We start from the raw sequence: 57,671 nt of genomic DNA on the forward strand, positions 1-57,671 counted from the left end.
AGCACACCCAGACGTTGTTCCTGTGACGCAGTGCGGAACAACCGGGCCAACATCTGATGCACGCCCTGTGCCGTGTCGTGGGTCGGCCCCATCTCAAGCACATATGCCCCTTCGGCAATCCATGGGCTGTGTTCGAAAATCCCACCGAACGCGCCGACAAAACTGTCGCGGTCCATCTTGGACGGTCGTATCTGGCGGGCAGGTGGATGCTCTTTGGCCCAATGCTCGGCAATCTCAAGGCGGGTGGCGAACCACACGCCCTCATGGGCCCTGAAATGATCCAGCACACGGCGCAGCGCGGCCGCACGGCCGGGACGGCCGATCAGACGGCAATGCAGACCGATGGACAGCATCTTTGGCGCGCCCTCGACCCCCTCGGCATAGAGCGTGTCAAAGCTGTCCTTGAGATAGCTCTCGAACTGATCCCCGGTGGTAAAGCCTGCCTGAATGGCAAACCGCATGTCGTTGCAGTCCATCGTATAGGGCACGATCAGTTGATCGTTCCCATCAAATTCCATCCAATAGGGCAAATCATCGGCATAGCTGTCCGAGACGTAATCAAACTGTCCCGTCTCCGCGACCAAGCGCACGGTGTTCATGGAACACCGCCCCGTATACCAACCACTTGGGGCGGCACCTGTTACCTCGCGATGCAGCCTTATTGCTTCGGCGATCTGGGCCCGCTCTTCTTCTTCGGACATGTCCTTGTGTTCGATCCACTTCAGACCGTGGCTGGCAATCTCCCAGCCCGCCTCCTTCATCGCGGCGACCTGCTCGGGTGCGCGTGCAAGCGCCGTTGCGACCCCGTAAACCGTGATCGGCAGGTCACGCAGCATCCGGTGGACGCGCCAGAACCCAGCCCGCGCGCCATATTCATAGATCGTTTCCATGTTCCAATGCCGCTGACCCGGCCAAGCCTGCGCGCCTGTGATTTCGGACAGGAACGCCTCTGACGCGGCATCGCCGTGCAGGATGTTGTTTTCTCCCCCCTCCTCGTAGTTCAGCACAATCTGAACGGCGATCTTGGCCCCATTTGGCCAATTGGCCGCAGGAGGGGTTGCACCATATCCGGTCATGTCACGGGGGTAGCGGTTCACAGGCGTCTTCCTTTGCATGTCTTCACCTCTGTAATCCAAAATAATCCAATCCTTTTTCAAAAAAAACACGAAGGAGCCTTTTGCAGGCATTGCTTTGCCGATCTATACCCGCTTGGCTTATAAACGCGGCAGAATTACTGGAGAGACCCTGATGACCGGATACCTCACAACTCATGTGCTAGACACTGCGCGCGGCTGCCCGGCCCAAGGCCTCAAGATCGAACTCTACAGAATTGAAGATGAGGCGCGCAGGCACCTCAAAACCCTCGTAACGAACGATGACGGGCGCACGGATGAGCAGATCCTGCCAGCCGAAGCGTTTGAAACCGGAGTGTACGAGCTGGTTTTTCACGCCGGAGCCTATTTGGATGCCTCTGGTACTCCGCCGGAAGACCCCCGGTTTCTTGACGTGATCCCGATCCGCTTTGGTATGTCCGAGGCGTCGCATTATCACGTACCGCTCTTGCTGTCGCCGTTCGGCTATTCGACCTATCGCGGTAGTTGAGCTTGCAGCGAACTATCCCGCACAGCCCTGCTGATCCGGTCAATTACGAATTCCATGAATAGCCGCGTTTTTGGGTCCTGCCGTTTGCGGTGTGTGAAAAGGCACGCCATTTGAATCGGTTCCGGCGGCGTCGACTGTGCCACAGCAACCAGACGGCCTGCCCTGATATGATCGGCCACCTCGAAAATCGGCTTCATCGCAATGCCATTTCCAGACAACGCCCAGTCGGTCAGCACATCACCATCGTCTGACTCGTAGCGCCCGGTCACGCGGAATTTCTTGGGGCCACTTGGTGTTATCAAAGGCCATTGAAATTCCGTTGCCCCGGGAAAGCGCAGGTTCAGACACTCGTGACCATCCGCCAGCAAATCATCACCCGATGCCGGATGGCCATGCGTCGCGATATAGGAGGGTGCCGCGCATAAAACGCGCTCAACATCGGCAATCTTGCGAATGCGCAGATTGCTGTCTTCGGGCTGGCCCAGGAAGAACGCCAGATCAAGCCCCTCGGTGGTCAGGTCAACCTTGCGGTCGGTCAGCCGCAAGCGGACCTTCACTTGCGGATATTCCTTGAGAAACGCCGGCACCTGTGGCGCGATCAGCCTGCGCCCCACACCAAGCGGCGCCGCAACGTAAAGAGAACCTTTGGGGTTCTCCGTGATGTTGACGATCTGCGCCTCGGCGCTCTCGACCGACTCCAGTATCTCGCAGGCCCCGCCGTAGAATGCCTTGCCCTGCTCTGTCGGGGTCAGGCTGCGGGTCGTGCGCTGAAACAAGCGGACGCTAAGGTGTTCTTCCAGTTGAGATATCCTTGAAGACGTCACCGCTGGAGAAATGCGCAAATCCCGCCCCGCAGCAGACATGCTGCCCAATTCATAGACACGCACGAAGGTGCGGATATTATCAAGATACGACATTATTCTGTTTTTTTTGATGCTGCTTGGTATTTTGCGACAATACCAGAAGAATAATCTGTCGCCTAGTCTGGCGGAAGACGAGAATCTTGGGAGAACGCGCATGTATGATCTGGCTGTGATCTGGGACTGGATCGCATTTTCGGTCCGCTGGCTGCATGTGATCACCGCGATGGCATGGATCGGCGCGTCGTTCTACTTCATCGCGCTGGACCTGAGCTTGAAGCCAGCACCGGACATGCCTGAAGGCGCCTACGGCGAAGAATGGGAGGTTCACGGCGGTGGGTTCTATCACACGACCAAGTACCTTGTGGCCCCTGCCCGCCTTCCTGAACACCTGACATGGCACAAATGGCAAAGCTATACGACGTGGCTGTCGGGCGCGGCCCTTCTCATGATCGTCTATTGGGTCGGTGGAGAGTTGTTCTTGCTTGACCCGACCAAGGCGGATCTGTCGCTTTGGCAAGGTATCCTGATCTCTGGTGCATCGCTGACGGTGGGCTGGTTGGCTTATGATTACCTGTGTAAGTCACCGCTTGGCGAGCAGCCCACAATCCTGATGCTGCTCTTGTTCGTGATCCTCGTGGTCATGTCCTGGGGATACAATCAGATCTTCACCGGTCGTGCGGCATTGCTGCATCTGGGGGCTTTTACCGCCACCATCATGACGGCGAATGTGTTTTTCCAGATCATGCCGAACCAGCGCATTGTCGTGGCTGACCTCAAGGCGGGGCGCACGCCGGATGCGAAATACGGCAAGATCGCCAAGCTGCGCTCAACCCATAACAACTACCTGACGCTGCCGGTCGTCTTTCTGATGCTGTCGAACCACTATCCATTGGCATTTGGCACGCAATACGCCTGGATCATCGCCAGTCTGATCTTTTTGACAGGCGTGACCATCCGCCACTACTTCAACACCCTGCACGCCACGGGCAGCGGGCCGCATTGGACCTGGGCGGTGACGGTCCTGCTGATGATCCTGATCGCATGGCTGTCATCTGTCCGGGCCACCGAGACATGGGAGGATGCCGAAGCCCGCCCACTGACCGCTTATGAACAAGAATTCGCGTCCGCCGCAGGGTTTGATGATGCCTATGACACGGTGACGGGCAATTGTTCGATGTGCCATGCGCGTGAACCGGTTTGGGACGGTATCCGCTGGGCGCCCAAAGGGGTTTATCTGGAAACACCCGGCGACGTGGCCCGGCAGGCGGATCAAATCTACCTTCAGGCCGGTATCAGTCATGCGATGCCGCCGCCCAACGCTGTGCAGATGGACGCCGAGGCACGCGAAACGATCATCGCATGGGTGCGCAACGCACGGGCGGAAAACTGAATACTGGAACGACGATGCACCTTGGGTTGATCGGATACGGAAACATTGCAAACAGCTTGATCGCGCTGCTGGATAAAACGGCCGTGACCAAGGTCACGGTTTTGGTGCGTGACACGTCGAAGGTGTCTGACCGCAATCGCAATAGTGATCCTGAAATGGGACCGCCCATCGGTTTCGTGTCGGATGTATCTGCGATGATCGCGGCGCGTCCAGATCTGGTTGTTGAATGCGCGGGGCATTCGGCTGTTGCGACACATGTCCCAGCTTTGCTGCAGACAGGCGTGGATGTCATCATCGCCTCTGTCGGCGCTTTGGCCGACGCAGGTCTTAGCGCGGAAATCGAGAGGGCCGCCCAGCATGGGCGGTCCCGCACAATCCTGCCCAGCGGCGCTATTGGCGGTCTGGATTTCCTGCGCGCCGTGGCGCTGGCGGGAGATGTCGATGTCACCTATCGCGGGACCAAACCGCCCGCCGCATGGCAAGGCTCCGCCGCCGAGGACGTGATCAACCTTGATCAACTGCACAATGCGCAGGTGTTTTTCACCGGCTCCGGGCGCAAGGCCGCGCTGGCCTTCCCAAAGAATGCCAACGTTGTGGCCGCTTTGGCCCTCGCTGGGGCCGGATTTGACCGGATGAAGGTTGAACTGGTGGCTGACCCGGATGCAATAGGCAACCAACACAGCTACGAGGTAACTTCGGATATATGCCGTTACAACATGACAATCGAGGCGACCGGATCAGCCGGAAATGCACGCACCTCTGTCACGACGGTGATGAGCCTGCTGCACGAGATCAGAAGCTATCAGATGCCCAGCTGATTTGAAGGCCTATTGTCTAGCCGAAGCGATGATCGCGCCGTATGCGGGCAGTCAGACGATGCGAAAGACTTCACCTGTTCCAGCCACTCGAAGCAGATCAACCTTTTCTCCATCCCAATGATAATCCAGATGCCGACCCTGTAAGGGTGACCGGGCAAGGTCAGGGTAGAACAAGCCGACACAATCGCCCTCCCCTCTGACACTCGGGTAAACAATACCCTGCCCGTCAGCAGCGCGCAGAGCGGACGCGAAGTGTTGTGACGCCGCATAAACGTCGGGATCCAGAAGATCCACTGCGCCCGCCAGCCCCCTGATGTCATGAAGACGCGCCTCTACCGCCATCATCAATTCGCGAAATTGCGATGTCCAGCCGGGTGGCTGCGCAGTTGCCGCCATGAAACGGGCGTGGTGGTGGATGGTTTCGTGGACGGCGGTTTCAAAGTCGCTGGCAACATAAAGTACGCCCAGATGCCCATCAGAGAAACGACTGGGACGGTCAGTGCTGGTATGGGTGAAAGGGGCCATAAGAAAACTTGCCCCCGGGCCACCGACCCGACGTTCAGGCGGGATCAGGTCAAGGTTGCCGATGGTGTCCATCAGGCGCGGATTGGTCTTCTGTTCAGCAGAAATCAGAAGCGGCCAGTCCTCTGGCTCGGCGATGTCTTCGAACAGATCGATGGGGGGATAGACGCTTCGGATGATCCGTGTGGCCTTGTCCCATTTCAGATCGGTCAGCGGTACCTGATCTGGGAAGATCACCACGCGCCGCGCTCAGCGTCCAGATAGCGGCGGACCCGCATCAGATCGGTCAACTCACCGCCAAGCATCACCGACAGCGCGGAATTGCCCCCAAAAGTCTGGTTCTCGGCCTTGATCCATCCGTAGCTGCGCTGCGGTTCAGCAAAGAGGATGCGCAGTGCCTTATGGATGCCCAGAAGGTTCGAAAGCCGCGCCTTGGTGTCCCGGTTGATGCGTCCCGGCTGCCCGGCCTTCCATCGCCGGTAGGTACGCACTGGCAGATCAAGCAGCGTGGCCGCTTCTTCATCGGAGATCTGCCACTTGCCAAACAAATTGATTACCGCGCGCAGCATTGCGCCGCCTTCCTCATCCGAAATCGGTTCAGGGGTGAAATCATGGGATTTGGTTTCCAGTGGTTGCAGTGCCATCTCTTCCTCCATATGGCATCATATATGCTTTGCGATGCCATATGGCAAGACCGCTTGGCTATAGAGCGCAAGGTAAAGGCCCTATTCCATTGTACGAAGCCCTCCAACCTCACTGTTGCTTTTGCCATTGTGCCATCCACGGCTTTATTTCAGATTGGCGTGCAAATGCGCTTTCTCAATGAAATGAAATCCGCCTGCATCTTTGCCATGCTCTCCATCTGTGCGGTTCAGGTGTCAGCCCAAAATTTGCCCGATCCAATTACCGATGCAGACTATCGGCCTGTGAACCTGAACGAGGCAAAGCTGGGCCAGAGCCTATTTTACGACCCGATCTTGTCGGGCAACCGGAATGTCGCTTGCGCCACCTGCCACCATCCGAAATTCGGGACCTCTGACGGCGTGTCCCTGTCATTTGGGGATGGCGGTATCGGGCTTGGGCCTGAGCGCAAGGCCGACCCTCTTGATCCGCCTGAAAACCGCATTCCGCGGAATGCGCCGGCGCTGTTTAACCTCGGTGCCACTGAATTCACTGTGATGTTCCATGACGGACGCCTTGAAGCGGCAGAAGATCACCCCGGAGGGCTGCGGTCCCCCATGGATGCTGACATGCTGAGCGGTTTTGCGTCCGTCCTGTCGGCCCAAACCATGTTTCCCGTCCTCAGCGCAGACGAGATGGCCGGATCTTACAAGAAGAACGACATTGCCCGCGCCGTGCGCCAAGGGCGCATCACCGGACCGAAAGGCCCTTGGGACCTGCTGTCGCGTCGTGTAGCTGCGATCCCGGACTACGCGGCGCAGTTCAAGGCAGTCTATCCGCACATTGAAAATCCTGACGACATCGCGTTCACGGACATTTCAAACGCCATTGCTGCCTTCATGGCCTTCGAATGGCGTTCTGATACCTCACCATTTGACGCCTATCTCCGCAATGAAACAAAGTTGGATCCACTGGCCGAATATGGTCTGGCCCTTTTTTACGGCGATGCGGGGTGTGTTACCTGCCACAGCGGTCCTTTCCAGACGGATCACGATTTTCATGCCATGGCAGCCCCCCAGATCGGACCGGGAAAAGCAGCGGTTTTCGAAGATCACCACCGGGACGAAGGGCGCTTTCGCGTCACTGGCGATCAAGACGACCTCTACGCGTTCCGGACCCCGTCTTTGCGCAATGTCGCGCTGACCGGCCCCTACGGCCATGCCGGCAGCCACCGTGAACTTGCAGCCTTCATCGCGGATCACGCGAACCCGGCGGCAGGCCTCGCCCAGTATGACCGTGCGCAGGCCCTCTTGCCGGACCATAGCGCGCAGGATTTCACGGTTTTGGATGACCCCGAACAGGTAGCGGCCATCACGGCAGCGGTCAAAGCGCCCGCCGTTGGTCTGCAACCTGTGCATATCGAGGCGATCATCGCCTTTCTGGACAGCCTGACCGACCCTGTCGCCGTGCAGGGGCGCCTGGGCGTTCCTGACAGCGTGCCCAGTGGATTGCCGGTCCCTTAAGGTTTCGTCATCAGATAGGTTTGCCCAGCATCCAGCTGGGCGCTTGATTGTGTGCCATCCGGCCATTCCACCGTGACCGTGGCGCGGTTGGCCATGCCCAAACCAAAATGACGCGGCAGCAATTGACCGCCCGCATGGCCCCCGCCGATTACCTGCTGGACCGACTGTAAACCGTTCTCTGTCTCAACGGTGATCCGGGCGCCGATAGCGTTTCTGTTGCCGCCGTGCTGCTTCAGGTCCACGCGCAACCAGTTGCCCGTACCTTCGGTGACGTTCCGATAAAGCTCCATCGGAGCACGGCGGTTCACGACCACGACATCAAGCCGCCCGTCCCCGTCGAAATCCGCCAGCGATGCGCCCCTTGAGCGTTCCATCGTGGCGAGACCCGCCGCGTCGGCGACTTCGTCAAAGCTGCCATCGGACATCTGCATCAACAGATTATTGGGATCACGCGTTGCCATCCCCGGCATCTGATCGACGTTTCCTTTGGTGATTAAGAGATCGGCCAGACCGTCGTTGTCGATATCTCCGAACTCGGCGTGCCATCCGGTCGAGGGGCGCCCATCCCCACCCGTATGGGGCCGTTGGGCATAGGTCCCCATTTCATAGGGCGCAGCGGTGTAGCTGCCGTCGGCTTGGGCGATCTGCAGCACCTGATCCCCCATTGAGGTCAGCATCACCTCATCGCGTCCATCCCCCGTCAGATCCCGGCTGGCAATGCCCATCCCCCAAAGCGCGACCGTCGGCCAACCGTCGTCTTCTGTCAGAAAGCGGCGTTCTGCGATGTCCCACATCTGTTCGTAGCCGCCTTCAACGTAGTAGTGCCGGTCGTTGGACAGACGCAGGGCGTTTCGACGCCGCGCATCTTCGGCAGCAAGAATTGACAAGGGGCAGAAGCCCGGCGTCAAAGGCGCGGCGGCATAGCCTTTGCCGATTGGGCGCAGGATGGCATTGTCGTCACAGGCCTCAAACGGGCCGTCGGGATCATTGCGGTCGACGTAGTTGCCGATGGCAAAGGTTGGTCTGTCATCCCCTTGCTCCCACCATGCGGTGAATGCGGTGCTCCATGCGTCGTCCTGCGGTAGCCCCCAAAGGCTGGTTGCGTCGTCGAAGGTGCAGTCCGGCCCGCCTTTGAGGATTTTGTTCGCCCCGACGCGCAGCACGAACAGATCCATATGGCCGTCCGCGTCCACATCAATCGGATAGGCTCCGGTAACGCCTGTCATCGCAGGTAGAGGGGCGAGACGGAAGGTGAAGCTGCCGCCGTTTACCATCAGGCTGGCGGGATTGCTTCCTCCGGCGGCAAAGACGTCTGGAAGGCCATCCGCGTTGCAGTCGAACACCGCAACGCCACCGCCAACGAAATGCTCCCAGTCGCCGCCGTAGATATGCTTGGGCAGCGCCGCTGAACGGTCCTCGAACAGGGGTGCTGCCAGCGCCCCCTGCCCGATAATTAAAAGTGCACCCGCCAGACTTCTCACGCTGCCCGCGCCTCGCCTCCAATCAGGCTGGCGGTCATGGCCGACAATGCCAGCGCCGCCGCGCCCCTTGCCCAGACCAGATCATCCCATGTATTGATCGCGACCCTGCAGGGTCTGCGCCCTTCGTTCAGGGTCAGCTTTCGCATCGCATCCAGCACCTCATCCGCATAGAATTGGGCGTATTGCAGCCGCTCTCCCGACAGGATGATCAGCGCCGGATCAAAAAGCTGCACGACGTTTGACAACCCCAGCGACAAAAACCGCCCCGCCCGACGAAATATGGTATCCGCTGCCGCATGGCCTGATTTTGCTTTTTCAAAGAGGGTCGCGAGGACTTCTTCAGGGCTTTCTCCGCGGTCAAAGCTATGTCCCAATGCGGTCGATGCTTCCCGCGTCAGGGCGTAATCGGCAAGGTAGGCTTCAAGACATCCGCGCTGGCCGCATTGGCACAGGGCACCGTCCAACTGAACCTTGGTGTGCCCCAGCTCCAGCCCCATGCCATGGGCCCCGCGATAAAGCTGGTTTCCCATAACCAGGCCCATACCGACGCCGCTTTCGACAGTGACGACCGCAAAATCTGACATCGCACGTCCCTCTCCGAACCAAAGTTCGGCAAGGGTCAGCATATTGGCATCGTTGTCCAGTGAGACGGGGATGTGAAACCGGTCAATAAAGGCCGCTCTGAGGTTTTCATCACGGGTTTCCAGCATGGAGGACCAAACGACTTTGCCAGTGCTATGGTCAATGATCCCCGGCATCCCGATCCCGACGGATTGGATGTCTTGCATGTCTTTGCCGCTATTTTTCAGCAGCTTATCGATCAACGTTTGTGTCTCATCCAAAAGCTGCGCCATAGGTCGGCGCACGTCTGAGGATGGCATCGCAGCATCTGCGAGGACGTTCCCCGCAAAATCGGCAAGCACCGCCGTATGGCGCTTGAACGCAAGCTTAATACCAATCACATGCGCTGCTTCTGGCACGACTTCGAGCGCGACCTTGGGTCTGCCCCGCCCGGTCCCGCGTGGTTGGCGTTCGAACTCTCGCAGGAACCCTGCCGAGATCAGATCGGCGGTAAGCGTGGTTGTGGAACCTGCGCTAATTCCCAAGGCATGCGTGATGTCGGCGCGGGCCGCATGCCCCTGCGCGCGGACGAATTCGAACACTTGCTGCTTCAAAGGACGCGGCGTATCCTGAGGCGCTCGCAGCAACGGACCGCAGCCATCGGCTTGGGTCAATGCGCCCGCTTCTTGTATTAATTTCACTTCCAAAGCTAAATCCTTGGTAAATTCCCCAAAGTGAGCAGATTTTTGGTCACCCTAGGCAGCAATTCCTATGTTTGCGAGCAAAAATTTACAAAATCAGCATTTTTTATTTTGACAGCTAAAATAAATTGCGAAAGATTAACGTGACGGGTCACACGACTCGCGTCGCCACGCAGAAATGGGCGATACCTTCAGGGAGAGAGAAATGAAAAAACTGTTTATGGCTGCCGCACTGTCGGCCACGTCACTTGGCACCACTGTATCCGCAGATGGCCACGGCATGACTGTTGGTGTCAGCTGGTCCAACTTTCAGGAAGAACGCTGGAAAACTGATGAAGCGGCGATCAAGTCCTCTTTGGACGCTGCCGGCGCAAAGTATATTTCAGCGGATGCGCAGTCGTCCTCTGCCAAGCAGTTGTCAGACGTCGAAAGCCTGATCGCGCAGGGTGTTGATGCGCTCATCATCCTTGCACAGGACAGCGCGGCGATTGGGCCTGCTGTGGACGCGGCCGCTGCCGAGGGTATTCCTGTCGTGGGGTATGACCGCCTGATCGAAGATGGTCGCGCGTTCTATCTGACCTTTGACAACATCGAAGTCGGCCGGATGCAGGCGCGCGCCGTGCTCGAAGCCCAGCCCGAAGGCAATTACGTGATGATCAAGGGCTCGCCCACCGATCCCAACGCGGATTTCCTGCGCGGTGGTCAGCAGGAAGTGCTGCAAGAGGCGATTGACGCGGGCAAGATCACCATCGTTGATGAAGCCTACACCGATGGCTGGCTGCCTGCAAATGCGCAGCGCAACATGGAGCAGATCCTGACAGCGAACGACAACAATGTCGATGCGGTCGTGGCTTCGAATGATGGCACGGCGGGCGGTGTTGTTGCCGCGCTGACCGCACAGGGCATGGAAGGCATCCCGGTTTCCGGACAGGACGGCGATCACGCCGCGCTGAACCGCGTGGCCAAGGGTACGCAGACAGTGTCCGTCTGGAAGGACGCCCGCGAACTGGGCAAGGCCGCAGGCGAGATCGCCGTGCAGCTGGCCAAGAGCGACGGTGACATGAAAGCCGTGGGCGATGCGGTTGAATGGGAAACGCCGGGCGGCACCAAAATGGTCGCGCGCTTCCTGGCACCGGTTCCGATCACCAAGGACAACCTGACCACCGTGGTAGACGCGGGCTGGATCACTCAAGAGGCTCTGTGTCAGGGCGTATCGGGCGGCCCTGCCCCTTGTAGCTAGTCTCCCTGCTCTGGTCCGTCTCGCGTGACGGGCCAGAGACCTTCGCAATCTTTCGCAATTTAGGTATCGTTGACCGGGCTGGTATCGTCGCTGGCACGAGAGGAGCACGATCATGTCTGTAGAATCTGCCAATACACCGACGCCCCGACGCAAGCGCAGTCTGTTCGAAGAACTGGAACTGGACACGCGGTTACTGGGTATGATCGGTGCCTTCATTCTTGTGGCGCTCGTGTTCAATGTTCTGACAGACGGCCGTTTCCTGACACCGCGCAATATCTTCAACCTGACAATCCAGACCGTCAGCGTTGCCATCATGGCGACGGGAATGGTCTTTGTGATCGTGACACGGCACATCGACCTTTCAGTCGGCGCGGTGCTGGCGGCCTGCTCTGCCCTGATGGCCATGACGCAGGTGCGCATCCTGCCCGGCATGGGGTTTGAGATCGGCCATTGGGCCATTCCCTGGGTCGCCATCGCCGCTGGTATTCTCCTTGGTGCGCTGATCGGGGCCTTCAACGGTTGGTTGATTGGTTATCAGGGTATTCCGGCCTTTATCGTCACCCTTGGTGGATTCCTGATCTGGCGCAACGTGGGCTGGTACCAGACCAACGGCCAGACCATCGGTCCGCTTGACCAGACCTTTATGATGTTTGGCGGGATCAACGGCACCTTGGGCGGAACAGTAAGCTGGATCATCGGGGTGATCGCGATTGTGTTGGCCATCTTTGGCATCTTCAACGCGCGGCGGGTCAAGCTGGCGCATAACTTCCCGGTCAAGCCGATGTGGGCCGAGGTTTCACTTGCGGTGATCGCAACAGCCGCGATTGCGGGGTTCATCGGAATTCTGACCAGTTACGAAGTCCCTGCCCGCGTCGTGGCACGGGATCCTGCCAAATACGGCTGCGAAGTTGCCGAGGGCTGCGCCGCTGTCTACGGACTTCCGATCTCGGTTCTGCTGCTGATCGCGATTGCCGCGATCATGACAGTGGTCGCCCGCAAGACACGGTTCGGGCGCTACATTTTCGCCACCGGGGGCAACCCGGACGCGGCCGAGCTTTCGGGCATCAATACCCGGATGCTGACCGTCAAGATATTCATGCTGATGGGGGTCCTCTGCGCACTTGCGGCGGTTGTTGCATCCTCACGCCTTGCCAACCATTCGAACGATCTGGGCACGCTTGACGAATTGAGAGTGATCGCCGCGGCAGTGATCGGCGGAACGGCATTGTCCGGGGGTATCGGCACGATCTACGGCGCGATCCTTGGCGCGTTGATTATGCAATCGCTGCAATCGGGCATGGCCATGGTCGGCGTTGATGCGCCCTTGCAGAACATCGTCGTGGGCGCGGTTCTGGTTGTCGCCGTCTTTATCGACATTCAGTATCGCAAGCGCATGGGGGCAAAGTGATGACACCTTTGGTTGAAATGAAGAATGTCTCCATCGCCTTTGGCGGGGTGCAGGCGGTCGATAACGTCAGCATCGATCTCTACCCCGGTGAGGTCGTTGGCCTTCTGGGGCATAACGGTGCCGGCAAATCCACCCTGATCAAGATGCTGTCGGGGGCCTACAAGATGGACAGCGGCGAGATATGGATCAACGGTCACAAGGCCCAGATCCATTCGCCCCGCGACGCACGTCACTACAACATCGAGACAATCTACCAGACGCTGGCGCTGGCCGATAACCTTGATGCCGCCTCGAACCTGTTTCTGGGGCGCGAACTGACGACTGGTCTTGGCTTTGTCGATGACGACCGGATGGAGGCCGAAACCCGCAAGATCATGGCGCGGCTGAACCCGAACTTCAAAAAGCTGAAAGAACCTGTCTCCGCCCTTTCCGGTGGCCAGCGGCAGTCCGTCGCCATCGCGCGCGCGGTCTACTTCAATGCGAAGATCCTGATCATGGATGAGCCGACCGCAGCCCTTGGCGTGCACGAGACAGCCATGGTCGCAGAACTGATTCAGGAACTGAAAAAGCAGGGCCTTGGCATCTTTCTGATTTCACATGACACGCGCGAGATGATGGAGCTTTGCGATCGCGTCGCCGTGATGAAGAATGGTCAGATGGTCGGAACGGAGCGTGTCGAGGACGTGACCGAGGACGACATCCTGTCGATGATCATTCTTGGCAAGAACCCCAAGGCTGCCGCTTGATGTACATCGGCCTTGATCTGGGCACCTCTTCACTGAAGGCAATCCTGATAGACGACGCGCAAGACGTCCTGGCCGAACATAGCGTTCCGCTCAGCGTGCAGCGCCCTTTCGACGGCTGGTCCGAACAGGATCCCAAAACTTGGTGTGATGCCGCAACTTTGGCGCTTAAGGCATTGAGCCAAAATGTAGATTGCAGTTCTGTGTCGGGAATTGGCCTATCGGGGCATATGCATGGCGCGACGCTTCTGGGGTCAGATGATACCCCACTTCGACCCTGCATGTTGTGGAATGACACCCGCAGCCATGTCGAAGCAGCCGAGATGGACGCAGACCCGATTTTCCGGGCGGTCACGGGCAATATTGTCTTTCCCGGCTTCACCGCACCCAAGGTGGAATGGGTGCGCCGAAATGAAAGCGATACATTCAAAAATACCCGTAAAATACTGCTTCCAAAAGATTTCCTTCGACTTTTCCTGACTGGAGAGCATGCCTCGGAGATGTCTGACGCTGCTGGCACTGCGTGGTTCGACACCGGCGCGCGGGATTGGTCGGATGATCTTTTGGCGGCCTGTTCTTTGTCTCGTGACCATATGCCTCGCCTGGTGGAGGGCAGTGCCCCCTCCGGAACGCTGCGCCCATCCTTCGCATCAGAGGTCGGCCTGCCCCGCTGCGTGGTCGCGGGCGGTGCGGGCGACAATGCTGCCGCCGCCATCGGCGCTGGTGTTGTGGAGGCTGGTAGCGCATTTCTATCCTTGGGCACTTCCGGTGTGCTGTTTGCTGCAAACTCCAGCTACCGGCCCGATCCTGCGTCAGCCGTTCACACATTTTGTCACGCCGTTCCTGCAACCTGGCATCAGATGGGTGTGATCCTTGCCGCGACGGATGCGCTGGAATGGTTGTCACGGCTCACCGGACAGTCTGCGGCTGAACTGACCCGCAACCTTGGCCACTTGACCGCGCCGGGCAAAACCCTGTTCCTTCCCTATCTTGGGGGTGAGCGCACGCCGCATAATGACGCCGCAATCCGAGGTCAGTTCCTGCACCTCGATCACGCAACCAATGCAAAGGAAGCCGCCCGGGCGGTCCTCCAAGGCGTTAGTTTCGCCTTTGCCGACTGCAAGGAAGCCTTGGCGCAGACCGGAACGTCTCTTACCCGTGCGCTGGCCTTGGGCGGTGGGGCAAAATCCGAACATTGGTTGCATATGCTGGCAACCACGCTTGATATGACTTTGGACGTGCCGAAGGCTGGCGATTTTGGCGCCGCCCTTGGTGCCGCACGTCTTGGGATGATGGCCAGCACCGGCGCAGGGGCCGAGATCGCGACCCAGCCGCCGCTATCGAGCTCAATCGACCCGGACCCGTCCCTTGCTGCCGCGATGGCCGAGGGACATGACCGCTATAAACGCGCCTATCAAGTACTAAAGGACCTCTGAGATGACCGACTTTTTCAAGGGAATTCCCCAGATCATCTATGAGGGTCCCCAGACCGACAATGAATTCGCCTTTCGTCACTATAATCCTGACGAACTGGTGATGGAAAAATCGATGAAGGATCATTTGCGATTTGCCTGCGCCTACTGGCATTCCCTTGCATGGCCCGGCGGCGATCCGTTCGGCGGCCAGACGTTTGAGCGTCCCTGGTTTGGCGACACGATGGAGCTGGCACGGCTCAAGGCCGATACAGCGTTCGACATGTTCCAGATCCTCGATGTGCCCTTCTTTTGTTTCCATGACGCCGACGTGCGGCCTGAAGGTGCGAATTACGCTGAAAACACCCGCAACCTCGAAGCGATCGTGGAGTACTTTGGTGAAAAGATGGAGGCCACCGGGCTGCAATTGCTCTGGGGCACGGCGAACCTTTTCTCGCACCGTCGTTTCATGGCCGGTGCGGCAACGAACCCCGATCCGGAGGTATTTGCCTTTTCCGCCGCCACGATCAAAAGCTGCATGGATGCGACGCACAAGCTGGGCGGGCAGAACTACGTGCTTTGGGGCGGGCGCGAGGGCTATGAAACCCTGCTTAACACCGACATGGGCCGCGAGCGGGCCCAAGCCGGGGCAATGCTGCAGATGGTTGTCGATTACAAACACAAGATCGGTTTTGACGGCACGATCCTGATCGAACCAAAGCCGCAGGAACCCACCAAGCATCAGTATGATTATGACGTTGCCACAGTCTACGGTTTCCTCAAGGATTTCGGGCTTGAGGGTGAGGTAAAGGTGAACATCGAACAGGGCCACGCGATCCTTGCGGGCCACAGCTTTGAACACGAACTGGCACTGGCGCGAGAGTTGGGCATTCTGGGGTCCATCGACATGAACCGAAATGACTACCAGTCTGGCTGGGACACAGACCAGTTTCCCAACAACGTGCCGGAAATGGCGCTGGCCTTTTACGAGATCCTGCGCGCGGGCGGTTTCACCACCGGCGGGACGAATTTTGACGCCAAGCTGCGCCGTCAGTCGCTGGACCCCGAAGACCTGATCCTTGCCCATGTGGGCGGAATGGATGCCTGCGCGGCGGGCCTCAAGGCGGCTGCGGCCATGTTGGAGGACGGCAAACTGGAAGCGGCACGTGAGGAGCGATATGCCGGATGGGACAGTGAGGCGGGCAAGGCGCTGCTTAGCTCTGATCTGGCCAGCATCGAAAAGCAGGTCCGGGAAAAGGATATCAATCCCCTACCCCGCTCTGGCCGCCAAGAGCGGCTGGAAAATCTGGTGAACCGTTACCTTTAATGAACCGCAGATATGCGGACCTGCCTGTCCGCTCGCTCAAGACCTTCTCCCAAAAGCGTGATTAGTACTGATGCGGTGAAGGGTGTTTAATCGGGCTGAACGCCCTGCGTCTGTGACTTGCGCCAAATCGCGGATCAGCCGCAGGGTTTGTAACTTCACCTACGGAGGACGCCATGAGACTGAGATATATCGCTTTAATCGCCGCAATCGTATCGGCAAGTACGACGTCACTTGCCGCCCAGACATTCAAAGCTGAAAACCGGGTAATCGTCACCCCGCAATCCAATGGTCTTTTTTCAGTTTCCGCCGGGAACTACTGGGGCGCACGTGGCGCGTGGTGTGCGGCGGCGGATTACGCCATGGACGTGCTGGGGGCATCGGGAACGACGCGGCTTTATGTTCAGGTGCCAACCACCACGCCCAGCGGTCCCGTCACTTTTGGGCTGACACCGGGTAATACCACCCCTGTTGGCGTCGTCAGCGTATCGGCATCCTTGCGAACGGCAGGGTCAAACCTTTCGATCGATCACGCGTTTCAGTTTTGCTACGACGCCCGGCTACAGAGCATTCCTTGATGCCCGGTACCTGTCGTGACGCCTTGGCGCGGGTTCCGTTGGCTGCAAGACATACAAAAAAGGCAGGTGCGGGCCGTCCCACACCTGCCTTCGTCATTCTAAGTCTTACTGATTACTCAGCAGGCAGTTCTGATTGTGTGGGTTGACCTGACAGGCTGTCAGGCAGCACCAGCGCCACGATGACAAAGATGGCCCCCAGCACGATGCCCAGAATGTCACCCGATACCGCAAATATGCCGTCGAACTTTGAGCCGGGAACTGTCCCAAGCGTGACTTTGCCACCGGCGATATTGTTCAGCAGGCCAGATGCCTTCCAAGCTGGATAGGTCACCATGTAAGCGGCTGCGCCCAAAAGCCCGCCCGCGATGAAGAACAGCGCGTCCTTGCGGCCCGATGCTGCGGCACAAACGCCCGTGCCCGGACAGAAACCCGACGCGGCCCAACCTGCGCCAAGCATCAATCCACCGATGAACACACCGATGTAGGCAGCTTTGACGCTCATATGAGCCACATCAACGAGGCCGATCATCTGGCCAGCAAACATCAGGATAGATCCGGTGCCGATGGCCAACAGTATCGCCTTCATCAGGTTCAGTTGACGCAAATTCAGCATGCGGGTGATGGTATTGGGGTTTGTCGCCCCGATCCGGTCAAGCACCGCACCAAAGGCGGCACCAATAACAATTGCGAGTATGATCTCCATGGCTCAGCCCCTTTTGTACATCATCATTGCGGTTGGAACGGCAGCGGCAAATGCGCCTGCGGCAAAGACATACCCAGACAGTGAGGTCTGCATCATGCCGGACATCATGTGCCCCGACGTGCAGCCACCGGCCAAACGTGCGCCGTAAAGAACGATAAATCCGCCTAGGAACGCGACCATGTAGCGTTTCATGGGGGTATCACCGTAGTTCGCCTTCCAGATCGCCGGTAAACGTTTTTCGTCCCGGCCTACGCCACCGCGGGCAAAGGCCGACAGCGCTGCCCCGGCCATCATGGCAAGCACAAAGACAAAGCTATAGTTCAATGGGTTCGCGGCTGATTTCGCATATTTGCCGCCCGACTTCGCCATATAGGCGTTGGTCGAGGTATACCCCTCGTCGGTTTGTGTGATGAAATCTGCGTTCACCGCATCCGTTAAAATCCCGTCAAGGATAACGAATTGGGTGGATACGCCGATTGGCTTGACCAAGAGCACGGCCGCAAAGAACACCACGCCCAGCAGCACGCCTCCGATTTTCCAGTCAACAGACATAGGACCTCTCCTTCAAGGTGTTGAATATACCAAGAATAGTATGGGATCAGGTGTTCCGGTATGATCTGGATCAAAAACATTCGAATTTTTGAATGTTATGTCAGATCGGCTTTCTGTCCGACCGTAACTGCTGTTTTATCTTGTGAAATTGTCTTGAAATGACGCATCGTAAACACTGCGCGAAAGCGACTTAATGCAACAAACCAGTGTTTTGGGTTCCACTGCATGTCCGGTCTGGACCGAGCGAGCCTATCGTTGAACTCACCTCAAAAATCAGGCGCCGCTTTCGCCTCACATACTGCCGCGTGTCAGTCTGATCTGACGGCTTTTTGGAACAGGCTTTCCGGGACTGTCGAACGCATGCTTGAAACCTGGTGTCGCCCGTGCCGGTATTGCGCGGTGACGCGAGCTGCTATGAAAGCAACCCGCAGGCCAGCGTAAAGGATTACTTCTTCTTGGCAGGCTTGCTCTTACCTCTTGCCGTTGTCGGTTTTGCGCCTGACCGCGTTGTTCGTACGGTACTTGCCCGAGACGGTTTGGCTGGACCACGTTTCGTTCCTCCGCCCCCGCCCTTGTCGTCCTGTTGCGGATTCAGGTTCACACGGTGCGCTTCGATCTCTTTAAGCGCTTCACGCTCTGTCTTGATCGCGGCGTCGAACCGCGCAACCGCAGACGCTTTTTGCTTTTCCAGTGATTTGATGCGCGCGGCAATGCGCTTTTCCTGCCCTTCTGTTACGGCTTTGATACGGCTTTTGTAGTTTTGCGGCGTGACCTTTTCAGAGAACCGCTTGTCGAGGTCGGTGAACAGCTTGGTCTGTTCCTTGATCAGTTTGTTGATGCTCATCTTGGCGTCCTTTCGAGATTAGATCTGGCGGTTGAAGTCGGCCTCGTTCACGGGGAAATTCGGATCGCTTGCGAAACCCGATGTGGTAATGTTGCCAACCATCGTACCAGCCATGTTGCGCATATTTACCGATGCCATCATGCCATTTACGGTTTTGATCTGGTTCCCCATCACCACGCCCGCGCGGCCCTCCAGGATGACCGACGCATTGCTGTCGGATTCACGTCCCGGACCCAGATGCCAGCAATAGTTGTGATTGAAGAAGACCCTTTCGAAACGCGCGTTAAAGGTCTCGGTGATTGGCCATTCCCGCATTTCGACCAAGGCCGAGAAACCCTTGCCCACGAACTTGTTGTTGGTGATCTGGCAGGGAAAGCCAAGGGTCAAGGAGCCAGGTCCGGTATTGACGCTGAATTCCAGCAAGCCCTGGATCAGCAAGGCCCGGTCTTCGCGCCCGTCCGGCAAAAGCGCACCGTTGGAATAGGTCACCAGGTTGCTCTCAATCCGCGCCTCCATCACGAAAGCGCCCAGAATGCCTCTGATCGCATTGGCATTTGTGGTGCCGTCGGTGGGCACGCCGGTATTCATGACCTCGTTTGCTTCCACGTGCCATTCGCCAAGGACAAAGAGCGCCCCTATCGCGAAGGGCAGCGGGCCGAGCCAGCCAACATTCGACAGATGGTTCTCGGTGACGCTTGTGCGCGCCACGGTAAGCAGCGCGAGTACGCCAAAAGCCACGGCATTGGTCACGGTGTTTTTGGACACAGATGGTGCAAGCTCTAACCCAAGTGCTACGCCAAAACCGGTATCGGCAATGGTATTGCCGCTCAGCCGGAGATACCGTCCGTTGGTGGCAATCACGCCGCTCCCCGCCCCTCTGATCGCGTTGTCACAGACCCGTGTCGCCACGGCCTGGTTGAGGAAAATGCCGGGTGTGAGATCAAGCGTCGGAAAGGGGTCGATCTCATTTCCGTCAACCAGCGTGTCTCGCGCGTCCCCAACAAAGATGCCCGTCGTCATGCCGCGCAGCGTGTTGCCGGTGACCACAACATGCTCCGTCAGATGGTCTTGATCGGGGCCGTTCCCGATAAATATTCCTAGGTTGCGAGCATCGTCATCGGCGACAAAGTTGGCCTCGATGGTATTGTGCGTCACTTTTGCCGCTATGCCGCTGGCGCGAATACCTGCTGTCGCGCTTCCTGCAAAGGACACACGGTTGCCATCGATCAGCGTATCTCCGGCACCGCTATCGATCCCGTAGAACGCTACCGGATCACCGGGCGCGGCACCCGCCTGCATCAGGTCAATCTCGTTATGACTGATCTGCGACCCCTCGCCCAGCGACCCCCGTAGGACCCCGGATGGGTCGTCATTGACGCTGATCCCGGTCACTGCACCGGTGATGCGGTTGCCTGTCACCCGGACAGGGCCGGTCAAACCGACCGCTGTCACACCCAATTGCCCGACAAAACTTTGCGCGCCAAGGGTCATTGAATTGTCTTCAATGCGGATATGATTGCAGCGCTCCAAAGCCATGATACCGAAAACAAGGGCTTCGAAACGGCCTTGGCTGATTGTGACATCAGAGGCATCTGCAAGCAGTATCCCGGCGGACGACGTGCCGCGCGCCGCAAAGAAACCGCACCCCACGATGGAGATATCGGCAGAGCTGATGATCTCGACTATGCCGAATGCGTTGGCCTGTGCCGCAGGGTGTTCAAACCGAATGGTGGATATCTGGATGCCCGTCGTTCCGGTAACTTCAAGCACCGGCCCATCGTCTGAACGTCGCACTGTAACACCGGCGGATTCGCCGTGCAGCACGATATTGGGCGTTGTGATCTGAAGCGCGCTCGACACGGTGTGCAGGCCCGCCTTGAGGCAAATGCAGCCGCCCACATCATCAGGCAGGCTGTTGATTGCGGCCTGGATGTCTTCGCCCGGATGCACGATGACGGTGCAACAACACTCGCCTCCGAAATCAATCGGGTCCCGGCAATCAGATGCCGCAGGGGCGACCCAATCACCGCCCGATGCCTCCACCAGCGCCAAGCGGCAATAGTGGTGCTGATAATCCTCTGGAGGCGCTGCGTTAAGTTCTTCAACCGAATTGTCGGCATAGCGTGCGATAAAGGTCCAGCGGTCACCGATGCGGATCGGCCCGGTGGCAGTGGCAAGTGACAAGGCAACCTCAACCCCGTCTTCAAGCGCGATCCATGTGCCGTCCGTAGGCATCGGGATCAGCCCCGACGATCCCGCCACATCAAGATCGGTGATCGGGTTGGCATCATGATCCACAATCTGACCTGACTGGTCCCAACGGCGGATGACCGGGCTGTATTGCTGGTCCAGATCAGGCCCTGCCCCGTCAAGCAATACAGCCGCTGCTGGCAGCGGGTTTTCAAGCGTAATTGTGTCTGTGGGGTCATCGACGCTCAATACCAATCCCATTGTGCCGGGCTCACCGGCCAGCATACGGGCCTCATCGGTGACTTCGACCCAGTCGCCGGGGTTGAAGCGCAGGAAATCGTCTTTCGCGACCTCCTCAACCTCAAGAACATTGCCTTGCGGCTGTGACAGGATCGTCGTCGCCACCGTCCCGTGGGTGCGGGAGAACTTGACCAAAGGAGCGCCATTTTCGTCAAACCCATGCACGACGACAAGGTAGGTCCGGTTGTCGATGCCACGGTAGTCGGCGTCTGGTGGCAACAGGCATGGGTCGGTCTCGGCCTGCGCCGGATCGGCGCGCGAACTCAGTCTTGCTGCTGATGGCGCAATTTGCGCCGCCCAGTTGGGGATATTAGCGTCCGGTGTTTCACAGGTTGTCCCCGCAGGGACAGGTCCGAAAGACTTGACCTGCCAGACGGTCTGACGGCGGGCAAAGGTGTCGACCGTGATCGCGGGATCGAGGATGGTGTCATCCTCAAGGTAGGTGACATCGCGCTGCCAGACATCCAGATAGACCAGATGCAACCCGTCGGCGGGTACAAAGGGGTCAGCACCGGGCAGAAATGGCTGGTCATCAAAATCTACCGGATCAGGGCCGCGCATCTCTGACAGGACATCGTTAAAGACTTCGGCCCCGGTGCCAAAGTTCTCTGCCAGATGGCCATCGACATAGTACCGCCCCGGCCCGACCTCGATATCGCCGCCAGATACTGTGATTTCAAAGGAGGTTGGCAAGGCAGCAGGATACCCGCAGCGTCCGATCAGATCGACGGTCTCGGCCCGCAAGCGACGATCCCGGATGCGCCTGTCCTCGTTGATTGGTGCATCGGTGGCTACACGCCCCTGCATGGTCGTCGTCCAGGCGGTGTTCCTGCGATGGTCAAATGTCTTTCTGCTGATATCCGTCGTCATATCATAGTCTCCCTTGCAGGGCGCGATCTGGTCTCAGGTTTCGTAGAAGAATCCTGCTTCCAGTCCGCTTGGTAAAAATTCATCCAGCCGTGTCAGCAGGTTGCTTTCGCGCTGAGGCTGATACACCTGATGCCAGACGCCCATCTCGCTTTCGTCATCCGCGCCTGCCTTGATCCGGACAGGCGTGGAGTTGCGCAGCTGCAGATAGGCAGAGCGGCCATAGCGCCGCTCATTGAACCCCGGCCGCATGCGGCCCTCTACCCGCCGGGTGATGGCGGTCTCTTGTGCGGGTGAAAGCACCGGTGTGATCTCTTTTGCCGCTGCCATGGCTTCGGCCAGCGCCAGACTGGGCTGGCAGCGGTAGCGGCGTGGCACTTTTGAGCCGGGCGGAATGTAGGAAAACCGCGCGCAGCCCGTTTGCGTATCCTGCGCCTGAATGGGAATGGTCCAGCTGTCGCCGGTGGCCAATTCCGCCATCAGGATCGCGTTTGAGATCAGCGTGAAGACCCGCGCGTTGATCTTGCCGATCACCGTGCTTTCGCCCAGTGTCACACGCCCGCCGGGACTTTCCCCATCAAGTGCAGCCAGTGCTACATTGACAGTTTCCGTGGCATCAACCGCGCTGTCGCGGATCTCGATCACTGTGCTGGGATGACAGCGGATGCCCCCCAGAACGCAGCTGTCGATTTCTACAATCACGTTCGGGGCTTCGATGACCAGCGAGGGCGCAGTAGGTTGAAGTGGCGTCCCGTCAGGCTCAGCTGAAATCCCCGGTAGCAGTGTCAGGTGCCGCAGGGTAAGGCGTCGCAAGGCGTTGGTGCCCGTGTCAGGTACCACGATGGCACCCCCGCCAATCAGTAGTCCATCAAGACTGACCTCGCTTTCAGCAGCACCCGTGATCTCCATGTCAGCTGTCAGATCAAGCGTCGGGCGTTGCCCGTTGGCAGCGCGGAACTCTAACCGTTGGTCCGCGTCTACGTCGATGGAAAAGCTGCCCGGATAGGTCTCGCTATCAGTGATCTCCACGGCGCCGCCCGTCTGCACGCCGTCCAGCGCGGTTTGCAGGTTGTCTCCTGTTGCCACTGTCGTGACGGGCACGAGCGCCGTGGCGAAACCTGTTGCCCGCTCATAGGCACCACTGCCGATATCTGACGGGAACGCGGTATATGCTTCGATCTCAACACTTTCAGGCGGATCAGATGACGCAGGTGTGGCGATGCGGCCCAAGACCGGGTCGAATGCCACCGTGGTGTCCGGCGCGTGGGCCCAGCCTGCGCCGAAATCGGACAGATTACAGATACGTAGACCGCCGGGCAGCACCTCCAAACCGTTCACCCAGATGCGGAATGCGCGCGGGTAGTAGTCAGAGAGGTTCGCGTCAAGAAACCGCCGCCGCAGCGGAATGGGCAGGTTCACCGGGCCGGCAAGCGCATCTGCGCCGCTTTCGGTCACAGGCGTGTTGAACACCTGCGTATCCAGTCCTAACGTATGCAACGCAAAGCGACGCGGCCCAACCTGAAACGCCTGATGGCGAGGCCATTGATCGGTCCGCAGGCGCCACAGGAACAGGCCGACATTGTGAATATTGTGCTGTCCTTCGCGCAACGCGATCCGACCCACATCCACGGTGTAATGGGCGCTGTCGAATGCACTGCCCAGATCTTCCAGCCGGGCGGCATTGCGCATGTCGATCCCGCCGTGCACCTGCGGGCGCAGGTGGTTAATGAACTGCGGATGGGCAAGGTTCTGGAAATACTCGACCACTTTTGCAGGCCAGCCGGTCGCCCCGCGCGCCACTTCCTCAACCGTGGCCGCCGTCCCTTTTGAGCGCACCAGTTCAATCCACCGCCCCACCAAGGCACGCTGGCTGACTCGACCCACATCATGCACCGGACGGTAACCAATCAGCGCCCCGATATAGGGGACAAGCCATTCGTCGCAGGTCTCAATGAACTGGTTGTCATAAAGCCTCGCAGCCTCATCCAGCAGGGTGTCGCCCGTCTCGCCCAGCACCATCAGAAAGTCGCGCAACGGGTACCCTTCGCTGGCATCGCGGCTGCGGTAGACTTCGGGCAAGCTGTCATAGAGCCATGCGCCGACAGGTGTTTGCTCGGTCATGTCATCTTCTCCAAATAGTCGAGCGGTTCAGGATTCAGCATCAGAAGCTCTGCTCCCTGCGTAGGGCTGGCACGGTCGGCCTTGAGCGCCTCGTTCCGCTCAGCCGTTCCGCCGCAATAGAGATAGTCGAGTACAACGGCCTCAACCCCTTCGACATTCTGCATTGTCGTGATGACTTCAGAGGCAAAGACCGGCGCGGCAAAGCTACGCGCCTCAAAGGCGTATTCCTCGCGCAAGGCGGCTTCGACGTCTTCCAGAACATCTTCCTCGACGTAACCCTCAAGCGCCTTAATTTTTGCCGCCATACGGAAATACCGGGGGCGGAAGCTGCGCAGCCGGAACCGTGTGTAAGGAATCCCGTTCCCCGTCAGTGAGGCCAGCAAATCCTTATAGAGTTTCGAGGTATCCGGAACCTCACCGCCCTTTTCGTCAGCGACGGTCACGACAACCCCGGATTTGGCCGCGCCGGGAAACTTCACCCATTCTGCGCGAGATTTGGCGACCCCGGCGTATGCGCGCGCATAGTCTGCAAAATCGCTCAAGGATACGACGCGGTCGATGGTCCGGCAGGACAGGGGTACGTTTTCGCGAAGGTTGTCCAGCGTCTCCGGGTCTGCGCCGCCTTCACTGGCCAGCGGGTTTGACACTTCTTCCAGCCCCAGCGGGCGCGACATCAGGATGTTCAGCTGCCCGGCCTTGACCCGGCCTGCCAAACCCAGGCCCGAGCGATACGTCACGGTGATATTGTCGGTGCCGGACTGCGGCATGGCCCCCATGATGCCATTGCCAAACCCGTAGGTGGCCGTGCCTTCGGGATCGAGCGTGAGGGTATAGACCCGGTCGTTTGGCTTGGCATCAAGGAGATCGCGCACTGGTTTCCAGAGCACGCCGCTGACGCGCAATTCGGCTTCAGCCCGCGCACCACCGGACACGGTCGCTGTCACATGGGTCAGGGGTTTTTGTTTCGCTACCACCTGAACGAAAGGCTGCCTGGGATCACCACTGCCAAGGATTTCCTCTGTCGTCTCGCCGTGATTGGCTGCGGCCACGTTCCCATTGATCCGAAGCGCCCGCCGGTCGAGGTCGTCTACCAGCCCGGCTGCTAGTGTGATCCGCGTGGAACCCCCGGCAAAAAGCTGGTGTTCAACTTCCGCAATCTCCACCAGCCGGGTCACCGGCGCGTCCAGTTCATCGGCATAGATGCCGGTCAGAAACAGGCTTTGCTCGCTTTGCAGTCCGGGTGCCCAGGTGTTCAGCGTGATCTGAGTGGTCCCAATCTCAAGCGCATCTTCGCGCGGGGCGCGCGGCAGGTCGATCCATTCGGCATTGGCGTAGACGGTCGTACCGCGCGTGGTGAAACTGGGAAAGCCGGTGTCGGTGTCCAACTCCAACCGTGTCGATTTTCCCGTGATCGCGAATTCGGACAGGGACAACTCTGAGACTGCGTCGATTTCGTAAACGCCCCAGACCGCGCCATCTTGCAAAAGCGCATAACTGTCTGCAGCGATATCCTTGATGACACGGTCCAGGTGAACGGCGTTGGCGCTGTCTTCCAGCACCATGAGGTCCCCATCGGCCCATTCGGCTGCACTCACACCTTTGTAGGGTGCGGGCGTGGTGCCGGTGATAATGATATTGTCATCCGCGTCAGTACCGTATGTCGGGACGTCACCGGTCATGGTGGGGGGCAGCGTTGTGATGGAGGGCGCGGTGTTTCCAAAAACGCCTGCACTGTCCCGAAAAACCAGAATGCGTTTGGGCGTTTCCGGTGCGCCCATGATTGGATCAAAAAGCTCTTGCTCCTCCAACTCTGCGTCGTCCAGAAGTTCCGTCAGTTCCCCCGCCGTGACGGTTGTACCCAGGAACGGCACAATCTCGGGTGGAAAGACCGGGCTGGCAGGCGCGGCAGGCGCAGTTGCGGATTGGTTTTCCGGGGTGCCGCCCTGAACGTCTATGGTCAGCAGCGTAAGATCGCGGCTATCAGGGTCTTCGGCCGCATTCGCAGGCTTCAGTTCTACCTTTCGGACAATTGCAAAAACCGCGGCGGTATCATCCGCGAAATAGAATATTGCGTCACCAGCGACCAAGCCAGTTGCCGTGCCCTCCAGATACAGACGGGTTGTCGTTGTAGAGAGCGTTTGCACCCAACTGAGCCTTGGCCGCATCGCATTCCATGCGGGCCGCGCTTCGACAGACTCCGACGTCTCGAAAGTGACAGGCTTTTCGTTCGGCCCCGGCGTGCTTTGCACCTTGATGCCGGACGGCAAGATCGCGGAGCGCGGTGCACCAACAGCCGTCGACATCTTGAATGCCAACGCGGTCTCGGCGGAGACGCCCGGATGGGGGCGATAGCTGACAAGGCCCGCCAATTGATGCAGGGACCAGAGTTCGCCCGCCGTGGGCAATAGGGTCTCGGACAGCAGGCGATCATAGTAGAAGCCAAGAATTTCGCCCACCACCGACCAAGCGTCGATCAGGGCAATTGAAAAATCTACCGATGGATCGCGGGAGCGTAAATCGGACAGGCTGCCGTATTCGGCAGAGGTCAGGCGCGCAGTCATTGTGTCCTTGAACGCCCAATAGTCACCCGCACGCGCCGTAATGACAGGTAGGCCCGGTCTCTGGTAACCCGCCTGCGGTGTCTTGATCGAAATGCCGCTACAACAACCGCATAGATCAGAGAACTGGATTGCCATCACCTGCCCCCTTTCATTGTCAACCGCAGCACACCGTTGCCGGGATGGCTGGGATCATTGTCGAGCCGCGCGATCTCGCGCCTGCCGAATTCCAGCTTGCGGTCGGTCAACCCACTGGTGCGCGCGTCTGAGTAGCGCTGGAACAAGGTGACCTCGACGGCCTTTACGCCCTCGACCGACTGCGCAAGCGCGATAAGCGGCGAGAGGTAGAGCGTTTGCCCAAAGCTCATCGGGTCCGGATGAAACGCCCCAAGCGTGCCGTCAGCCAACACGTTGGCTGAGAACCGTTCGAGCACCGATGCCTTGACCTGTCCGCGCAGATAGTCGGCGCAGACACAAACCTCCATGTCGAGTTCGACGGGCACCGCGATTGGTCGTTCAACCTTCAGATCACGTCCCGCCATGCGGTACCGTTCCAAATGTGCACGCAGACTGGACTGAAACTCTGTTGTCACGGGCAGCCCTCCGCGCCGGTCGGCGGTGACAAAGACGGTGTGCCAAGACCCTGTATGCATGATGTCGGTAACGGTGCCCTGCACCGGCCCTTCGGGCGGCACAAAGCGCTTGGCCATCTCGTCATGGTCCTGCCGCGTGACGGCGCGATCCTGTCGGCGGAAGGCAAAAGGCGCGCGCTGGCGCATTTCCTTGATGGACTCAGGACGGCGGCCACCTGTCCCCGGTGTCATATTTCGCACGCCTGAGATTTGGGTGACATCGCTGCGCACATGCACAAGCCTGTCTTCGCCTATGTTGCCCGTTGGCCCCAGACCGACACGGTAGGTTGCCGTGAACGCAGTGTCAGCATTGGGCCGCAACCCGTTGATGTCGTTCCCAAACCGCAGAACCGCACGGCCCTCGTTGTTGATCTCGGGTACCACGTCGCGGGCGTTTGCATCGCTGCCCAAGAGGTCACGCCGCGCGGTATAGGGGGCTGAAACAAGGTTGAGCGTTCCTACCAGGGACAAGGCGGGTTCCGGCGTGCCGGTTGCGGCGAGGAGTGCCCGCGCGCCGCTTTCTGACGAAAAAGGGGCTGCGTAGGTCAGGGGCCCTTGCGCCAGCATCGGCGCATAGCGCGGCGTGATCCGCTCAGGTCGTTCCCGGTCACACAGCTCCGTGGCGCAGCATTCAGCTTGGGTTGAGGAGACGGCTTCGGGACCGTATCCCGGCGCCCAGCTGCGACGGGGTGCAGGCACTTTTCCCAGATCTTCATTCGTGATGGTGCGCCCATGATCGGCAAGGCAGATGTTGCCGCGCGCGACCGAAACCTCTGGCAAGAACAGCCGGCCGAAGGTCTCATCTGTCTCGGCGGACAGGCACAGGGGCCTTTCCAGCGCATCCATCACATCCCATTCGATCTCGGTAATCTCATCCGTCGTGACCGGATCCGTCAGCGGCACACCGGGAGCCTCAAATGCGCGCACGGCTGTCAGGCGCACAACGGGACGGTTCGACCGATCTCGGTCTGCGCTGCTGCCACTGCGCGGGCCGATCAGTTCTTCGAACGCAAGAAACATGCCGGGTGCAAGGTTCGGCCTGTGCGCGCGCAGCGTGGCGGCGGTGGCCCCGCGCGGCAGACAGCACCGCTGATCGGACCAAGTGTAGAATGACAGCTCATTGTGATCGACGAAAAGCGCCTCAATATCGGTCATCGCCTCGAAAACGGCCGCCGCGCGGGCAAGCACCTCTGGATCGGCAGGCAGGCGCAGGGGCTGACCCGAAAGGCGCGTGGTAAAGGCTGTCCCGGCAGGGATCACCGGCTCAAATCCCGGACCGCTGGGCAAGATGTCAGCATCCACTTCAACATGCACAAAGGCGCGTGCGTTCTGGCCCTCATCCATGGTGTAATCCACCAGTCGCCCCAGACGGCGGGCGGAAATCCGGTGGTGCAGTTTGGACAGATACGCCTCGGTATGGGCAGCGTCCTGTTGGTAGGCAACCTGATCGGCCAAGACCGCCAAGGCATCGATCACCGCCATTTTCTGGTCCACCGGATGCGGCGCCGGCGCGTCAGGCTGAAGCGTCGCGAGACGGTCCAGCATCACCTCCCGAAAGCTGTCGATGTCCCTTGCAAGATAGGAAATCTCTGGCATCTCGCGCGGCGGATCGAGACAATCACAGGGCTGAATACAGTCGAAATCAGACGGGCATTCCACCTTGAAGCTGAACTCGATCAATGCCAGCTGAGGGTCGAGTTCCGTCGGTGGTCGGTCGTCGAGCAAGCCCCGACGGAAGCGCAGCAGATGGAGCTCAAAGTCCCCCGGCCCCGTCAGTTCCACGACGACAATGTTGTTCTGGGTGCCCAGACCGGTGGTCACATCCACGATTTCCAGTGGCCCATCAGGCCCCTCAACAACCACATTGTCAGGGCCGTAGGTAACTGGTGCGGGATCTTTCAGCAGGTGAACATGCAAAAACCGCTGACGGTCATCTTCCAGTACCGCGGCCATGTCGATGACTTCGATGAAATCGATACCATTCAGTGTTGAGGTGCGCGTTGTCTCACGGCGCAATGTATCGCAGCAATAATACATCATGGCCCGGCCTCCGCATTCGCAGTCAGCGACATCCGTCCTTCTTGCCCGGTCCGCACAATGCTGTAGGCGATGTCGATTAACAGCGCAGAGTCTTCGGCCCGAACATCAAGCGCGCGCAACTCGACCTGTGCGGCCAAAAACTCATGAAACGCCACCTGGATCGTAGACCGTGCCGCCGCAGCCACGTCATCAGAGAGCGGACCGAACAGCAAATCGGACAGGCCGCAGCCTAGCGCGGGCCGGACCAGACGCTCCCCCTGCCGGGTGAAAAGCAATTGTTCGATCAGGTCGCGAATGTGATCTTCGTACCCGGTTCGGACCGTGATCCCGTCGCCTGCGAACCGGTAAGGAAAATCCATGGTATATGAGGGCTGTTGCGTCATGTGGCGATCACCCGCGTTTGAGCCACTGCAGCAATGAGCGGCGTTCCCGTGGGTGTTGCGATCGCTTGGCTGTCCATCAACAAGAGCGGCTGACCGTTCGACATCACGCGCACTGATCCGGTTACATATTGCGCAGTGACGCAGGGCCCGTTGCCTGCGGGCGGCGGCGGCATCGCGCAACCGGCCACGACGTAGGGTGCGGTCTGCGCAACCGTTGGTTGCGCTGAAACCAGAACGCGCGGATTGGGCACGGTCGGCTGCGCCTGCCCGCCATGCGCACAAAGCACCGTTGCACCGACGTGAAGCATTGGTCCTGGCATGTGGTCTCCTCCCTTGCCCGCGCTCAGATCACAGTGAGCGCACCCAGATTGATGTCGACTGCGTTGCCAATCATCGAAATGACGGCCCCCTTCCCGTTCATGATGGTGATGCCAGTGTCGTTGACCGCGATGGTGGCACCCGAGGCGCTTTGCAGCGTGATCCCGCCAACGCCCATCGGGCCAAGAGCATCAGAAATCACGATCCCGTTCTTCAACGGGGTCTGCATTGTGATGGCAGGGGTCGGCGGCGGTGCGGTGTTGGCCAAAAGCGGGACATCAGCGACAGACCCCGTGAACGTTCCCATCCAGACGGGATAGTCCGGATCACCCTGTTCAAACGAGACATAGACCCCCGCACCGATCATTGGCACGCTGAAGAACCCCATCTGCGTGCCACCGGTCGGAAAGCAAGGATTGGCCCAGGTCGACAGGGCGGCCGGTCCAATGTCCGGCACCAGGACCTGTATTCGCCCGGTCTGCATCGGATCGACATTGTTGACCACCGTGCCGCGGTGAAGTCCATAATATCTGTTTGTCATGCGGGAACCTTTTCGACTGTGGACAAAAGTCCGTTGCGGGTAATCTCGAAGCCCTGCGTGAGCGTGCCAGCAGAGAAGTTGGTCCTGACCATCTCGACGTAATGAAGCCCGTCAAAGGCTGCGCCAAATCCACGCAACCCCACCAACTTGTGCGGCTGCAAAAGCCTGCCGTAGCGCATCACATCAAGCTGGCCTGAGAGTTTCACTGGTGCCTTATTCGCCTGTGCCGCCTTGGCCATACCAACCAGTGCTGCCTGTACGGGGTTCAGTTTCGCTGTCCCGGTCACTGGCTCGATCTGCAAAGGGATCGGAGGGATCGCCCCAACAGGTGGGTCAAAAACAGGATTGACGACAATCGGAATTGGGATTGGCGCCCGGGTCTGCGGGTTCTGGATCGTGACAATAGGCAGCTTGGCATTCTGACCGTTGTAGCTGCCGGAGAGGCTTTGCACGTTCTTGTGGGCATCCATGTCGAAGTTGAGCGCGCGCTGTGGCTCTCCCACACGGATCTCTGGGCCCCAGTAGGCGTATGAGGTCCCGACCACGTCGCCCGGCTGCATCATGAAAACATAACCCACCTTTTCGGCAAGCATCTTGATATAGCCGAGGTCTTTGCCCTGCTGGCGCGGGATGCGTTCTGTCGGGAGTGGCACGTCCAGCAGGACCGACGGAATGACTTTGGGAATGACGCCAAGAAAAGCGTACTTCAGCAGGATCAGTCCGACGCGGACAAAGTCCGGAGCTGCCGGATAGAGGATTTCGTTGAAAGCGATGTAATCAAGCGCGCGGCTCAGGTCTTCTCCGGTCACGGTCAAGCGCGCGGTGCCGGGTGCAGGTCCGGGCGAAATCTCGTGGTTTGTCATGACCCCGTCAATCAGAACGCTTTCCTCTCCATTGACCCGGGCCGCAATAACCACCCGCACCAGCGGGATCGGTGCGCCGCCTGAAATCAGAAAGACCGTGTGTAAAGGCGACCGCTGATCGATATCAAAGACCAGCTGAAACACGCCAGGCGCAGTTGGTGTGGCGCTGGACACAGAAGCCGACACAAGTGCCTTGAGCGCATCCTGCGACAGCGGCACCGGCACGGCCGGGCCGACATAGACGCGCAGCTCTGCACCGCTGCTCATATGCCCACCTCCCTATTCAAAGCTCTGCCCCGCGATAGTGAGCGCCTGACCAATGGCCAGCCGCGATCCGGTCTCAGCCAACGCGCGGCGGGGATTGAGCACCTGATTGGCGTCGAGAATTTTCCACCCTTGCGTCGGGTTCCCGAAATAGCGTGCGGCCAATAGGTCCAGCCGGTCGCCGCCTTGAACGGTATGCACACCGCTCACTTCGATCCGCTCTGCCGCAGGGATGAAGCGGCGGCCGACATAGCGCACCTCGCGACCGTCCGGCAGTGTCGCCTTTTTCATCGGCGCGCCGTTGTAGCGGCTGTCTGGCGGAAAGGGTGCCGTGCCTTGCGTCACAGGTGCCAGAAGTTTTGCGATCTCGTTCATAGCGCGCCCTCAATGCCCATTTTGCTGGCCCGCCCATCTGGCACCCGTCCGGCGCTTTCCTCGATCCCGGTCAGATAGCTGAGATAGAGCGCACCGCCGCGGCTTGAGACGCCAAGATCGTCCACCGATAGAACCCGCATGGACATGCTCACCGTCGCGACAAGTGGATAGAGCCGAGAATTGTGCAGATTTTCGGTGACATTCAGTGACAGGATACGCACCGGGGCGATGTGTTGGGTGCCCCATACAAACAATGTCAGCGGCTGGTTCATCGGGATGATTTCCAACGCGCCCGATTGTTGCAGCGCATCGTTATCGAGGATGGTTCGGGATGTCGGTGTGATGAGCATCTGTAGTGTCGCAAGCTGTGGGCGCACCCCCTCTTCCACCGCCGTCTGGTCGCCGCGTTGCAGCGCATCGGATACTTCGAGCCGTGCCTCGATCGAGATCGTCTCAACCGCTGGTCCGGTAAGCCGCAGCGGGGCCGAGCGATTGGATTCCTCCCCCATCGATTTCACGTCAAAGCTGCGTGTGATCCGTTCCGGATTGATCAGGAGAGGCAAGGTCCGTTCGACTGTTCCCGTTTCCGGATCAAGCAGGACAATTCCGCCTTTGAGGAAATCTGGTTGAGTGGATAGCATTATTGCTCCTCCCTCACGCGCCGTTCTCTTGCTTGCTCGGTCGCGCGCAATTGCTCGGCGGCCGTGCGCGGATCCATGTGCGCCCAAGTGTTGCGGGTGACGCGGAAGCTCAGTTGGCTGCGGCGCACGACGGGCACCAGCATGTTGCGGCGTACCTGAATGTTTTCTGTTTCAGTGCTGCGGTCCGTCTCCCCTTCGGATTCCGTCCTGCTGCGTTCGCGTGTGGTGCTGCGCCTGCGCTCCTGCTCGGCTGAGTCTGTGGTCCCTTCCCGCCTCTCTCGGCTGCGCTCGCGGCCTGTGGTGGTGCCTGCCGTGCGCCCCCGTCTTTCGGAGCCTGAAACCGAAGATCGCCCACCCTCAGATGCCCCTTCGGTCCTGCTGGCGCGATCGGTGGTGCGGCGGGTCAGGTCAAAGCTGCGCGTCCGCGCCTCACTCCAAAGCCGGGCGGCACGGCCCGTCAGACTGCCACCAATCCGCAACGTCTGTTCGCCGCCAACCTCGCCTGACAGGCCCACGGTCAGACCGGCGCTCGCGCTCCCGATCATCGACAGGATGGCACCAAGGGTGCGCGCCTGAGGCACCGGCAGGCGGCGCAGGACCGTGCCAAGCATGCCGGTCCCGATGTCTTTCAGACCGATGCTTCCCTGGCCTGATAACCCAAGCTGACCGCGCAAGGTGGTGGCGACATCACTGCTGATGGTGGAACTGATATCGACCTCGGTCTGCCTTGTGCGTGTTGTCGACGTGCCCCAGCGCCGTGACAATTCCTGCAATTGCTCGCGGGTCTGGGATACGCTGCGCTGCCAGTTCTGCTCGGCTTCAAAACCGCGGATGCTTTCTGCGGAAGCCCCAAGTGATAATTCCAATCTTTCAGTGTCTCGCTCGGAAACATCGCGGCGTCGCTCCTGACGACGGCGGTCGGTGCGCTCATCCGTCCGAGAGCGCCGGTCTGTCGTGCTCCTGTCGCGGCGTTCCTCGTGCTGTTCGCTTGACGTGCGGCCCCGGACCACCTCACCGATTGTGGCCGCACCCAGATCGACTTCCAGGGTTGCCTCGACACGCTGGTCTTCAGCTGCGGGAATAGTGGGGTAGTTCTGGTCCGCCATAGGCGTCCGTGTCGAATAAGCATAAGCACCTTGGGCACTTGCATCCTGTGGTTCGACCCAGAAAGTCATCCCCGCCCGGCCATCCTCGTTTCGGGGGTGTGATGCACCGTCGGAAATGACTTGATTGCGCGCATTATCACCGGGAAACCGCGCGTTGCGTGCGATGGTCCGTGGCGACGTATGGCTGCTTGGCCGGATCATGAACTGCTCAATGACCAGCCCGCGGACCGCTGAACTTAACCCCGGCGCATTCCGGATTGTAGTGTTCATCAACCATTGCACCGGTATATTCCGCCGCGCGGATCTCTGGCGCGAGGTTTCTTGCACACCAATGCCCATCAAGGTTGACAGTTCTTCCGCGTGGCGCCCGCGCAGGTGGTCCATCAGGTCTTCCTGACCATATCCCTGAACGATCTGGTTGCGTTCGATATCGGTCGCCCGGCGCAGGATCAGCAGTGCGGCGTCCTTGTCAGCTTCTGCGCGAAAACCGCTGAGCAGGTGCTGGATCATGTTCCGCCGCACGCGAAGGTCGCTGGCACCCGACGGTACGTAAGGCGCTTCATCACCGCCGCTTTCTTGTCCGTACATGCGGTTCACAATGACGCGGGCCATGTTGTCGGTGTCGTCGTAATCATGTTCCGACGCGACATAACCTGGGCGCGACATTGCGCGGACGAAGTGGTCCAACTCAGCATTCGAAAAGGTCCCGCCGCCGCCGAGCCTGTTCCACCATTCTGCTGAGAATATGGGGGTCACTCCACCCGGTGCATATTCCCCGATCCTGCGCACCGTGCCAGGCGTATCGCGACCCGCGCGCATGTCGCTGACGTGTGCCAATTCGTGTGCAATGACGCCGCGCCCCAGACTGGTTTCTGGCTGAAAAGCACCTTTGGCAAAACCGATGTCCGTGCCAGAGGAAAAAGCGGTGGCATCAATGGCCCGGGCCCCGGCATCCGCTTCCGACCCCGTATGCAGCCGTACATCGGCAAAGGATTCCCCAAATGCACCCTCGAAATCCTGTCGCATGGGCGAAGGCATGGGTTGTCCTGCGCCACTAAAGCCAGCGCTCATGTCTTCTGGAAGACCAGCCGCTGCTCGCTCAGCAGTATCCGGCATGTGATCAAGGGTTCCCTCGTGCAAATCCCTCAGCCTTGCCTCCGAATTGAGGCGTTTCTCCACTCTGGATTCTGCCGCGTCACCGCGTCGGCCCAACTGCTGTGGTCCGCTCTCTTTTTGCACCTGCTGTTGCTCAGCCATTGCCCGTCCTTCCCCCTTTGTGCAGGATCGCCTCGGCCGTGCGCCCGGCGAGCCGCTCACACTTGGCGCCCGCACGTCCGGACGGACCACGGGGCAGATCTAGCCCGTCCTGAACCGCCCCGGTAAGCGCGTGCGTAAAAGTGTCCTCCTGACCCGCGTAGCGCGCGGGTAGAACCAACCGATCAATGGAAATGCTGACGGGGCGTTTCATGGCAGCACCCTCCGCCGCAGGGGGGCCAGATCAATGGGTTGGGGCAGCTTTGCGTTTTCGATCTCAAGTGCGGCGAGGACTTCGTCCATACCGATTGCGCCGCCTGCGTCCGCCGCCAGAAAAGCGGCATTCAGTGCGGCATTGCGGATCGTCCCGCCTGTCGCGGGCAGAATGGCGAGCGTTGCGGGATCGATGTTTTCCAGCGGCGCTTGCGCGGGGAACGCCGCAGCCCAAAGCCGCGTCCGCTCTGCTGCGGCCGGAAAGGCGAAATGCACCGCAAATCGCATCCGTCGCAAAAAGGCATCATCGACCGAGGCGCGCATATTGGTCGCCAGAAGACAGGTTGCCGCGCAGGTTTCCAGCCGCTGCAACAGGTAGGCAACGGTCATGGCCGAAAACCGCTCTTGCGCGTTGTCGCCATCACCCCGCTTGTGAAACAGCGCCTCGGCCTCATCGAAAAACAGGATCGCGCCCGCGCGTTCGGCCATCCGGAATACATGATCAAGGTGCTTTTCAGTCTCGCCGATGTATTTATCGACCACCTGCGCGAGGTTCACCCGCAACAGCGGCAAGCCAAGCTCAGCGGCCATCACCTCGGCGGCGAGCGTCTTGCCGGTACCGCTGGGCCCTGAAAAGAGCGCTGTGATGCCCAACCCGCGCGACAGCCGCTCGCCGAAATGCCAGTCACGATAGACGTGGGCGCGGTGGCGGATCTGTGCGGTGATCAAGCGCAGTGTCGCCTCTGTCGCGCCTGGCAACACGAGGTCCTCCCAGCTGACATGCGGTTTGATTTCCTGCACCAGTGGATCAGGGGGCGGAGCAAGATAACGGCGGGCTGCTTGCTTGGCCGCGGCGGCACGATCATTTGGCGATAGGTGCTGCAAACCGGCGGCAATCTGCGCGATTTCGTCTGCGCCAATCGTGAACGTTTCGGCAAGGTCAGCTGTGTCGGCTTTGTTACCTTCCCCTAGATGATATTGCCACAGAGCCGCCCGTCCGATGGCATCGGGGGGGGCAAGTGTCACGGCCTCAGCCCCCGGCGGAAGTGCGACCCGATGGGCCATTTCGTCCGCAAGAATTAGCGTAGGCATTTCCAGCGTCCGAAGCCTTGAGGCCTCACGCGCACTGAACACCTCAAGGGCAAACACCGGCATCATGCGCGCCAGCACCGTTTCCCGTGCGAGGATGCGTTCCAGCGCGCTCCGTTCGACAACCGGCAGTTCGAAGAATGCAGGATCTAAGCCAACGGGTTCCATTGTCAGCGCTTGCGCAATTCGCGCGGCGACTGCGTCACGGGTCGCGGGACCTTCTCCTACAATCACGCAGTGCCCGGCCCCGCCGCGTGACACCCGGCCTGCAAGGCGCTCTGCGCAGCCATCTGCAACCTTGGTATGAGGGTCTGACAAGATGCCAGCCTGCGCAAGCGGGCGCAGATACGGACCAAGCCGCGCGTCCGGGGTTGCCAGGCCGAGGCACCAGTCCAGAATGCGCGGATCGATACTTACCGCGCTGTCCTGCAGGTTGAGCGCGCGGTCAACCCGGATCAAGAACCATGACCGCAGAACCGAACCGGACGAAAGGCTCTCCCAGTCCAACCGGGGCAAAGAGGCCATCAGGTCTCCGACACTCAGTGATCCGCCGGAATGTGATAGCGCCGCTGCGCAGCGTCGATCCAGAGCGGCACCGGCAAGCAGGGCAAGTGCTGCGCTCTCTGCATCATTCAATCCAAATAGCGCAGCCAGTTCGTCAAAGACGGAGCCCGCAAACACTGATCGGTCAAGGGTCTGTCCGGCCTCCAGTTCTTGCACGATCTTCGGCAGGACGTCGCGCAGGCTCAGCGGGGCATCCATACGCATATCTGAGCCTTGCACTGTCATGCCGGCACCATGATTGCTTGTGCCGGGTCATACTCTGGCGGCCGTGGTTCAAAACCCGGACCGATGGGGGGCAATTCGCGCAGCACCAACCAGCTTTCCACACCGTCGACCCGCAGGCGCATCGGATACGCCCCGGCGGGTATATCCGGAAAGGTAAACGTCACTGTGCCTGTGGCAGTCGTTCGGGCGGGTGCCGTGGCCAACTGACCGCCGAGGATCAGTTCCACGCGTTGGCCGGGCCAGACATTCGGGCGGAAATCCAGATCAATCTGCACTTCATTGTCAGGTCCGACGCGGGCCACACTGGTTGGGGGCAAGGTGGCGATTGGCGCAAGTTGAAATGCGGCACTGTTTGAGCGGTAGAGCGGCGCGCCCGGGGCACTGCGGGCGGCTAGGCTGATTTGATAAAGACCGGGTGCCCAGACGGCGGGCGCATCCGGCAGGGTGACCGTTTGAACCGTGTTGTTGCCACCCGGATCAGGCAGCACGTCGATCGGTGCGGCCAAAGCAGCGTTCTCAAAACGCACCGTCACATCGGTGCCGCTCAACCGCTCCCCCCGGATCACGACAATATCGCCCGGACGGGCGCTTGGCTGGCCTTGTGGCAGGCTCAGCGAAGTAATTTGCGGCATTCCGACATTAAGGTCAGGCGTCACCTGCGCGCCTGTGTCATCGGCGCCGATCATCAGGACCGGAAGCGCGCTACGCGTTGGCGTATCCGTCTCGATGATGACCGAAGACACGCGATAGGCCATGGAACTGCGATAGGTCGTCTGGAACGACGTCCAGAGCTTCGACATCTCCTCCGCCGAAAGGTAGACCGGGCTGATGGCAAGTTGTTCGATCTGATCGGCAAGCCCGGTCTGCGCCAACGCCTGCAAAGCTGGCGGCAGTGATCCGGCCACGGTTGGCGACGGGGTCAAACCTGCCTGAATCTCGGCGCGGTCAAATCCGGGATGCTCATGCAGGATCTGCATGGCGTAGCCCAGCAGGATGTCGTGATGCAGGTCCTCGCTCGTGATGGCGCTGATCAGATAATAAAGGTCGAGGGTCAGGGGGGTGTTCTTGTTCCGATCGCCTGCTTGGGTACGCGTGGGCAGTATCTGGTTTGACCAGTTGCCCTGATTGTCCACGTTATAGAGGAAGACATTCAGCAATGACCCGTCGTCGGCCAACTCCAGCACCCGATCAGGGGCGCGGGCATGAACGCTGACATTCGTGCCGATGGCCGCCCCCACATCGTTGTCCACCAGCCCGTCATTGAGCAGGTCACGCAAAAGCTGGGTCACGCCCGCTATGGCCAGCGCGGTGCTCATGCCCCCTGCTTCCGGCGCTGGTCGCGGTAGTCATCCAGTGACAGCATTGGCTGCCACTCAGGCCGTTGTGGTGCAATGGCGGCTTTTGATGCGGTTTGCTCTTGAGGGTCTGGCGCGATGACGATTTCGCCGATGTGGATATGCAGCGGGGCTGATCCCTCAACGCTGTCATCCGCTTGCACTGCCGGTGCCTCTGGCGCACCCGGTGGGGGCGTGGCCGTGACCGGGCGCTCCGGCTGCGTCCTTGGCATAAGTCCCGGTTCCGGGTCATCCTCCTCGCTTGGCGTAAGGCGCGCAACGGCGGCGGCCAGGGCGCTTTTCAGATCGGGCACGGGAACTGCGGGCTGCCGCTCGGTGGCAGGGAGTTTGGATGCATGCTGCGCCGGTTCGATGGCGTCGTGCCCATCGGGAAGTCTGGAGGCTTCGGGCTTTCCTGCTTCTTGCGTCGCCGGCGGCACGGCATCTGAGACCGGCTGAGAACGCGGTGCGGGGCTTGGCGCGACCGCGATGGCTGGTTGCGTTTGCTGCTCCTGCGGGTCAGGTCTTACTGCTGGCATCAATCGTGGCTCACCGGCCTGCTGCCCATTTTCCAACCGCGGTGGCGCAGCGGATATGCTTTCGGGCCTTGTATCGGTCGCCTTTGCTGGTTCCTCCGCTGTGCGCTGTTGCGGCGTCGGGGGCAACGTTGGTTGCTCAATGCTCTGTTCTTCGATCAATGGCGTGGCTGTGGCGGTGGTTGCCGTGAAATAGGGTGCGATCCGGGGGCGAAGAACCCCGGTCAAGCCAGCAGCGCGGTCTAATAGTCTGGCAGCGAACCCTTGTGTGACCAGACCTTTCATGCGCTTACCATCGCGACATGTTCTGCTCGGCGCAGCGGCGACAGGGAAAGGATCTCGCGGCTGGTCCATCCATAGCTGCGCGCCAATAGATGAATGTCCCACATCAATCGCCGCGCTTCGGCTGCAATCCGGGTCCAGAGATAGTCGAGGATATCAAAGGGCGCGTCTTCCGCCGCGCCGCATTCAGCACAGTCAAACCCAAGGCTCAAAGCCTCAAGCCCACTTTGCGCCTCAAGTGCGGCATCACAGGCAGCGATCAGCGCATCGTCGGCCTCTGTCCGGTCCAAGACCGACAATATCAGCGCCTGTTGTGGGTCAGGCGCACGCAATGCATTGGCCAGATCTCGGCTGTTGGGCATACGGTAGGGATAGTCCCGACCGTCATGACGTAACACGCGCCGTTCCGTGTTGGGGCTTCCCAGCTCTTTGATATCGCTGACAGAAAAGGTCAGCTCAGACTCCGCCCCGCAGAGCGTGCAGGTTGCGGAAAGCGCCAGCTGGCTGCCAAAGACCGCCTCTGTAACATCAAAGAGCCTGCGATCGCGTTCAGCGATAGGGAGTGCGGCAAGCTCTTCGCGCGACAATTCAGACTCTACAAGGGCGATAAGCCCAAGGGCCCGATCAAGCGGATGTTCGCACGCCCCATTATCCCACAGATCGAGGATGGCGCTGTCGGGTATTTGTGCCATGCGTCGACTACTCGGCTGGCTCAGCGAAGCTAGGTTCGTCGGGCACAGCGACTTCATAGTCCCGTTCCCAGCCTTCGTTCTCAAGCTTGATGGTCTGGATTGCGAAGGCGGAACTGCCGGCGTCGAGATCCGGGAAAGCGCGGAATTCTGATACCCAGCATTCGAATATCCTGTAGCCAAGAACAAGTTGTCCGGCTTCGTTATAGATTTCGAGGTAAAGTTGCTTTCGAAAATCGGCCAAAGACAGCTCTGCACCACGGCCTTCACCCCAGTTCCAGACCTTGTTCGCCCATTGCTCGAACTCGACGTTGTTTGTTACGCCGCGCTCCATCGTGATGGGTTCATATTTCGCCTGACCCGGAGATTTGCGCATCAGCGATGGATCACCGCCTTCTCGGTACTCCATCACCTCGATTGTGCGGCTCAGTGCACTGATCTTGTTGACGGCAAAAAAGTAGTCGCCGCCGATTTCTTTCACACGAAACTTGTGGCCGGCATAGGGAATGACACGCTGGCCTCTCACGTTGAGTTGCGACATTGGGCCCCTCCTTTATCCGTCTTGTCTGATTTGAAGCTGAATGCTGACCACCACGAACTCTGCTGGACGAAGTGGTGCGAAGCCTACGAAAAGGTTCACGATACCGGCGTTGATATCGCTTTGCGTTGTGGTCTCGCTGTCACATTTCACAATGTAGGCATCCCTGGGGGATGACCCCTGAAACGCGCCTTGCCTGAACAGCCCCTGCATGAATGAGGTGACAGCACTGCGCATCTCGTTCCAAAGTGGCGCGTCGTTTGGCTGGAATACAGCCCATTGCAGCCCGTCATAAAGCGAGCTTTCGATGAAGAGGGCCATGCGCCGTACCGGCACATATTTCCAATCAGACGCAAGCAGGTCTGCCCCCACCAACGTTCGTGCGCCCCACGACACATTGCCGGGGATGTCAAAGTTTCGCAGGGCGTTCATGCCCAATGGGTTAATGACGCCGTTCTCTTGATCCGTCATCACATGATCAAGCGCGACCACATTGCTCAGCCGCGCGGTAATACCCGCAGGAGCCTTCCACACGCCGACCTGGCGGTCGGTGCGCGCCCAGACGCCTGCCATCGTGCCCGAAGGCGCAAAGGGACGCGGTCTGTTCTCACTGCCCGGATCGGGGAGGTGAACGAGCGGATAGTAGGTCACCAGGTTCGGCATGCGCAGCCCGGCGTCGGCCACCTCTCCCAGCCATGTCTCGGCTTCTTCGATCGTGTCTGTGTCTTCCGGGGGATCAATGAACAGCATCGCCCGCTTTTCGGTGCAATAGGTCGCCGCTGCTGACATCACCGCCGCCAGATTGGCGACACTACCCAGCTCCGAGGCTTCCGGAATGGCAAGCATGTTGAACGACCGCACATCATCCAGCGCATAGAAACCCGTTCGCGTGGACCGGTCGCCGCGCAGATCGGCTGCGCCGTTCGCCGCCCCGTCGCCGCCAGCGGTTGCAACGCTTTGAAACGCGGCAGGTGTATTGATAGGCGCATATTGCTCGACGTTGGCACGATCAAGCGCGCCATCAAGACCCAGACGCTGTGCTAGGTCTGAAACCGAATCCGCGATCGAGATAACCGTGCCCGGATCATAGTCCGGCGATGCGCGCCCGGGCACGATCCGCAACCGATCACCAACGACCGTCACGGTGAGTTGCGCCCAAAGCCGATCTGCGGGAAATGCCGCGCGCAACCCGGATTGCAGGCCTGCTGCCGCTTCGGCCAAGGTCGTGGGCGGCGCTGTAAAGGGAACCGAGACGGTCTCGGCGCCCGCCCCCAAATCAACGTCAATATCGTTCGCCGGAGTGATCCCCGCCAGATCGGCAAGCGTGACGGGGCCGGAATAATATCCTGTTGGCACCGGCAGACCATTTCCCGCCCAACCAGGATCTCGGCTGAGTTGAATAATCGCCGAGGCTTCGTTGACCACGTCCAACGCGTTGCGCGGCCCGGCTGTCAGAGTAAGGTTGCGGTAGACTTCGGTCCTACGGGCAACCTCAACTCCGTCGACGTCCCTGATTTCAGCAACGGTGAGATTGAATTGGGTTGTCGGATCGGGCGTGATCGCGTCCACGTCAATGCGGATATTGTCGCCCCATTCGCCGGGATCGTCGAGCGAAACGCCCCCGACCTGCCGCCCGGCCGTTGCCCGCAGCGTCGCGTTGTTGGTGGCGTCGTCCATGACAACAATGGCTGCTGTCGCATCTGGGCTCACCCTGACGCCATAAGCCTGACCGCCCCCGTTGAGGAAAAACTGCGAGACCGCAAAACTTGTCGGATAGTCGGAATTCAGGCCACCCAAGCCTGTCTCAAAATCGGCCTGCGTAAACATCCGGATCGGTATGTTGAGCGGTCCGCGCGCGAAGCCGCCGACAAAGGCCGCAATGGACGTCGATGCACCGACGATCGTTCGGGCACCGCTTGGAATTTCCTGAAAATAAACCCCGGGGCTTTTTGGAACAAATGTCAACTGAACCTCCCAATTCTAAATGGACAAGCGATCTCGTCACCCGCCCATACGTTGAGCGGCGTAATTGAAGTTTTTATGTTTGGATCGGTCGCTCAGGTGAATCGGAGATTCAAAAACGTTTTATATTCAGTGCATTAGCACGGAATTTCATTGAGGCGGCTAATCTAAATCCGATGTCGTGGTTTCAACCTACAGTAGCATAATGCGAAAAACCTCACAAGACTGTGACCAAATCGACGCGCAAAAATTCGCCGACCGTTTGATCTTTGGCAATCATCAGAAAGACTTAGGCTGAGTGCGCATCGCCCGTTGAAAGGGTCCGCCCCTGAGGTTGGGAAAGCTGAGGATCAGGTATGATTGCCAAGAAATCCACACCCGATGAGGTGGTCAAAGGCAACGGCGATTTGCAGGCATGTTGCGGCAGTTGGCCTTGACCCGCGCGCCAAGTTCTCTCCAGCTTGAGCGGAGCGCTTGGGGCAAATGCCGGGCCGGCTCTATGCAAATCTTGTGGGTCCTGAGGGACGCAGGTTAACAGCCCATAATGCGTCACGGGTCCCCTGCCCGACTCTCACCCTGTAGGCGGCACAACGCGCAAGGCTGCGGTGCGCCGCGCGAGGTCTACAAACTGAGGGTAAGAAGAGAAGTGGCGCACCCAGTAGGATTCGAACCTACGACCTTCGCCTTCGGAGGGCGACACTCTATCCAGCTGAGCTATGGGTGCAAACTGCTTACGCAGTGCTTACTTCATATTTTTGCGAGTTTAAAGCAAAGAACAGCGACCTCGCAAACCACTGTTCTTTATCGTAGATATCAACTCCTTGAAATGCCACCGCCTTGGCATCAGCCTTCGAAGGGTGGCGGTCTATTCAACTGAGCTGATCGTCCACTGGGGGCGGTATAGACACAGGTTTCCGCCCCTGCAATCAATTTCAGGCAAACAGATCATGCGCCAGTTCAAGGGCCTCGACCAATGTGTCGATTTCCCCTTTGGTATTGTATAGCCCCATTGAGGCACGGCAGGTGGCAGGCACCCCAAGGTGGTCCATCAACGGTCCTGCACAGTGCTGACCCGCCCGCACCGCGACGCCCTTTTTGTCCAAAATGGTTGATATGTCATGGGCATGGGCCGCACCGTCGAGCGTAAAGCTAAAGATCGCGGCTTTGTCCGGCATGGTCCCTTGCACCTGCAGCCAGTTCAGCCCGCCCAGTTTCGACACTGCATAATCGCGCAAATGGTCCTCGTGGGCAGCGATGTTGTCCATCCCAAGCCCCATCATGTACTCAAGCGCCACACCCAAACCGATGGTCTGAACGATGCCCGGTGTCCCTGCCTCGAATATCATGGGCGGATCGTTATAGACGACCGCATCTTTCGATACTTCCTTGATCATGTCGCCACCGCCCATGAAGGGACGCATTTCCTTCATCCGGTCAGCCTTGATGTAAATCGCGCCTGACCCTGAAGGACCATAGAGCTTGTGACCGGTGATCGCATAGAAATCGCAATCCAGATCCTGTACGTCCACCGGCATGTGAACCGCCGCCTGAGAGCCATCAACCAGCACCGCCACGCCCTTTTCATGGGCAGCTTGGGCGATGGTTTTTACGTCCACCTTTGTTCCCAGCACATTTGACAGATGTGTGATGGCAATCAGCTTGGTCCGCGGCGTGATCGCGTCAATCACCGCCTGCGGGTCCAGGGCCCCGGCGGCATCGACATCAACCCATTTCAACACAACTCCCTGCCGTTCGCGCAGAAAGTGCCACGGGACGATATTTGCGTGATGCTCCATCACGCTGAGAATAATTTCATCGCCCGCTTCCATGCGCGGCATGGCCCAGCCGTAAGCAACCGTGTTGATGCCTTCCGTCGTGCCGGAATTAAAGACGATCTCGTCCTCGGACCCAGCGTTCAGGAATTTGGCGATTGTGCCGCGCACCGCTTCGTATTTGTCGGTCGCAAGGTTCGACAGATAATGCAGGCCACGGTGCACATTGGCGTATTCATGACTGTAGGCCTGTGTGATTGCATCAATCACCACCCGCGGCTTTTGCGCGGAGGCCCCATTGTCGAGATAGACCAGTGGCTTGCCGTTCACCTCGCGTGACAGGATCGGAAAATCCCGACGGATTTCTTCGACATTCAACATCAGCTCATCACTCCTTGGGCCAAGCCCCCGATCAACGCCATCAATATACCGAGACCCAAGACAAGCCCGACAAATGCTATCAGCAGCACCGCAACCGCATGCCAGGCCGACGGCAGATGTAGCGCCGTGGCCAGAAAATTCAAAAATACCCAGATGCCCCAAATCGCGACTGCGAAAGACGCCAGGGCACCTAGCGGGGGGATCAGGAAAGACAACACGATTACCGCAGCCTGTGCCGCCGCACGCAAAACCTGAAACCAGACAACCAAGGCCAACACGTCCATCAACGTGCCCTGCCCGCCAATTGCCAGACCCGCCCAGTACATCGCATGAACATAGACAACTGTCAGGCCGACGATCAGAATGAAAAGAGCCAACGGTCGGTCAAAATATCCCGGCAGCGGTATTGAAGGGCCGGAAACTTCAACCACAAGAAGCAACAGAAAAGTGTTGACCACGGCAACCAGACCAAGTGCGGTCCAAAGCACATCGCGGCCAAGGTTCAGCCCCATGATTGTCTCAGCCGCCCGGCGCGGATCGCGCAGGCTGGTTCGCGCTAACGGCAGCAATTCAGCTTCCATCACGCGGCCTCTCTGCCTGCCGCGATCAGGCCAGAGACCCAAAACCACGTGAACGCCGCAAACCACAGCACACCGACCAGCGTCATTTCGATACCCGGACCGACAAAGCCAGCGGTCAATCCCCATAGCAGCATCAACGGACAGGACGCCAGCAGTGCCCAGAACAGCGCCATACGTGCGCCGTAGCCCGTGAGCTTGGCACGAAAAATCCGTGCTACCCCCGCAGTCAGACCAGCGATCACATACAGCAGCAAGGGCGCGATAAAGAGCCATGCCATAAGCGAGGCTCCGAGAAGCATCTGAAGCTCTTGACCGGTTTCAAATGCCTCCCGGGCCAAACGTGGTGTCTGTGCGACGAACACCATCAGACAGCCGATCATTAGGTAGATCAGCGCACGGTCCTCACGGACGCCTCGGTCAAGCATCCGGCGCATGACTTTGCCCGGCCCCCGGTAGGTGGCTATGATATCCTGCGTTGCTGCCATCCTAGCCGCGCCGACGAGCAAGCCAGGATTCAAGGCGGGCCATCATCTCTTCCTTGAGTGTCTCAGAATCGATCTCATCGACCGCCTCGGCAAGGAACGAAAGTGTCAGCATGTCCGTTGCAACGCCTTTCGGAACCCCCCGAGCCCTCAGATAAAACAAAGCGTCCTCATCAATTGCACCGGAGGTGGAGCCGTGCGAACACGCCACGTCGTCGGCGTAAATCTCAAGCTCGGGTTTGGCGAGGAACTGGCTGCCGTCATCCAGCAAAAGCGACTGGCTGATCTGATAGCCATCCGTCTTCTGGGCACCCTCCTTGACGAGGATCTTGCCCTGGAAAACGCCTGTCGCCCCATTGCGCAGCACCTTCTTGAACACCTGACGGCTTTCGCAGTTTACCGCATCATGGGTGATAAAAACCGTATCATCGTGATGAAATTCACCGTCCCCGACGCAGGCACCGGCAATATGCGCTGACGCATTGTCACCCGTAATCTCGATCACGGCTTCATTTCGGGTCAGTTGCCCGTTTACTGTCAGCGTGAAGGACTTGAACTGCGACTCCGTCCCAAGGCGGGCAAATATATGCGTGGCCGCCCGGCGCTCATGATCACGCCCCTGGGCGCGGACATGGTGGAAGGACGCACCATCCGCGATGTCGATCTCCATCACTTTGTTAAACCGTGCAGCGGCCGGGCCATTCTCAAGGACCGTCAGATCAGCACCTGCATCAAGCTTAATGCAGTGATGCAAGAACGCATCGGAAGTGTCTGACATATGGCGATAAATCAGGCTGACTGGTTTGCTGGTCTTGCCTGTAACATGGATCAGAACACCATCTGTTGCACAAGCCGTGTTCAGCGCGGCCAAAGGGCGGTCTACCGGCGTCTGGCCGCTTTTCTCGAGCGTGCCATAAAGGTCGCGCGCCCAATGCAGATCGCTGTCAGAGGTTGCCAGCCGCTCAATGCTGACCCCTTCCATGCTCAGATCGTCAGAAGCTTCCGCGTCAAAGACGCCGTCCACGAACACGATCTTGAGCCGTTCGATGCCATCAAAGAGTGGCGCTTCATCGTTGTGAAGGACTGCCGCCGGGATCGCATCGGTTTGCGTCAGGCTGTCAGGGCGCGTGTATTTCCAATACTCGTCGCGTCGGTCGGGCAATCCCATCGCCCGCAACCGTGCCAGCGCATCTCCGCGCGCGGCCTTGGACCAGCCTTTGGTCGCGGGCATGGGATGTGCCGCGATCATTGCTTCGGTCGAGTTCATCTTTTCTGCAGGTGCCGCCATCACGCCACCTCGGCGAGGATATCAGCGTAGCCATTGTTTTCGACTTCAAGCGCAAGCTCTGGTCCGCCGGTTTTGACGATACGGCCATCGGCCATGATATGCACGACGTCCGGTTTGATGTGATCAAGCAAACGCTGGTAGTGCGTGATCACCAGAAATCCGCGCCCTTCGCTGCGCAACGCGTTAACGCCCTCGGCCACCAGCTTCATCGCGTCAACGTCAAGGCCGGAGTCCGTCTCGTCCAGAATGCACATCTTGGGCTCAAGCATCGCCATTTGCAGGATTTCGTTGCGCTTTTTCTCGCCGCCGGAAAAGCCCATGTTCACAGGCCGCTTCAACATGTCGGCATCGATCTTCAGGTCTTTGGCCTTGGCCCGCACGACCTTGAGGAACTCCGCCGCCGACATTTCCTCTTCGCCCCGCGCCTTGCGCTGCGCGTTCACGGCCGTCCGCAGGAACGTCATGTTGCCCACACCGGGAATCTCGACAGGATACTGGAACGCCAGGAACAGGCCCGCTGCCGCGCGCTCTTCGGGTTCCATATCCAGCAGATCTTCGCCCTCAAGCGTGGCGGAGCCTTCTGTCACCTCGTAGCCGTCCTTGCCGGACAGCACGTAAGACAACGTGGACTTGCCAGAGCCGTTTGGCCCCATGATCGCATGCACCTTGCCAGCCTCAACCTCGAGGTTGACGCCTTTGAGGATCTGCTTGTCCTCTTCTTCCAGTTTAACGTTCAGGTTCTTGATGCTCAGCATGTTTTGTCTCCTTGGCGCCCCGTACGGGCAGTTATGTTCGGTTCGCGTTTGTATCAGCCGGGTTTGCGCAGCCATTTCGGCAGGCTGTTGAAAAAATTCTTTGAAGCGTCCTCTGGCAGGACGCCGCGTGTAGTCAGGTGGTCAAGGCAATAGATCGTCAGATCGAGAGAGTCGAAGACACCTGCCGCCGCGATGGCAAGCTGTTTGACCTGATCGTCGCTCCAGTTATCCATCTGTCGCGGATCGCGGATATAGACAGCATCGCCGTCCACCAGTTGGTTTCGGAACGCCGTATGGCGCATCTTGTCCTTGTGAGACGTGCCCAGCGACATCGCCTTAGGCTCGACCAGCTTGTGCAGGATGAATCCCTGGTCGCGCAATTCGTGATCAACATCCGACCACATTGGTTCATCCACGTAGATCTGGGCAAACCGCAATTCAGGCATGATAGCTACAGCTTCGCTCAGCCTCTGACTCCCGGTGCGCAGAACGTCCAGTTCCCCACCCTGTATGTCCATCTTCAGCAGGTCCGGCGGCGGCAGTTCATCCTCGGGAATATCGTCAAGGCTGATCAAGTCCAGCGCAACTCCTTCACGCTGCCTGCCATACCAGCCGTGCCGTCCCAGATAGCTGACTGACGCTTCATCCACTTTGAAAAGCGACCCCATGCCGGTTGCCTGATGCGGATAGAAGGTGCCAGGCCCTGACTTGCCCACAGCCCTCTGCACAAAATGCGTGCCCGGCCGGCCCGTTTTTTCCAGTGCCGCAAAGGCGTCATCGTCAGGCTCGAACCCCCAGACCTCGCAGGCCTGCATATCCAGCAATTGCTGATAGGCAGGTACGTTGACAGGATTTGCGCCGACATCGGCAATGCGCAAGGGACGCACCGGCGACAGCAGGTCGCGCAGGTGCGTCACCCGGCCCTTCACACCCCTCAAGGAGGTGCGTCCGATGTCATCCGCGTCTTTCATGGTTATCCCACGGACCCTTCCAGAGAGATCGCCACCAGCGCCTGCGCTTCCATGGCGAATTCCATCGGCAGCGCCTGCAGCACGTCCTTGCAGAACCCGTTCACAACCAGTGCCACGGCCTCTTCCTCGTCCATCCCACGCGAGCGGCAGTAGAACATCTGGTCATCGTCCACTTTCGAAGTGGTCGCCTCATGCTCTACCCGGGAAGAGCTGTTCTTGACCTCGATGTAGGGCACCGTATGCGCCCCGCATTTGTCGCCAATCAACAGGCTGTCGCACTGGGTATAGTTGCGCGATTCCTTGGCCTTGGGGTGCATCGACACCAGACCGCGATAGGTGTTCTGCGCCCGGCCCGCGCTGATGCCCTTGGACACGATGCGCGACTTGGTGCGCTTGCCCAGATGGATCATCTTGGTGCCGGTATCGGCCTGCTGCATGTTGTTGGCGATCGCGATGGAGTAGAACTCGCCCTGTGAATCGTCCCCGCGCAGGATGCAGCTTGGATACTTCCACGTCACGGCAGACCCGGTTTCGACCTGTGTCCACATCACCTTGGCGCGGTCGCCCCGGCAATCGGCGCGCTTGGTCACGAAGTTATAGATTCCGCCCTTGCCGTTCTCGTCACCGGGATACCAGTTCTGAACGGTGGAATACTTCACCTCCGCATCTTCCTCGATGATGATCTCCACGACTGCCGCGTGAAGCTGGCTTTCATCGCGCTGAGGCGCTGTGCAGCCCTCAAGATAGGATACGTAGGAGCCCTTGTCGGCAATGATCAGCGTCCGCTCGAACTGGCCGGTGTTCTCGGCATTGATGCGGAAATAGGTGGACAGCTCCATCGGGCAGCGCACGCCCGGTGGCACGTAGACAAACGAACCGTCGGAAAAGACCGCAGAGTTCAGCGTGGCATAGAAGTTGTCGGACACCGGAACGACCGACCCTAGATACTTCTTCACCAGTTCAGGATGCTCCTTGATAGCCTCGGAGATTGAGCAAAAGATCACGCCTGCCTTCTTGAGCTCGGCCTGAAAGGTCGTGCCAACGGAAACGGAATCAAACACCGCATCAACGGCCACTTTTCGGCCCTCGGCGGGCGCATCCTCTGCCCCTTCGACACCTGCAAGGATCATCTGCTCTTTCAACGGAATGCCCAGCTTGTCATAGGTGGCCAAAAGTTTTGGGTCGACGTCATCAAGCGACTTCGGCTTGACTGCCATGCTTTTGGGCCGGGCATAGTAATACTGGTCCTGAAAATCGATCTCAGGATAATCCACCATCGCCCAATCCGGCTCTTTCTTGGTCAGCCAGCGCTCGTATGCTTCCAGACGCCAGTCTGTCATCCACTGAGGCTCTTCATTCTTTTCCGAGATCAGGCGCACGATGTCGGGGGAAAGCCCCTTGGGCGCATATTCCATCTCGATATCGGTGGACCAGCCGTATTTGTACTTGCCGCCCACTTCACGCACGGCATCAACGGTCTCCTGATCGACGCCCTCTTTGACGTTTTCGCCTTCTTTCACGATGACATTATCCAACATCCAGGTCCCTTTTTCCGTGAGCGCCGTCAGGCCGCCCGTTGTTCGTGTCTGTCACGTTTTGCCAGCCATGCATCCGCAAAGCGCAAAACGTCGTCTCTTGTTGTCTCCAGCCCCAGCGAAACGCGGATCGCGCAGGACGCCTCACTTTCGCCAAAGCCCATCGCCCGCAAAACAGTGCTGGCCTTGACCTTGCCGCTGGAACAGGCAGATCCTGCGGAAATCGCAAACCCTGCCAGATCCATCTGCATCACCTGCGTCTCACCCTTCCAGCCATCCGCTATGATGCAGGAGGTGTTGGGCAAGCGCAGCGAGTCTTTCCCGACAAAAATAGTCTTCTTTTCGTGAGCCTCAAGTGAGTTTTCTAGAATATTTCTAAGTTCGGCAATCTCTTCCCATCGCCCTGCCGCGACGTCGCCCGCTGCGGCCTCTGCCGCCGCGCCGAAACCGGCTATTCCGATCACGTTCTCGGTGCCGGACCTGCGGTTCATTTCCTGTCCGCCGCCACGCAAAATTGGCTCAGGATCCTCCGAGGTGAAGTTGATGAAGGCCCCCACGCCTTTGGGGCCGCCCAGCTTGTGCGCGGACAGGATGGCGTAGGCCGGATTGGTTTCAGCGAAACGGATCGGTACTTTGCCCGCTATTTGCGTGATATCGCAGATGATCGTCTGTTCAGGCGTGACTGGCGCTGCAACTGATCCGCCCGGCAGCATGACGCCGGTTTCGCTGTTGGCCGCAGAGACTGCAAGCAGTGCGGGTGCATCCGTCAGCGCCGCGAAGCCTGCCTTGTCAAAACACCCATTCCGGTCAAACAGCGAAGGCAGATCCAGATCGGTCCAGACCCTCAGACAATCATGTTCTGTCGGCAGCGCTGCAAAACGCCCGCCATGACGCGCCTTTTGTGCCACTGCCAATGCGGCGGCCTCGGTGGCGCTTGAGGTGAAAATCACCTGGCCCCGCGTGCAGCCGACCAGTGCCGCAACCTGACCACGCGCCTTTTCGATCACCGCCTTTGCAGCGCGCCCTTCTGCATGAACTGATGACGGATTGCCCACCTCATCCATCGCCGCCAGCATCACCGTGCGGGCTTCGGGCCGCAAAGGGGTCGTCGCATTGTGATCAAGGTACGTTCTCACGCGTCGTCTACCACGTCAAAAAGGCTGGGCACCGCAGGACAGGGGGCGAGTTCGTTTGAAATCACGTCTGACAGCCGTGTTTGGTGCAGGAAAACATAGACATGCGCGCTCAGCCCCTCCCACAGTCGATTGGTCAGGGATTGTGCGCGGCTTCCTGACAGGCCGCCGGATGCCCCTGCCCCCTTGTGCATCGCATCCACCTTCTCATCAACAGCGGCAAGAATGTCGACAACCCTGATTTCTGACGCAGGCCGCGCCAGACGGTAACCGCCGCCGGGTCCCCGGACCGAAGCCACGAGATCCGCGCGGCGCAATTTGACGAACAATTGCTCAAGGTAGGGCAAGGAAATTGACTGACGTTCCGCAATATCACCAAGAGAGACCAGACCGTCGCCCGGTTGCAATGCGATGTCGGCCAAAGCGACCATGGCATAGCGTCCCTTGGTTGACAGCTTCATCGCCGGTTCCTTTATATTGCCTGCTTCAATTGACGTAGGCAGTTGTTGCGCATACATGAAAATGTGAACCGCATCGCTTTGCGGACCATAACTTAGAACCGTTCTAAAGTATCCGACCGAATACGTCAACTATTCGTGCCGCTTTGGAACCACCAAGCAAGGACACCCATGCCAGAGGTCATTTTCCCCGGACCAGAAGGCCGCCTCGAAGGCCGCTACCACCCTCAGAAAGAACGCGATGCGCCGATTGCCATCGTGCTACACCCGCATCCGCAGTTCGGCGGGACGATGAACCACAAGGTCGTCTACAACCTGCATTACGCCTTTTACAACATGGGTTTCACCGTTTTGCGGTTTAACTTCCGTGGCGTTGGGCGCAGCCAGGGCGAATACGATCAGGGCATCGGTGAGCTGAGCGATGCTGCATCGGCTCTCGATTACCTGCAATCGATGAACAACAACTCCAAGCATTGCTGGGTTGCGGGGTTCTCTTTTGGTGCGTGGATCGGCATGCAGCTTCTGATGCGCAGGCCAGAAATCACCGGTTTCATCTCTGTCTCGCCTCCGGCGAACATGTATGACTTCAGCTTTCTGGCCCCCTGCCCGGCTTCCGGCCTGATCATCAACGGCACCGCCGACCGGGTCGCGCCGCCTGCGGACACGGTAAATCTGGTGAACAAGCTGCATGAGCAGAAAGGCATCACCATCACCCATCAGGAGGTTGAAGGTGCCGGACACTTCTTTGAAGAGCCGCACATGGATACGCTGATCACCTCGACCACCGATTACGTCAAGCGGCGCCTGACGGAGACGTCGCGCTGATGGCTGATCCTGTTGTCGTCGAAATGGCAAACAAGCTGGCCGAAGAATGCCTCGCCGTGCAATCAGAAACCGGTGAAGACCGCTTGTTCATGAAAGTGGGAGATGTGCTTGGCGCATCTTCCCAGACCCTTGAAGAAGCCTTTTTGACCGCAATCCGTACCCGGATGGCCAACGATCAGGGCCGCAAATTTCTGGCGCAGACGCTGCAGGCCCATCGCGCACAGGCGGGTGGCGGTGAGTGATACCGCCGGGACGCGGCTGGATCGCCAGATCGCGTTCCTGAACGAGGCGGACAAGCTCAAATCGACAATCCGTGCGACAGAGCTTTGCGACAAGTCGCGCTATGAAAATTCGGCTGAGCATTCGTGGCACCTGACGCTCTATGCATTGGTGCTTGCCGATCAAGCGGGTCCGGATGTCGATATCAATCTGGTCATCAAGATGTTGATCCTGCACGATCTGGTTGAGATCGACGCGGGCGACAATCCGATCTTTGGGGATCACGATATCGCCGATATGGAAGCGCAGGAACAAGCCGCCGCCGACCGCATATTTGGTCTGCTGCCTGCGGATTTGCGTGTTGAGCTGCGCACCATCTGGGAAGAATTCGAAGCCGCCGAGACGCCGTCGGCCAAATTTGCCAAATCATTGGACCGCTTTCAGCCGCCGATGCAAAACCTGAAGTCAGGTGGCGGTAGCTGGACGGATTTCAACGTGACCGAAGCGCAAATCCACGAACGGGTTGGCGCAAAGATCAACATCGGTGCCCCTGCACTTTGGGACTATGCGCGCGACCTGATCGCTGATTTCTTTGCTGCGCGCCCCCGTCTCTGAAGGGCCATAAACAGTTTAAAGTTCTTCGTTTCGATGCGGCCTGCAGAGACCGCGTTCGGATGGGTGCTGGATCAGCTCCAAAACCTTTGCATACCATTGTATACCATCTTCCCCTTTGCGATCAGATAAGCTAAGTGCGCACCAAAGCCAACGCAGCAAAGGAACCCCTCATGACCAAGATCAAGGTAGACAACCCCGTCGTCGAACTCGACGGCGACGAGATGACCCGCATCATCTGGGATTTCATCAAGAAGAAGCTTGTCCTGCCCTACCTCGATATTGACCTGAAGTACTACGATCTTGGGATCGAGGCACGTGACGAGACGGATGACCAGATCACCATCGACGCGGCCGAGGCGATCAAGCAATACGGCGTCGGCGTGAAATGTGCGACCATCACCCCCGATGAAGCGCGTGTTGAAGAGTTCGGCCTCAAGAAAATGTGGCGCTCCCCCAATGGTACGATCCGTAACATCCTTGGGGGCGTGGTTTTCCGTCAGCCAATCGTCTGCAAAAACGTCCCGCGCCTTGTCCCCGGTTGGACGCAACCCATTGTGATCGGGCGTCACGCTTTCGGTGACCAGTACCGCGCGACAGACATGAAGTTCCCCGGACCGGGCAAACTGTCTATGAAATTTGTCGGCGAAGACGGCCAAGTGATCGAGCACGAAGTGTACGATGCACCATCGTCAGGCATCTACATGGGCATGTACAACCTCGACAGCTCCATCATCGACTTTGCCCGTGCGTCTATGAACTACGGTCTGAACCTTGGCTGGCCTGTTTACCTGTCGACCAAGAACACGATCCTCAAGCAATACGACGGTCGTTTCCTTGAGCTGTTCCAGAAGGTTTTTGAGGAAGAGTTCGAAGAGAAGTTCAAGGCCAAAGGCATCACCTATGAGCACCGCCTGATTGACGACATGGTCGCCTGTGCGATGAAATGGAACGGCGGTTTTGTCTGGGCCTGTAAGAACTACGATGGCGACGTGCAGTCTGACACCGTGGCGCAGGGCTTTGGCTCTCTTGGTCTGATGACATCCCAGCTGATGACGCCCGATGGGAAAATCGTCGAGGCTGAAGCCGCGCACGGCACCGTGACGCGCCACTACCGCCAGCACCAGAAGGGGGAGGAAACCTCGACCAATTCCATTGCGTCGATCTTCGCATGGACCGGCGGCCTCAAGCACCGGGGCAAGCTGGACGGCAACGCGGCGCTGACCAACTTTGCCGAAACGCTGGAGAAGGTTGTCGTCGACACCGTGGAAAGCGGTCACATGACCAAGGACCTCGCGCTGCTGGTCGGACCGGATCAGAAATGGCTCACCACCATGGGCTTCCTTGAGAAGGTCGATGAAAACCTGAACAAAGCCCTCGCAGGCTGAGCTTCAAAGGGGTCGCAGCAATGCGGCCCTTTTCGTTTCAATGGGCGCTCTCGACGGTAACGTCGCCCGTGCAGTCAAAATGCGTGATGTCGACCGTGCGATCGGTGAAGCAGCAGAAGCTGCCTTTTGGCACTTCCTTCCATCCCGCCCCGGCGGCTTCGTAGGGCTCTGATACCACAGACCAGCCCTGCCAGATCTCGTTCCACTGATAATAGAGGGACGGGGATGATCATCCGAAGCATACCGGATCGCATAGAGCGTCTGCCCATCTGACAAAGCCGCCGCAAGCCGCAGATAGGGCGCAACACCTGCCCGGCGTGCCAGTCCCTCAAAAATCGAGACAGCACGTTGCATCGCCTCTTGTGGCCTTTGCGCCAAGCCGAGCCCGCAGGCGACCAGAAACAGGGCCTCACTGTCAGTTGCGCCCTTGCGATGTGCATAAAGCGCGTCATCGATCATCATGTCCGCCGATTTCCGAAACGTCTCGAATCCGCCAACCTGACCGTTATGCATGAAGGTCCAGTTCTGATGCACGAATGGATGGCAGTTGTTCCGACTGGTGGCGGTCCCGGTCGACGCACGCACATGCGCCATGAAAAGCCGCGCCTGCACCTGCTCGGCAAGTGAGCGCAGATTGGTGTCGGACCACGCGGGATAGACTTCACGGTACAGACCCGGCGTTGGCCGCTTGTCATACCAAGCTACACCAAATCCATCGGCATTGATCGCCGTCTTGCATTCGCTGGCGTCACGCGACTGGTGGATCAGCGAATGCTCGGGCGCGGTTAAGATCTCGCTCAGGAAAAGAGGCGCACCTTGCCACGCCGCCCAGCGACACATGCTTACCGGCCCCTGTTGTGGGTACGTTCGTAAAGGCGGGCGATGATGCCGCTGGCGGTTTTTTCAAAGAGACAGGGGATCAGCGCATGCACCAGCGCTGCCGCACCCGCCGCGAACAGGAGACCCGCAAATTTAAGAGCAAACAGCATGTGCTCAAAGAATGTCTCATCGACTTTGGCGGGGTGATCAAGGAATAGGCGGGCAAACATCTGTGGCTCTCCGGTCTGAATGTTGGTTTCGAACAAGTTACGCGAAGCCATCCGGGAATAATTCCCAAAGGTTATGCAGACGGGTATGGATTTGTGAAAATTTCCCAACTAGAATGGATTTCATGAGAGAGATTGACGATATCGACCGCCGTATCCTCACAGAATTGCAGCGTGACGCGGGGCAATCGCTTGATACGATCGGCGAAAAGGTAGGACTGTCGCGCAACGCGTGCTGGCGTCGCATAGGCGCACTGGAAAAGGCAGGCGTAATCAGGGGCCGCGTGACCCTTCTTGATGCTGCAAAGCTTGGGCTCAGCCTGACGGTCTTTATCCAGGTGCGCACCAGCGCCCATGCTGCCGACTGGCTCAAGACCTTCTCGACCGCCACCAAGACCATTCCCGAAATCATGGGGGTCTACCGCATGTCGGGCGATCTGGATTACTTGATCCGCGCACAGGTGGCCGATATGGCGGGGTATGACAGGCTTTACCAGACACTGATCAGCAAGGTACCCCTGTCTGATGTCTCTGCCAGTTTCGTGATGGAAGAGATCAAGGAAACAACCGCGTTGCCGCTTTGAAGGACTGCTCATGCCCACCCATTACATCTGGCTTTTCTTTGCGATCCTGACTGAAACGCTGGGTACCACGGCATTGCAGGCGTCTCAGCAGTTCACCCGGCTCTGGCCTTCGGTAGGGGTCGTGATTTTTTACGGCATGTCCTTTTACTTCATGGCAATCGCACTCAAGTTCATGCCGGTGGGAATTGTCTATGCCATCTGGTCAGGGCTGGGCATCGTCCTGATTGCAGGGATCGGCTATGTGTTGTTCGGGCAAAAGCTGGATTTGGCGGCGGTCTTGGGCCTTGCGATGATTATCGGCGGGATCGTCATCATCCATCTGTTTTCGGCGTCGTCGACCCACTGATGGGGAACCACCGGCTGTCTGGGGCGTTCCGTTCCCATGTTAGATTTCCTCAATTCGATCTGGGCCACGCTGCCAGACCCGCTGCGCAATCAACTTGAAGGCTATGCCACAGGCTTTTGGCAGGTATTGCCTCAGCTTGTGCTTTCAGTGGTTTTTCTTGTGTTCGTCTGGGCCGTTGCAAAGGTGCTGAGCTGGGTGCTGCCCAAAATGCTGCGCCGCGCACGGATGCGCCGCGCATTGGTAGACGTAGTCATGATGCTTGCCATCGTTGGTCTGTGGCTTTTCGGCGTGCTGATTGCCGTCACCATTGCCTTTCCCACGATCACCCCCGGCCGCGCGCTCACCGCGCTCGGCGTGGGCGGCGTCGCGATAGGTTTTGCCTTCAAGGATGTTTTTGAGAATTTCCTTGCTGGCGTCCTTCTGCTGATCCGGGAGCCGTTCTCGATTGATGATTACATCGACTGTGAAAATATCGAGGGTCAGGTCGAGGAAATCACCATCCGTGACACCCATGTACGTCAGAC

General features: G+C 59.0%; 54 protein-coding genes, 1 tRNA gene and 1 pseudogene (2 of these 56 cut by a window edge). 17 read left to right on the top strand and 39 right to left on the bottom strand.

Annotated features, from left to right (window positions below):
- Positions 1–1,097, bottom strand: the 5' portion of a protein-coding gene (gene puuE / locus GV827_RS13905; protein WP_164354419.1) for an allantoinase PuuE. 316 nt of this gene lie to the left of the window's left edge; 1,097 of the gene's 1,413 nt are visible here — the first part of the coding sequence; its start codon is at positions 1,095–1,097; its stop codon lies beyond the left edge, outside the window.
- A 151-nt stretch (positions 1,098–1,248) separates the two neighbouring features.
- Here puuE and uraH point away from each other — a divergent pair, with 151 nt between their 5' ends.
- Positions 1,249–1,602: a hydroxyisourate hydrolase gene (uraH, locus tag GV827_RS13910; protein ID WP_164354420.1), complete on the top strand. Its 354-nt coding sequence runs from the start codon at positions 1,249–1,251 to the stop codon at positions 1,600–1,602.
- Here uraH and GV827_RS13915 read toward each other — a convergent pair.
- Positions 1,587–2,519, bottom strand: coding sequence for a LysR family transcriptional regulator (locus GV827_RS13915; RefSeq protein WP_164354421.1), 933 nt, complete (start codon positions 2,517–2,519; stop codon positions 1,587–1,589). The two genes, uraH and GV827_RS13915, sit on opposite strands and share 16 nt — an antisense overlap.
- Positions 2,520–2,619: 100 nt before the next feature.
- Between GV827_RS13915 and GV827_RS13920 the strand changes: the two genes are divergently transcribed.
- Together GV827_RS13920 and GV827_RS13925 are read left to right on the top strand one after the other, a co-directional pair.
- Positions 2,620–3,855 (top strand): urate hydroxylase PuuD, encoded by a 1,236-nt coding sequence (locus GV827_RS13920; protein WP_164354422.1) that lies wholly within the window; start codon positions 2,620–2,622, stop codon positions 3,853–3,855.
- Positions 3,825–4,673: an aspartate dehydrogenase gene (locus tag GV827_RS13925; protein WP_204325889.1), complete on the top strand. Its 849-nt coding sequence runs from the start codon at positions 3,825–3,827 to the stop codon at positions 4,671–4,673. Before GV827_RS13920 ends, GV827_RS13925 begins: the two co-directional genes overlap by 31 nt.
- A gap of 51 nt (positions 4,674–4,724) precedes the next feature.
- Here GV827_RS13925 and GV827_RS13930 read toward each other — a convergent pair whose 3' ends face one another.
- Positions 4,725–5,435, bottom strand: coding sequence for an RES family NAD+ phosphorylase (locus GV827_RS13930; RefSeq protein ID WP_328823154.1), 711 nt, complete (start codon positions 5,433–5,435; stop codon positions 4,725–4,727).
- Positions 5,429–5,839: an MbcA/ParS/Xre antitoxin family protein gene (locus GV827_RS13935; protein WP_164354423.1), complete on the bottom strand. Its 411-nt coding sequence runs from the start codon at positions 5,837–5,839 to the stop codon at positions 5,429–5,431. The genes GV827_RS13930 and GV827_RS13935 overlap by 7 nt, the downstream gene beginning before the upstream one ends.
- A gap of 183 nt (positions 5,840–6,022) precedes the next feature.
- Between GV827_RS13935 and GV827_RS13940 the strand changes: the two genes are divergently transcribed.
- Positions 6,023–7,339: a cytochrome-c peroxidase gene (locus tag GV827_RS13940; protein WP_164354496.1), complete on the top strand. Its 1,317-nt coding sequence runs from the start codon at positions 6,023–6,025 to the stop codon at positions 7,337–7,339.
- Here GV827_RS13940 and GV827_RS13945 read toward each other — a convergent pair.
- Together GV827_RS13945 and GV827_RS13950 are read right to left on the bottom strand one after the other, a co-directional pair.
- On the bottom strand, positions 7,336–8,820 hold the full coding sequence (locus GV827_RS13945; protein WP_164354424.1) for a CRTAC1 family protein: 1,485 nt from the start codon (positions 8,818–8,820) through the stop codon (positions 7,336–7,338). The two genes, GV827_RS13940 and GV827_RS13945, sit on opposite strands and share 4 nt — an antisense overlap.
- Positions 8,817–10,088 carry an ROK family protein gene (locus tag GV827_RS13950; RefSeq protein WP_164354425.1) on the bottom strand — a complete coding sequence of 424 codons (1,272 nt, stop codon included), beginning with the start codon at positions 10,086–10,088 and terminating at the stop codon, positions 8,817–8,819. Before GV827_RS13950 ends, GV827_RS13945 begins: the two co-directional genes overlap by 4 nt.
- Before the next feature lie 199 nt (positions 10,089–10,287).
- Here GV827_RS13950 and xylF point away from each other — a divergent pair, with 199 nt between their 5' ends.
- From xylF to GV827_RS13980, 6 genes are all read left to right on the top strand, one after another.
- Positions 10,288–11,322 (top strand): D-xylose ABC transporter substrate-binding protein, encoded by a 1,035-nt coding sequence (xylF, locus tag GV827_RS13955; protein WP_164354426.1) that lies wholly within the window; start codon positions 10,288–10,290, stop codon positions 11,320–11,322.
- A gap of 112 nt (positions 11,323–11,434) precedes the next feature.
- A complete protein-coding gene (locus GV827_RS13960) occupies positions 11,435–12,730 on the top strand; it encodes a sugar ABC transporter permease (protein ID WP_164354427.1) in 1,296 nt (431 codons plus the stop codon).
- Positions 12,730–13,476, top strand: coding sequence for an ATP-binding cassette domain-containing protein (locus tag GV827_RS13965; protein ID WP_164354428.1), 747 nt, complete (start codon positions 12,730–12,732; stop codon positions 13,474–13,476). Before GV827_RS13960 ends, GV827_RS13965 begins: the two co-directional genes overlap by 1 nt.
- Positions 13,476–14,909 carry a xylulokinase gene (gene xylB / locus GV827_RS13970; protein WP_204325890.1) on the top strand — a complete coding sequence of 478 codons (1,434 nt, stop codon included), beginning with the start codon at positions 13,476–13,478 and terminating at the stop codon, positions 14,907–14,909. Before GV827_RS13965 ends, xylB begins: the two co-directional genes overlap by 1 nt.
- Before the next feature lies 1 nt (position 14,910).
- Positions 14,911–16,212: a xylose isomerase gene (xylA, locus tag GV827_RS13975; protein WP_164354430.1), complete on the top strand. Its 1,302-nt coding sequence runs from the start codon at positions 14,911–14,913 to the stop codon at positions 16,210–16,212.
- Positions 16,213–16,385: 173 nt separating this feature from the next.
- A complete protein-coding gene (locus tag GV827_RS13980; protein WP_164354431.1) occupies positions 16,386–16,787 on the top strand; it encodes a hypothetical protein in 402 nt (133 codons plus the stop codon).
- A gap of 112 nt (positions 16,788–16,899) precedes the next feature.
- Here the strand turns inward: GV827_RS13980 and GV827_RS13985 are convergent, their stop codons facing one another.
- The 31 genes from GV827_RS13985 to iscR form a co-directional block, all read right to left on the bottom strand.
- Positions 16,900–17,490, bottom strand: a complete 591-nt coding sequence (locus GV827_RS13985) for a DUF6691 family protein (protein WP_164354432.1) — start codon at positions 17,488–17,490, stop codon at positions 16,900–16,902.
- 3 nt (positions 17,491–17,493) lie between these two features.
- Positions 17,494–18,042 (bottom strand): YeeE/YedE thiosulfate transporter family protein, encoded by a 549-nt coding sequence (locus GV827_RS13990; protein ID WP_164354433.1) that lies wholly within the window; start codon positions 18,040–18,042, stop codon positions 17,494–17,496.
- Positions 18,043–18,487: 445 nt separating this feature from the next.
- Positions 18,488–18,886 (bottom strand): hypothetical protein, encoded by a 399-nt coding sequence (locus GV827_RS13995; protein ID WP_164354434.1) that lies wholly within the window; start codon positions 18,884–18,886, stop codon positions 18,488–18,490.
- Between the two features lie 18 nt (positions 18,887–18,904).
- Entirely contained in the window at positions 18,905–22,246 is a 3,342-nt protein-coding gene (locus tag GV827_RS14000) for a DUF6519 domain-containing protein (RefSeq protein WP_164354435.1), read from the bottom strand.
- A 33-nt stretch (positions 22,247–22,279) separates the two neighbouring features.
- A complete protein-coding gene (locus tag GV827_RS14005) occupies positions 22,280–24,364 on the bottom strand; it encodes a hypothetical protein (protein WP_164354436.1) in 2,085 nt (694 codons plus the stop codon).
- The gene (locus GV827_RS14010; protein WP_164354437.1) at positions 24,361–27,060 is read right to left on the bottom strand and encodes a putative baseplate assembly protein; all 2,700 of its coding nucleotides are present in this window, start codon (positions 27,058–27,060) and stop codon (positions 24,361–24,363) included. Before GV827_RS14010 ends, GV827_RS14005 begins: the two co-directional genes overlap by 4 nt.
- Entirely contained in the window at positions 27,060–29,594 is a 2,535-nt protein-coding gene (locus GV827_RS14015; protein ID WP_164354438.1) for a baseplate J/gp47 family protein, read from the bottom strand. Before GV827_RS14015 ends, GV827_RS14010 begins: the two co-directional genes overlap by 1 nt.
- Positions 29,591–29,953, bottom strand: coding sequence for a GPW/gp25 family protein (locus GV827_RS14020; protein WP_204325892.1), 363 nt, complete (start codon positions 29,951–29,953; stop codon positions 29,591–29,593). The genes GV827_RS14015 and GV827_RS14020 overlap by 4 nt, the downstream gene beginning before the upstream one ends.
- Positions 29,954–29,973: 20 nt before the next feature.
- Positions 29,974–30,297, bottom strand: coding sequence for a hypothetical protein (locus GV827_RS14025; protein ID WP_164354440.1), 324 nt, complete (start codon positions 30,295–30,297; stop codon positions 29,974–29,976).
- Positions 30,298–30,320: 23 nt separating this feature from the next.
- Positions 30,321–30,836, bottom strand: a complete 516-nt coding sequence (locus GV827_RS14030; RefSeq protein ID WP_164354441.1) for a phage baseplate assembly protein V — start codon at positions 30,834–30,836, stop codon at positions 30,321–30,323.
- Positions 30,833–31,966 carry a hypothetical protein gene (locus tag GV827_RS14035; RefSeq protein ID WP_164354442.1) on the bottom strand — a complete coding sequence of 378 codons (1,134 nt, stop codon included), beginning with the start codon at positions 31,964–31,966 and terminating at the stop codon, positions 30,833–30,835. The genes GV827_RS14030 and GV827_RS14035 overlap by 4 nt, the downstream gene beginning before the upstream one ends.
- A 12-nt stretch (positions 31,967–31,978) precedes the next feature.
- A complete protein-coding gene (locus GV827_RS14040; RefSeq protein ID WP_164354443.1) occupies positions 31,979–32,338 on the bottom strand; it encodes a tail protein X in 360 nt (119 codons plus the stop codon).
- Positions 32,335–32,979 carry a hypothetical protein gene (locus tag GV827_RS14045; protein WP_164354444.1) on the bottom strand — a complete coding sequence of 215 codons (645 nt, stop codon included), beginning with the start codon at positions 32,977–32,979 and terminating at the stop codon, positions 32,335–32,337. The genes GV827_RS14040 and GV827_RS14045 overlap by 4 nt, the downstream gene beginning before the upstream one ends.
- A complete protein-coding gene (locus tag GV827_RS14050; protein ID WP_164354445.1) occupies positions 32,979–35,342 on the bottom strand; it encodes an eCIS core domain-containing protein in 2,364 nt (787 codons plus the stop codon). The genes GV827_RS14045 and GV827_RS14050 overlap by 1 nt, the downstream gene beginning before the upstream one ends.
- Complete coding sequence (locus GV827_RS14055) at positions 35,335–35,553, bottom strand: hypothetical protein (protein WP_164354446.1); 219 nt, start codon at positions 35,551–35,553, stop codon at positions 35,335–35,337. Before GV827_RS14055 ends, GV827_RS14050 begins: the two co-directional genes overlap by 8 nt.
- The gene (locus GV827_RS14060) at positions 35,550–37,430 is read right to left on the bottom strand and encodes an ATP-binding protein (RefSeq protein WP_164354447.1); all 1,881 of its coding nucleotides are present in this window, start codon (positions 37,428–37,430) and stop codon (positions 35,550–35,552) included. Before GV827_RS14060 ends, GV827_RS14055 begins: the two co-directional genes overlap by 4 nt.
- On the bottom strand, positions 37,427–38,746 hold the full coding sequence (locus GV827_RS14065; protein WP_164354448.1) for a DUF4255 domain-containing protein: 1,320 nt from the start codon (positions 38,744–38,746) through the stop codon (positions 37,427–37,429). The genes GV827_RS14060 and GV827_RS14065 overlap by 4 nt, the downstream gene beginning before the upstream one ends.
- Positions 38,743–39,585: a hypothetical protein gene (locus GV827_RS14070; RefSeq protein WP_164354449.1), complete on the bottom strand. Its 843-nt coding sequence runs from the start codon at positions 39,583–39,585 to the stop codon at positions 38,743–38,745. The genes GV827_RS14065 and GV827_RS14070 overlap by 4 nt, the downstream gene beginning before the upstream one ends.
- On the bottom strand, positions 39,582–40,274 hold the full coding sequence (locus GV827_RS14075) for a hypothetical protein (RefSeq protein WP_164354450.1): 693 nt from the start codon (positions 40,272–40,274) through the stop codon (positions 39,582–39,584). Before GV827_RS14075 ends, GV827_RS14070 begins: the two co-directional genes overlap by 4 nt.
- Positions 40,275–40,281: 7 nt before the next feature.
- Entirely contained in the window at positions 40,282–40,812 is a 531-nt protein-coding gene (locus GV827_RS14080) for a phage tail protein (RefSeq protein WP_164354451.1), read from the bottom strand.
- A 12-nt stretch (positions 40,813–40,824) separates the two neighbouring features.
- Positions 40,825–42,774 (bottom strand): phage tail sheath family protein, encoded by a 1,950-nt coding sequence (locus tag GV827_RS14085; protein ID WP_164354452.1) that lies wholly within the window; start codon positions 42,772–42,774, stop codon positions 40,825–40,827.
- A 644-nt stretch (positions 42,775–43,418) separates the two neighbouring features.
- Positions 43,419–43,495, bottom strand: a tRNA-Arg gene (locus tag GV827_RS14090).
- 208 nt (positions 43,496–43,703) lie between these two features.
- Complete coding sequence (locus GV827_RS14095; RefSeq protein ID WP_164354453.1) at positions 43,704–44,924, bottom strand: cysteine desulfurase; 1,221 nt, start codon at positions 44,922–44,924, stop codon at positions 43,704–43,706.
- Positions 44,924–45,505, bottom strand: a complete 582-nt coding sequence (locus tag GV827_RS14100; RefSeq protein WP_164354454.1) for a Yip1 family protein — start codon at positions 45,503–45,505, stop codon at positions 44,924–44,926. The genes GV827_RS14095 and GV827_RS14100 overlap by 1 nt, the downstream gene beginning before the upstream one ends.
- On the bottom strand, positions 45,505–45,990 hold the full coding sequence (locus GV827_RS14105) for a YIP1 family protein (RefSeq protein ID WP_164354455.1): 486 nt from the start codon (positions 45,988–45,990) through the stop codon (positions 45,505–45,507). The genes GV827_RS14100 and GV827_RS14105 overlap by 1 nt, the downstream gene beginning before the upstream one ends.
- A gap of 1 nt (position 45,991) precedes the next feature.
- Positions 45,992–47,275 (bottom strand): Fe-S cluster assembly protein SufD, encoded by a 1,284-nt coding sequence (gene sufD / locus GV827_RS14110; protein ID WP_164354456.1) that lies wholly within the window; start codon positions 47,273–47,275, stop codon positions 45,992–45,994.
- Positions 47,275–48,030: a Fe-S cluster assembly ATPase SufC gene (gene sufC / locus GV827_RS14115; protein WP_164354457.1), complete on the bottom strand. Its 756-nt coding sequence runs from the start codon at positions 48,028–48,030 to the stop codon at positions 47,275–47,277. Before sufC ends, sufD begins: the two co-directional genes overlap by 1 nt.
- Positions 48,031–48,083: 53 nt before the next feature.
- Complete coding sequence (locus tag GV827_RS14120; RefSeq protein ID WP_164354458.1) at positions 48,084–49,001, bottom strand: FkbM family methyltransferase; 918 nt, start codon at positions 48,999–49,001, stop codon at positions 48,084–48,086.
- 2 nt (positions 49,002–49,003) lie between these two features.
- Positions 49,004–50,539, bottom strand: coding sequence for a Fe-S cluster assembly protein SufB (sufB, locus tag GV827_RS14125; RefSeq protein WP_164354459.1), 1,536 nt, complete (start codon positions 50,537–50,539; stop codon positions 49,004–49,006).
- A gap of 26 nt (positions 50,540–50,565) precedes the next feature.
- Complete coding sequence (locus tag GV827_RS14130; protein ID WP_164354460.1) at positions 50,566–51,672, bottom strand: cysteine desulfurase family protein; 1,107 nt, start codon at positions 51,670–51,672, stop codon at positions 50,566–50,568.
- Positions 51,669–52,130, bottom strand: a complete 462-nt coding sequence (gene iscR, locus GV827_RS14135) for a Fe-S cluster assembly transcriptional regulator IscR (RefSeq protein WP_164354461.1) — start codon at positions 52,128–52,130, stop codon at positions 51,669–51,671. Before iscR ends, GV827_RS14130 begins: the two co-directional genes overlap by 4 nt.
- Before the next feature lie 168 nt (positions 52,131–52,298).
- Between iscR and GV827_RS14140 the strand changes: the two genes are divergently transcribed.
- The 4 genes from GV827_RS14140 (at position 52,299) to GV827_RS14155 (ending at position 55,171) form a co-directional block, all read left to right on the top strand.
- Positions 52,299–52,952 carry an alpha/beta hydrolase gene (locus GV827_RS14140; protein ID WP_164354462.1) on the top strand — a complete coding sequence of 218 codons (654 nt, stop codon included), beginning with the start codon at positions 52,299–52,301 and terminating at the stop codon, positions 52,950–52,952.
- Positions 52,952–53,194, top strand: a complete 243-nt coding sequence (locus GV827_RS14145) for a hypothetical protein (protein WP_164354463.1) — start codon at positions 52,952–52,954, stop codon at positions 53,192–53,194. The genes GV827_RS14140 and GV827_RS14145 overlap by 1 nt, the downstream gene beginning before the upstream one ends.
- Positions 53,187–53,786: an HD domain-containing protein gene (locus tag GV827_RS14150; RefSeq protein ID WP_164354464.1), complete on the top strand. Its 600-nt coding sequence runs from the start codon at positions 53,187–53,189 to the stop codon at positions 53,784–53,786. The genes GV827_RS14145 and GV827_RS14150 overlap by 8 nt, the downstream gene beginning before the upstream one ends.
- A gap of 170 nt (positions 53,787–53,956) precedes the next feature.
- Positions 53,957–55,171, top strand: a complete 1,215-nt coding sequence (locus GV827_RS14155; RefSeq protein WP_164354465.1) for an NADP-dependent isocitrate dehydrogenase — start codon at positions 53,957–53,959, stop codon at positions 55,169–55,171.
- 37 nt (positions 55,172–55,208) lie between these two features.
- On the opposite strand, the pseudogene GV827_RS14160 reads toward GV827_RS14155, so the two are convergent.
- Positions 55,209–56,011 (bottom strand): annotated as a pseudogene (locus GV827_RS14160) (class II glutamine amidotransferase).
- A gap of 2 nt (positions 56,012–56,013) precedes the next feature.
- The gene (locus GV827_RS14165; RefSeq protein ID WP_164354497.1) at positions 56,014–56,220 is read right to left on the bottom strand and encodes a DUF6356 family protein; all 207 of its coding nucleotides are present in this window, start codon (positions 56,218–56,220) and stop codon (positions 56,014–56,016) included.
- Positions 56,221–56,342: 122 nt separating this feature from the next.
- On the opposite strand from GV827_RS14165, the gene GV827_RS14170 reads away from it, so the two are divergent.
- The 3 genes in view from GV827_RS14170 to GV827_RS14180 are tightly spaced (at most 36 nt apart) and all read left to right on the top strand, a layout consistent with a single transcriptional unit that may run on beyond the window.
- Positions 56,343–56,801 carry an Lrp/AsnC family transcriptional regulator gene (locus tag GV827_RS14170; protein ID WP_235930363.1) on the top strand — a complete coding sequence of 153 codons (459 nt, stop codon included), beginning with the start codon at positions 56,343–56,345 and terminating at the stop codon, positions 56,799–56,801.
- Positions 56,802–56,811: 10 nt separating this feature from the next.
- Positions 56,812–57,147 (top strand): DMT family transporter, encoded by a 336-nt coding sequence (locus GV827_RS14175; RefSeq protein WP_164354467.1) that lies wholly within the window; start codon positions 56,812–56,814, stop codon positions 57,145–57,147.
- 36 nt (positions 57,148–57,183) lie between these two features.
- A protein-coding gene (locus tag GV827_RS14180; RefSeq protein ID WP_204325893.1) for a mechanosensitive ion channel family protein crosses the window boundary here: on the top strand, positions 57,184–57,671 show its 5' portion. Its footprint extends 424 nt past the window's final position; 488 of the gene's 912 nt are visible here — the first part of the coding sequence; its start codon is at positions 57,184–57,186; the stop codon falls past the right edge of the window.

Origin of the sequence: Sulfitobacter sediminilitoris, from assembly GCF_010667575.1 — a bacterium.
GTDB lineage: Bacteria > Pseudomonadota > Alphaproteobacteria > Rhodobacterales > Rhodobacteraceae > Sulfitobacter > Sulfitobacter sediminilitoris.

Bases quoted from the DNA above. Each gene is read 5' to 3' on its own strand.
- GV827_RS14055 (WP_164354446.1), bottom strand. From the start codon at position 35,553: ATGAAACGCCCCGTCAGCATTTCCATTGATCGGTTGGTTCTACCCGCG.
- GV827_RS14050 (WP_164354445.1), bottom strand. From the start codon at position 35,342: ATGGCTGAGCAACAGCAGGTGCAAAAAGAGAGCGGACCACAGCAGTTG.
- GV827_RS14040 (WP_164354443.1), bottom strand. From the start codon at position 32,338: ATGAACGAGATCGCAAAACTTCTGGCACCTGTGACGCAAGGCACGGCA.
- GV827_RS14065 (WP_164354448.1), bottom strand. From the start codon at position 38,746: ATGAGCACCGCGCTGGCCATAGCGGGCGTGACCCAGCTTTTGCGTGAC.
- GV827_RS14145 (WP_164354463.1), top strand. From the start codon at position 52,952: ATGGCTGATCCTGTTGTCGTCGAAATGGCAAACAAGCTGGCCGAAGAA.
- GV827_RS14045 (WP_164354444.1), bottom strand. From the start codon at position 32,979: ATGCTATCCACTCAACCAGATTTCCTCAAAGGCGGAATTGTCCTGCTT.
- GV827_RS13925 (WP_204325889.1), top strand. From the start codon at position 3,825: ATGGGTGCGCAACGCACGGGCGGAAAACTGAATACTGGAACGACGATG.
- GV827_RS14175 (WP_164354467.1), top strand. From the start codon at position 56,812: ATGCCCACCCATTACATCTGGCTTTTCTTTGCGATCCTGACTGAAACG.
- GV827_RS13920 (WP_164354422.1), top strand. From the start codon at position 2,620: ATGTATGATCTGGCTGTGATCTGGGACTGGATCGCATTTTCGGTCCGC.
- GV827_RS13980 (WP_164354431.1), top strand. From the start codon at position 16,386: ATGAGACTGAGATATATCGCTTTAATCGCCGCAATCGTATCGGCAAGT.
- GV827_RS14070 (WP_164354449.1), bottom strand. From the start codon at position 39,585: ATGAAAGGTCTGGTCACACAAGGGTTCGCTGCCAGACTATTAGACCGC.
- xylA (WP_164354430.1), top strand. From the start codon at position 14,911: ATGACCGACTTTTTCAAGGGAATTCCCCAGATCATCTATGAGGGTCCC.
- uraH (WP_164354420.1), top strand. From the start codon at position 1,249: ATGACCGGATACCTCACAACTCATGTGCTAGACACTGCGCGCGGCTGC.
- GV827_RS14030 (WP_164354441.1), bottom strand. From the start codon at position 30,836: ATGACAAACAGATATTATGGACTTCACCGCGGCACGGTGGTCAACAAT.
- iscR (WP_164354461.1), bottom strand. From the start codon at position 52,130: ATGAAGCTGTCAACCAAGGGACGCTATGCCATGGTCGCTTTGGCCGAC.
- GV827_RS13935 (WP_164354423.1), bottom strand. From the start codon at position 5,839: ATGGCACTGCAACCACTGGAAACCAAATCCCATGATTTCACCCCTGAA.
- GV827_RS13940 (WP_164354496.1), top strand. From the start codon at position 6,023: ATGAAATCCGCCTGCATCTTTGCCATGCTCTCCATCTGTGCGGTTCAG.
- GV827_RS14100 (WP_164354454.1), bottom strand. From the start codon at position 45,505: ATGGAAGCTGAATTGCTGCCGTTAGCGCGAACCAGCCTGCGCGATCCG.
- GV827_RS13985 (WP_164354432.1), bottom strand. From the start codon at position 17,490: ATGGAGATCATACTCGCAATTGTTATTGGTGCCGCCTTTGGTGCGGTG.
- GV827_RS14000 (WP_164354435.1), bottom strand. From the start codon at position 22,246: ATGACGACGGATATCAGCAGAAAGACATTTGACCATCGCAGGAACACC.
- GV827_RS14105 (WP_164354455.1), bottom strand. From the start codon at position 45,990: ATGGCAGCAACGCAGGATATCATAGCCACCTACCGGGGGCCGGGCAAA.
- GV827_RS14095 (WP_164354453.1), bottom strand. From the start codon at position 44,924: ATGTTGAATGTCGAAGAAATCCGTCGGGATTTTCCGATCCTGTCACGC.
- GV827_RS14010 (WP_164354437.1), bottom strand. From the start codon at position 27,060: ATGGCAATCCAGTTCTCTGATCTATGCGGTTGTTGTAGCGGCATTTCG.
- GV827_RS14080 (WP_164354451.1), bottom strand. From the start codon at position 40,812: ATGTCGCAACTCAACGTGAGAGGCCAGCGTGTCATTCCCTATGCCGGC.
- GV827_RS14020 (WP_204325892.1), bottom strand. From the start codon at position 29,953: ATGGATTTTCCTTACCGGTTCGCAGGCGACGGGATCACGGTCCGAACC.
- GV827_RS13990 (WP_164354433.1), bottom strand. From the start codon at position 18,042: ATGTCTGTTGACTGGAAAATCGGAGGCGTGCTGCTGGGCGTGGTGTTC.
- GV827_RS14075 (WP_164354450.1), bottom strand. From the start codon at position 40,274: ATGGCACAAATACCCGACAGCGCCATCCTCGATCTGTGGGATAATGGG.
- GV827_RS14015 (WP_164354438.1), bottom strand. From the start codon at position 29,594: ATGATGTATTATTGCTGCGATACATTGCGCCGTGAGACAACGCGCACC.
- GV827_RS14140 (WP_164354462.1), top strand. From the start codon at position 52,299: ATGCCAGAGGTCATTTTCCCCGGACCAGAAGGCCGCCTCGAAGGCCGC.
- xylB (WP_204325890.1), top strand. From the start codon at position 13,476: ATGTACATCGGCCTTGATCTGGGCACCTCTTCACTGAAGGCAATCCTG.
- GV827_RS13915 (WP_164354421.1), bottom strand. From the start codon at position 2,519: ATGTCGTATCTTGATAATATCCGCACCTTCGTGCGTGTCTATGAATTG.
- sufC (WP_164354457.1), bottom strand. From the start codon at position 48,030: ATGCTGAGCATCAAGAACCTGAACGTTAAACTGGAAGAAGAGGACAAG.
- GV827_RS14165 (WP_164354497.1), bottom strand. From the start codon at position 56,220: ATGTTTGCCCGCCTATTCCTTGATCACCCCGCCAAAGTCGATGAGACA.
- xylF (WP_164354426.1), top strand. From the start codon at position 10,288: ATGAAAAAACTGTTTATGGCTGCCGCACTGTCGGCCACGTCACTTGGC.
- GV827_RS14035 (WP_164354442.1), bottom strand. From the start codon at position 31,966: ATGAGCAGCGGTGCAGAGCTGCGCGTCTATGTCGGCCCGGCCGTGCCG.
- GV827_RS14005 (WP_164354436.1), bottom strand. From the start codon at position 24,364: ATGACCGAGCAAACACCTGTCGGCGCATGGCTCTATGACAGCTTGCCC.
- sufD (WP_164354456.1), bottom strand. From the start codon at position 47,275: ATGGCGGCACCTGCAGAAAAGATGAACTCGACCGAAGCAATGATCGCG.
- GV827_RS14060 (WP_164354447.1), bottom strand. From the start codon at position 37,430: ATGACAGTGCAAGGCTCAGATATGCGTATGGATGCCCCGCTGAGCCTG.
- GV827_RS14170 (WP_235930363.1), top strand. From the start codon at position 56,343: ATGAGAGAGATTGACGATATCGACCGCCGTATCCTCACAGAATTGCAG.
- GV827_RS13995 (WP_164354434.1), bottom strand. From the start codon at position 18,886: ATGAGCATCAACAAACTGATCAAGGAACAGACCAAGCTGTTCACCGAC.
- GV827_RS13960 (WP_164354427.1), top strand. From the start codon at position 11,435: ATGTCTGTAGAATCTGCCAATACACCGACGCCCCGACGCAAGCGCAGT.
- GV827_RS14025 (WP_164354440.1), bottom strand. From the start codon at position 30,297: ATGCCAGGACCAATGCTTCACGTCGGTGCAACGGTGCTTTGTGCGCAT.
- GV827_RS14155 (WP_164354465.1), top strand. From the start codon at position 53,957: ATGACCAAGATCAAGGTAGACAACCCCGTCGTCGAACTCGACGGCGAC.
- GV827_RS13965 (WP_164354428.1), top strand. From the start codon at position 12,730: ATGACACCTTTGGTTGAAATGAAGAATGTCTCCATCGCCTTTGGCGGG.
- GV827_RS14120 (WP_164354458.1), bottom strand. From the start codon at position 49,001: ATGAAAGACGCGGATGACATCGGACGCACCTCCTTGAGGGGTGTGAAG.
- sufB (WP_164354459.1), bottom strand. From the start codon at position 50,539: ATGTTGGATAATGTCATCGTGAAAGAAGGCGAAAACGTCAAAGAGGGC.